Source organism: Ruegeria sp. C11, assembly GCF_056537725.1.
Genome location: NZ_JBQFSB010000009.1, coordinates 57,672 through 115,342 on the forward strand (window position 1 = coordinate 57,672; position 57,671 = coordinate 115,342).

At 53.9% G+C, this 57,671-nt stretch carries 51 protein-coding genes and 1 pseudogene (2 of these 52 cut by a window edge); 30 read left to right on the top strand and 22 right to left on the bottom strand.

Annotation, left to right across the window (positions count from 1 at the left end; translation table 11 throughout):
* The 8 genes from ACR0NA_RS16240 to ACR0NA_RS16275 all read left to right on the top strand — a co-directional run.
* Nucleotides 1–145: the 3' portion of a TRAP transporter small permease gene (locus tag ACR0NA_RS16240; protein WP_480730629.1), read on the top strand. It extends 350 nt beyond the left edge of the window; only the last 145 of its 495 coding nucleotides appear in the window; its start codon lies beyond the left edge, outside the window; the stop codon is at nucleotides 143–145.
* Nucleotides 142–1,440 (top strand): TRAP transporter large permease, encoded by a 1,299-nt coding sequence (locus ACR0NA_RS16245; RefSeq protein ID WP_170656459.1) that lies wholly within the window; start codon nucleotides 142–144, stop codon nucleotides 1,438–1,440. Before ACR0NA_RS16240 ends, ACR0NA_RS16245 begins: the two co-directional genes overlap by 4 nt.
* A gap of 36 nt (nucleotides 1,441–1,476) precedes the next feature.
* Entirely contained in the window at nucleotides 1,477–2,469 is a 993-nt protein-coding gene (gene dctP / locus ACR0NA_RS16250; RefSeq protein WP_480730631.1) for a TRAP transporter substrate-binding protein DctP, read from the top strand.
* A 73-nt stretch (nucleotides 2,470–2,542) separates the two neighbouring features.
* Nucleotides 2,543–2,854 carry a (2Fe-2S)-binding protein gene (locus ACR0NA_RS16255; RefSeq protein ID WP_480730633.1) on the top strand — a complete coding sequence of 104 codons (312 nt, stop codon included), beginning with the start codon at nucleotides 2,543–2,545 and terminating at the stop codon, nucleotides 2,852–2,854.
* Entirely contained in the window at nucleotides 2,841–4,238 is a 1,398-nt protein-coding gene (locus ACR0NA_RS16260) for an FAD-dependent oxidoreductase (protein WP_480730635.1), read from the top strand. Before ACR0NA_RS16255 ends, ACR0NA_RS16260 begins: the two co-directional genes overlap by 14 nt.
* A complete protein-coding gene (locus tag ACR0NA_RS16265) occupies nucleotides 4,235–5,350 on the top strand; it encodes an NAD(P)/FAD-dependent oxidoreductase (RefSeq protein WP_480730638.1) in 1,116 nt (371 codons plus the stop codon). Before ACR0NA_RS16260 ends, ACR0NA_RS16265 begins: the two co-directional genes overlap by 4 nt.
* Nucleotides 5,351–5,363: 13 nt before the next feature.
* On the top strand, nucleotides 5,364–5,708 hold the full coding sequence (locus ACR0NA_RS16270) for a RidA family protein (protein WP_480730640.1): 345 nt from the start codon (nucleotides 5,364–5,366) through the stop codon (nucleotides 5,706–5,708).
* A 542-nt stretch (nucleotides 5,709–6,250) separates the two neighbouring features.
* On the top strand, nucleotides 6,251–6,616 hold the full coding sequence (locus tag ACR0NA_RS16275; protein ID WP_480730642.1) for a hypothetical protein: 366 nt from the start codon (nucleotides 6,251–6,253) through the stop codon (nucleotides 6,614–6,616).
* Nucleotides 6,617–6,734: 118 nt separating this feature from the next.
* Here the strand turns inward: ACR0NA_RS16275 and ACR0NA_RS16280 are convergent, their stop codons facing one another.
* The 3 genes from ACR0NA_RS16280 to ACR0NA_RS16290 form a co-directional block, all read right to left on the bottom strand.
* Nucleotides 6,735–7,445 (bottom strand): hypothetical protein, encoded by a 711-nt coding sequence (locus ACR0NA_RS16280; RefSeq protein ID WP_480730644.1) that lies wholly within the window; start codon nucleotides 7,443–7,445, stop codon nucleotides 6,735–6,737.
* 254 nt (nucleotides 7,446–7,699) lie between these two features.
* Complete coding sequence (locus tag ACR0NA_RS16285) at nucleotides 7,700–8,626, bottom strand: SphA family protein (protein WP_480730646.1); 927 nt, start codon at nucleotides 8,624–8,626, stop codon at nucleotides 7,700–7,702.
* A 295-nt stretch (nucleotides 8,627–8,921) separates the two neighbouring features.
* Nucleotides 8,922–10,112, bottom strand: coding sequence for a patatin-like phospholipase family protein (locus tag ACR0NA_RS16290; protein WP_480730648.1), 1,191 nt, complete (start codon nucleotides 10,110–10,112; stop codon nucleotides 8,922–8,924).
* Nucleotides 10,113–10,281: 169 nt separating this feature from the next.
* On the opposite strand from ACR0NA_RS16290, the gene ACR0NA_RS16295 reads away from it, so the two are divergent.
* Nucleotides 10,282–10,776: a hypothetical protein gene (locus tag ACR0NA_RS16295; RefSeq protein WP_480730650.1), complete on the top strand. Its 495-nt coding sequence runs from the start codon at nucleotides 10,282–10,284 to the stop codon at nucleotides 10,774–10,776.
* Nucleotides 10,777–10,875: 99 nt separating this feature from the next.
* Here ACR0NA_RS16295 and ACR0NA_RS16300 read toward each other — a convergent pair whose 3' ends face one another.
* Complete coding sequence (locus ACR0NA_RS16300) at nucleotides 10,876–11,274, bottom strand: hypothetical protein (protein ID WP_480730652.1); 399 nt, start codon at nucleotides 11,272–11,274, stop codon at nucleotides 10,876–10,878.
* A gap of 290 nt (nucleotides 11,275–11,564) precedes the next feature.
* Between ACR0NA_RS16300 and ACR0NA_RS16305 the strand changes: the two genes are divergently transcribed.
* The 5 genes from ACR0NA_RS16305 to ACR0NA_RS16325 all read left to right on the top strand — a co-directional run bounded on the left by ACR0NA_RS16305 (nucleotide 11,565) and on the right by ACR0NA_RS16325 (nucleotide 18,768).
* Nucleotides 11,565–13,292, top strand: coding sequence for an amidohydrolase (locus tag ACR0NA_RS16305; RefSeq protein WP_480730654.1), 1,728 nt, complete (start codon nucleotides 11,565–11,567; stop codon nucleotides 13,290–13,292).
* A 42-nt stretch (nucleotides 13,293–13,334) separates the two neighbouring features.
* Nucleotides 13,335–13,892 carry a hypothetical protein gene (locus ACR0NA_RS16310; RefSeq protein ID WP_480730656.1) on the top strand — a complete coding sequence of 186 codons (558 nt, stop codon included), beginning with the start codon at nucleotides 13,335–13,337 and terminating at the stop codon, nucleotides 13,890–13,892.
* A gap of 124 nt (nucleotides 13,893–14,016) precedes the next feature.
* Nucleotides 14,017–14,715 carry a GAP family protein gene (locus ACR0NA_RS16315; RefSeq protein WP_480730658.1) on the top strand — a complete coding sequence of 233 codons (699 nt, stop codon included), beginning with the start codon at nucleotides 14,017–14,019 and terminating at the stop codon, nucleotides 14,713–14,715.
* A 196-nt stretch (nucleotides 14,716–14,911) separates the two neighbouring features.
* Entirely contained in the window at nucleotides 14,912–17,251 is a 2,340-nt protein-coding gene (locus ACR0NA_RS16320) for a mechanosensitive ion channel family protein (RefSeq protein ID WP_480730660.1), read from the top strand.
* A 221-nt stretch (nucleotides 17,252–17,472) separates the two neighbouring features.
* Nucleotides 17,473–18,768, top strand: coding sequence for a phospholipase D family protein (locus ACR0NA_RS16325; protein ID WP_480730873.1), 1,296 nt, complete (start codon nucleotides 17,473–17,475; stop codon nucleotides 18,766–18,768).
* A 97-nt stretch (nucleotides 18,769–18,865) separates the two neighbouring features.
* Here the strand turns inward: ACR0NA_RS16325 and ACR0NA_RS16330 are convergent, their stop codons facing one another.
* Together ACR0NA_RS16330 and ACR0NA_RS16335 are read right to left on the bottom strand one after the other, a co-directional pair.
* Nucleotides 18,866–20,458, bottom strand: coding sequence for a hypothetical protein (locus tag ACR0NA_RS16330; protein ID WP_480730662.1), 1,593 nt, complete (start codon nucleotides 20,456–20,458; stop codon nucleotides 18,866–18,868).
* A 445-nt stretch (nucleotides 20,459–20,903) separates the two neighbouring features.
* Nucleotides 20,904–21,857: a winged helix-turn-helix domain-containing protein gene (locus tag ACR0NA_RS16335; RefSeq protein ID WP_480730664.1), complete on the bottom strand. Its 954-nt coding sequence runs from the start codon at nucleotides 21,855–21,857 to the stop codon at nucleotides 20,904–20,906.
* A gap of 426 nt (nucleotides 21,858–22,283) precedes the next feature.
* On the opposite strand from ACR0NA_RS16335, the gene ACR0NA_RS16340 reads away from it, so the two are divergent.
* The 3 genes and pseudogenes from ACR0NA_RS16340 (at nucleotide 22,284) to ACR0NA_RS16350 (ending at nucleotide 31,310) form a co-directional block, all read left to right on the top strand.
* Entirely contained in the window at nucleotides 22,284–27,101 is a 4,818-nt protein-coding gene (locus ACR0NA_RS16340; protein ID WP_480730666.1) for a beta strand repeat-containing protein, read from the top strand.
* Between the two features lie 203 nt (nucleotides 27,102–27,304).
* Nucleotides 27,305–28,366, top strand: a pseudogene (locus ACR0NA_RS16345) (TIGR03032 family protein).
* 121 nt (nucleotides 28,367–28,487) lie between these two features.
* Nucleotides 28,488–31,310: an autotransporter outer membrane beta-barrel domain-containing protein gene (locus tag ACR0NA_RS16350; RefSeq protein ID WP_480730668.1), complete on the top strand. Its 2,823-nt coding sequence runs from the start codon at nucleotides 28,488–28,490 to the stop codon at nucleotides 31,308–31,310.
* A 240-nt stretch (nucleotides 31,311–31,550) separates the two neighbouring features.
* Here the strand turns inward: ACR0NA_RS16350 and ACR0NA_RS16355 are convergent, their stop codons facing one another.
* From ACR0NA_RS16355 to aptA, 9 genes are all read right to left on the bottom strand, one after another.
* Nucleotides 31,551–32,243: a hypothetical protein gene (locus tag ACR0NA_RS16355; RefSeq protein ID WP_480730670.1), complete on the bottom strand. Its 693-nt coding sequence runs from the start codon at nucleotides 32,241–32,243 to the stop codon at nucleotides 31,551–31,553.
* Nucleotides 32,244–32,727: 484 nt separating this feature from the next.
* Nucleotides 32,728–34,041, bottom strand: a complete 1,314-nt coding sequence (locus ACR0NA_RS16360) for an adenylate/guanylate cyclase domain-containing protein (protein WP_480730672.1) — start codon at nucleotides 34,039–34,041, stop codon at nucleotides 32,728–32,730.
* A gap of 225 nt (nucleotides 34,042–34,266) precedes the next feature.
* Nucleotides 34,267–34,677, bottom strand: a complete 411-nt coding sequence (locus ACR0NA_RS16365) for a universal stress protein (RefSeq protein WP_480730674.1) — start codon at nucleotides 34,675–34,677, stop codon at nucleotides 34,267–34,269.
* Between the two features lie 141 nt (nucleotides 34,678–34,818).
* The gene (locus ACR0NA_RS16370; protein WP_480730676.1) at nucleotides 34,819–36,111 is read right to left on the bottom strand and encodes a TRAP transporter large permease; all 1,293 of its coding nucleotides are present in this window, start codon (nucleotides 36,109–36,111) and stop codon (nucleotides 34,819–34,821) included.
* The gene (locus ACR0NA_RS16375; RefSeq protein WP_480730679.1) at nucleotides 36,108–36,695 is read right to left on the bottom strand and encodes a TRAP transporter small permease; all 588 of its coding nucleotides are present in this window, start codon (nucleotides 36,693–36,695) and stop codon (nucleotides 36,108–36,110) included. The genes ACR0NA_RS16370 and ACR0NA_RS16375 overlap by 4 nt, the downstream gene beginning before the upstream one ends.
* 98 nt (nucleotides 36,696–36,793) lie before the next feature.
* Nucleotides 36,794–37,783 carry a TRAP transporter substrate-binding protein DctP gene (gene dctP / locus ACR0NA_RS16380; RefSeq protein WP_480730875.1) on the bottom strand — a complete coding sequence of 330 codons (990 nt, stop codon included), beginning with the start codon at nucleotides 37,781–37,783 and terminating at the stop codon, nucleotides 36,794–36,796.
* Between the two features lie 104 nt (nucleotides 37,784–37,887).
* A complete protein-coding gene (gene ald, locus ACR0NA_RS16385) occupies nucleotides 37,888–38,997 on the bottom strand; it encodes an alanine dehydrogenase (RefSeq protein ID WP_480730681.1) in 1,110 nt (369 codons plus the stop codon).
* Between the two features lie 25 nt (nucleotides 38,998–39,022).
* Nucleotides 39,023–40,534, bottom strand: coding sequence for a CoA-acylating methylmalonate-semialdehyde dehydrogenase (locus ACR0NA_RS16390; protein ID WP_480730683.1), 1,512 nt, complete (start codon nucleotides 40,532–40,534; stop codon nucleotides 39,023–39,025).
* Between the two features lie 34 nt (nucleotides 40,535–40,568).
* Entirely contained in the window at nucleotides 40,569–41,891 is a 1,323-nt protein-coding gene (aptA, locus tag ACR0NA_RS16395; RefSeq protein ID WP_480730685.1) for an omega-aminotransferase AptA, read from the bottom strand.
* Nucleotides 41,892–42,035: 144 nt separating this feature from the next.
* On the opposite strand from aptA, the gene ACR0NA_RS16400 reads away from it, so the two are divergent.
* Entirely contained in the window at nucleotides 42,036–42,602 is a 567-nt protein-coding gene (locus ACR0NA_RS16400; protein WP_480730687.1) for a cupin domain-containing protein, read from the top strand.
* 155 nt (nucleotides 42,603–42,757) lie between these two features.
* On the opposite strand, the gene ACR0NA_RS16405 is transcribed toward ACR0NA_RS16400, so the two are convergent.
* Nucleotides 42,758–43,189 (bottom strand): RidA family protein, encoded by a 432-nt coding sequence (locus ACR0NA_RS16405; protein ID WP_480730689.1) that lies wholly within the window; start codon nucleotides 43,187–43,189, stop codon nucleotides 42,758–42,760.
* Between the two features lie 85 nt (nucleotides 43,190–43,274).
* On the opposite strand from ACR0NA_RS16405, the gene ACR0NA_RS16410 reads away from it, so the two are divergent.
* Nucleotides 43,275–43,994, top strand: coding sequence for a helix-turn-helix transcriptional regulator (locus ACR0NA_RS16410; protein ID WP_480730691.1), 720 nt, complete (start codon nucleotides 43,275–43,277; stop codon nucleotides 43,992–43,994).
* 95 nt (nucleotides 43,995–44,089) lie between these two features.
* On the opposite strand, the gene ACR0NA_RS16415 is transcribed toward ACR0NA_RS16410, so the two are convergent.
* Complete coding sequence (locus ACR0NA_RS16415; RefSeq protein ID WP_480730693.1) at nucleotides 44,090–44,521, bottom strand: helix-turn-helix domain-containing protein; 432 nt, start codon at nucleotides 44,519–44,521, stop codon at nucleotides 44,090–44,092.
* A gap of 81 nt (nucleotides 44,522–44,602) precedes the next feature.
* Between ACR0NA_RS16415 and ACR0NA_RS16420 the strand changes: the two genes are divergently transcribed.
* From ACR0NA_RS16420 to ACR0NA_RS16435, 4 genes are all read left to right on the top strand, one after another.
* The gene (locus ACR0NA_RS16420; RefSeq protein ID WP_480730695.1) at nucleotides 44,603–45,094 is read left to right on the top strand and encodes a DUF2938 domain-containing protein; all 492 of its coding nucleotides are present in this window, start codon (nucleotides 44,603–44,605) and stop codon (nucleotides 45,092–45,094) included.
* Nucleotides 45,095–45,400: 306 nt separating this feature from the next.
* Nucleotides 45,401–45,994, top strand: coding sequence for a GNAT family N-acetyltransferase (locus ACR0NA_RS16425; protein ID WP_480730697.1), 594 nt, complete (start codon nucleotides 45,401–45,403; stop codon nucleotides 45,992–45,994).
* 247 nt (nucleotides 45,995–46,241) lie between these two features.
* Nucleotides 46,242–47,999 (top strand): adenylate/guanylate cyclase domain-containing protein, encoded by a 1,758-nt coding sequence (locus ACR0NA_RS16430; RefSeq protein ID WP_480730699.1) that lies wholly within the window; start codon nucleotides 46,242–46,244, stop codon nucleotides 47,997–47,999.
* 145 nt (nucleotides 48,000–48,144) lie between these two features.
* On the top strand, nucleotides 48,145–48,237 hold the full coding sequence (locus ACR0NA_RS16435; protein WP_480730877.1) for an NAD(P)-binding protein: 93 nt from the start codon (nucleotides 48,145–48,147) through the stop codon (nucleotides 48,235–48,237).
* A 119-nt stretch (nucleotides 48,238–48,356) separates the two neighbouring features.
* Here ACR0NA_RS16435 and ACR0NA_RS16440 read toward each other — a convergent pair whose 3' ends face one another.
* Both ACR0NA_RS16440 and ACR0NA_RS16445 read right to left on the bottom strand, forming a co-directional pair.
* Nucleotides 48,357–49,001, bottom strand: a complete 645-nt coding sequence (locus ACR0NA_RS16440; protein WP_480730701.1) for a GntR family transcriptional regulator — start codon at nucleotides 48,999–49,001, stop codon at nucleotides 48,357–48,359.
* A gap of 46 nt (nucleotides 49,002–49,047) precedes the next feature.
* Nucleotides 49,048–50,178 (bottom strand): aromatic ring-hydroxylating oxygenase subunit alpha, encoded by a 1,131-nt coding sequence (locus ACR0NA_RS16445; RefSeq protein ID WP_480730703.1) that lies wholly within the window; start codon nucleotides 50,176–50,178, stop codon nucleotides 49,048–49,050.
* 157 nt (nucleotides 50,179–50,335) lie between these two features.
* Here ACR0NA_RS16445 and ACR0NA_RS16450 point away from each other — a divergent pair, with 157 nt between their 5' ends.
* Complete coding sequence (locus ACR0NA_RS16450) at nucleotides 50,336–51,373, top strand: aromatic ring-hydroxylating dioxygenase subunit alpha (protein WP_480730705.1); 1,038 nt, start codon at nucleotides 50,336–50,338, stop codon at nucleotides 51,371–51,373.
* Nucleotides 51,374–51,419: 46 nt separating this feature from the next.
* Complete coding sequence (locus ACR0NA_RS16455; protein WP_480730707.1) at nucleotides 51,420–53,072, top strand: ABC transporter substrate-binding protein; 1,653 nt, start codon at nucleotides 51,420–51,422, stop codon at nucleotides 53,070–53,072.
* 73 nt (nucleotides 53,073–53,145) lie between these two features.
* Here ACR0NA_RS16455 and ACR0NA_RS16460 read toward each other — a convergent pair whose 3' ends face one another.
* On the bottom strand, nucleotides 53,146–54,042 hold the full coding sequence (locus ACR0NA_RS16460; protein WP_480730709.1) for a LysR substrate-binding domain-containing protein: 897 nt from the start codon (nucleotides 54,040–54,042) through the stop codon (nucleotides 53,146–53,148).
* Nucleotides 54,043–54,138: 96 nt separating this feature from the next.
* Here ACR0NA_RS16460 and ACR0NA_RS16465 point away from each other — a divergent pair, with 96 nt between their 5' ends.
* The 4 genes from ACR0NA_RS16465 (at nucleotide 54,139) to ACR0NA_RS16480 (ending at nucleotide 56,212) form a co-directional block, all read left to right on the top strand.
* Nucleotides 54,139–54,996 carry an MBL fold metallo-hydrolase gene (locus ACR0NA_RS16465; protein ID WP_480730711.1) on the top strand — a complete coding sequence of 286 codons (858 nt, stop codon included), beginning with the start codon at nucleotides 54,139–54,141 and terminating at the stop codon, nucleotides 54,994–54,996.
* Nucleotides 54,997–55,066: 70 nt separating this feature from the next.
* Complete coding sequence (locus ACR0NA_RS16470) at nucleotides 55,067–55,528, top strand: cupin domain-containing protein (protein WP_480730713.1); 462 nt, start codon at nucleotides 55,067–55,069, stop codon at nucleotides 55,526–55,528.
* 19 nt (nucleotides 55,529–55,547) lie between these two features.
* Entirely contained in the window at nucleotides 55,548–55,721 is a 174-nt protein-coding gene (locus ACR0NA_RS16475; RefSeq protein ID WP_480730715.1) for a hypothetical protein, read from the top strand.
* A gap of 80 nt (nucleotides 55,722–55,801) precedes the next feature.
* Nucleotides 55,802–56,212 (top strand): hypothetical protein, encoded by a 411-nt coding sequence (locus ACR0NA_RS16480; RefSeq protein WP_480730879.1) that lies wholly within the window; start codon nucleotides 55,802–55,804, stop codon nucleotides 56,210–56,212.
* 24 nt (nucleotides 56,213–56,236) lie between these two features.
* Here the strand turns inward: ACR0NA_RS16480 and ACR0NA_RS16485 are convergent, their stop codons facing one another.
* Nucleotides 56,237–57,109, bottom strand: a complete 873-nt coding sequence (locus tag ACR0NA_RS16485) for a LysR family transcriptional regulator (protein ID WP_480730717.1) — start codon at nucleotides 57,107–57,109, stop codon at nucleotides 56,237–56,239.
* A gap of 88 nt (nucleotides 57,110–57,197) precedes the next feature.
* On the opposite strand from ACR0NA_RS16485, the gene ACR0NA_RS16490 reads away from it, so the two are divergent.
* Entirely contained in the window at nucleotides 57,198–57,500 is a 303-nt protein-coding gene (locus tag ACR0NA_RS16490) for a YciI family protein (protein WP_480730719.1), read from the top strand.
* Nucleotides 57,501–57,557: 57 nt separating this feature from the next.
* Here the strand turns inward: ACR0NA_RS16490 and ACR0NA_RS16495 are convergent, their stop codons facing one another.
* A protein-coding gene (locus ACR0NA_RS16495) for a LysR family transcriptional regulator (RefSeq protein WP_480730721.1) crosses the window boundary here: on the bottom strand, nucleotides 57,558–57,671 show its end. Its footprint extends 798 nt past the window's final position; the window shows 114 of its 912 coding nt (coding positions 799–912); its start codon lies beyond the right edge, outside the window — the gene reads right to left on this strand; the stop codon is at nucleotides 57,558–57,560.

Genomic DNA, 57,671 nt, shown 5'->3' on the forward strand with positions numbered 1-57,671 from the left:
GTATCTGCCAACCTTCTATGTCGATGTTGCTTTGTTTGTTGGGTTGGTCCTGATGATGCTCTTCACCGCCTGGCATCTGCTGATGCATCTGCGCGCGTTGTTTTCCCCTGTTACCGAACCTGCCGTTGAAGGAGGTCTGAAATGATCGAGATCGCGCTTCTCGCCGTACTGGTTCTGGTCATTCTGCTGACACTGGGTGTTCCACTGCCGTATTGCTTCGGTGCTGGTCTGATGGTGATGTATTTCGCCGGTGACGTGGTCATGAAGGGCAACATGCTGTGGGGTTTCCAACAGCTAGGTAACCCGGTGCTGCTGGCCATTCCGTTGTTTGTACTGGCGGGGACGATCATGTCTGTCTCCGGTATCGCGGCGAGCCTTCTCAATTTCGTCAACATTTTCATCGGCCACCTGCGAGGTGGATTGGGTGTTGTAGCCACTGTTTCTTGTGCGTTGATCGGCGCGATCTCTGGCTCGGGCCTGACGGGCGTCGCCGCCATTGGCCCTCTGCTGATCCCAGAAATGGAAAAGCAGGGCTATCCCCGCGAATACGCGACGGCGTTGATCGCGAATGCATCGCTTCTGGGCCTGTTGATCCCGCCTTCCGTGACAATGATCGTCTATGGCTGGGTTACTGATACGTCGATCCTTGCCTGTTTTCTGGCGACACTTGGACCCGGCCTGCTGATCATGGCCAGCTTTTCAGCGGTCAATATCCGGATGGCTCGCAGGTTCCCCCTGCAACTGAATGAGCCCCTCAAAGGCGCGGCATTCATGTCCGAGGCAGCCCAACGCGGCTTCAAGGCCACGCCCGCCCTGCTAATGCCGGTGATCATTCTGGGTGGTATCTATGGCGGCATCATGACCCCGACCGAGGCCGCTGCTGTGGCTGTGATCTATGCAATCCCGGTCGGGTTCCTGATCTACAAGGGGCTGGATGTTCGCACGTTCTTCGGCGCCGGCAAAGAAGCCGCAACATCTGTTGGAGCGATCATGCTGATGATCCTGTTCTCGATGATCCTCAGTCAGATGTTCGTGCTGGAAAGCGTGCCGCAGGCCATCGTGCAGGCGATTTTCTCGGTGACCGAAAACAAGGTCCTGCTGCTGGTACTGATCAACATTCTGCTGTTCCTGGTCGGCATGGTGGTCAACGACGTAACCGCAATCATCCTGATCGCACCACTGTTGTTGCCTTTGATGCAGGCTATCGGTGTCAGTCCGATCCAGTTTGCCGCGATCATGGGGGTCAACACCGCGATGGGAGGTGTGACGCCGCCCTATGCCTCGATCCTGTATCTGGGCGCACGCATCGGCCAGGTGCCGGTCACCAAGGTGATCCGACCTGCCATGACTTTGATCCTGTTGGGTTATTTGCCAGTCGTGTTCCTGACCAGCTTCTGGCCGGACCTGTCGATGTGGCTTCCCCGCTTCTTTGGCTACTAAGCCGCCCATTTCATCACTCACGGAGGAGACTTATCCATGATGAACTTTCTGAAATCCACCTGCATGGCCGCAGCCGTTGTGGCAACTGCCGGGATCGCCGCCGCCGACACGCTGAAGATCAGCCATATCCGTCCACAGGGCGCGACCATCGACAACGAATTGCGTGCCTTTGCCGAAGAACTGAAGACCGCAACGAATGGCTCGGTTGAGCTGAACCTATTCCCGGCGTCAGCTCTCGGGGACTACACCTCGGTTCAGGAGCGCATCTCGGTGGGTGCCATCGACATGGCCGTACAGCCCGCAGCCACCGCCGTTGATCGTCGCATGCAGATCTCGGCCTTTCCTTATGTGGCGGCAAACTGGGATGAGGCGAAAGAGATTTATGGTCCCGGCGGTGCAATTCACGGTGCGATGAAGGATCTCTATGCCAAGCAGGACATCACCATGCTGGCGGCCTATCCGGTGTATTTCGGTGGCGTTGCCCTGAACACTGACGCCGTGAACCCGGGCGATCCGACTGCCGCCAAGGGCATCAAGGTACGCGTTCCCGGCATCAAGAGCTTTCAGCTGACTGCCGATGCTTTGGGATACATTTCGTCGCCCATTCCATTCTCGGAAGCGTTCACTGCCGTACAAACTGGTGTTGTTGACGGTGTCGTCGGCTCGGGTGCCGAAGGCTATTATGCATCGTTCCGCGACGTGACTACGTCCTATGTCCCCGTGAACACGCATTTCGAAGTTTGGTACATGATCATCAACTCGGGCACTCTGGCCGAGCTTGGTGATGAAGACCGCGCAGCCTTGGAAAACGCAGCACTGGCGTTCGAAGCCAAGCGCTGGGAAACCGCCGAGGCTGATCAGGGCGCGTTCGAGCAGAAGCTGGCCGACAATGGCGCAGTCATCGTGTCTCTGACAGATGAAGAGCTTGCGGCCACTGCCGCGCACGTGCGGACGCAAGTCTGGCCGCAGGTCCTTGAAGACGTAGGCCAGGATTGGGGTCAGGCCATCCTCAACCAGATCGATCAATAAACCGACCCGACCCTGAAATCGGGCAAGGCGTGTTCTCCCTACGCCTTGCCCTTTTTATCCCGGAGATCAGCCAATGTTCAGATCCCTGCAAGATCATGACTGCGATCTGGTGACGCTGCGCGTCAATGGCCAGGTGGTCAAGGCTCGCGAAGGCCAGTCCGTTTGGTCTGCAATGGCGGTGGCTGGTCAGGTCGTGACCCGTAAAGCGGCCCTATCAGGCGAAGCCCGCAGCGCTTATTGCGCCATGGGCGTCTGTTTCGAGTGCATGGTCGAAATCGATGGCCTTTCTAATCAGCAGGCCTGCCTGCATCGGGTCCAGGATGGGATGAGCGTTAACACGCAGGACATTACCGAAGACACCGAGGCCGCCGATGCAAGCCTTTGATTGCGCCGTTGTTGGGGCGGGCCCAGCAGGCATGTCCGCCGCCATTGAGCTGGCGCAGGCCGGGGTCGATGTGGTTGTACTGGATCGTGCCGAACGGGCAGGGGGGCAGATCTACCGGTCGGCGGCCAGCAGCCCTTTGCCGGACATCGCAAGCCTTGGCCCGGACTACGCGGCAGGGGCTGACCTGATCACCCGGTTCGAACGATCCGGCGCGAAACACATTGCCGGGGCCGATGCTTGGCACCTGGGGGATGATGGTCGCATTCTGTTTTCCTGTCAGGGTGAAACCCGTGAGCTGCATTGCCGTGAGATGCTGTTGTGTCCAGGGGCGATGGAACGGCCCATGCCGATCCCCGGTTGGACACTGCCCGGGGTGATGACCGCAGGCGCGGCGCAGGTGATGCTAAAATCAGATGCTGTCGTCGCGGATGGCGCAGTCTTTGCCGGGTCTGGTCCTCTGCTGTACCTGATTGTGGCGCAATACCTGCGGCTGGGTGTATCCGTGGCAGCGCTGGTCGATACTACGCCGCGACAGCATTACCTTGACGCGGCCCCACTGATGCCACGCGCGGTGCGGCAGGTCGGACAGTTGCGTAAGGGCCTGTCTTTGTTGCGAGAAATTCGCGCTTCGGGCGTGACCATCCACCGATACGCCAAGAACCTCGAGGTCAGCGGCGATCAAAGGGTCAAAGGGCTGCGTTTTGTAGCATCGGGCCAGCAGCACCTTGTTTCAGCCGATACCTTGTTCCTGCACCATGGCGTTCAACCTAATTTAAACATGACCCAAGCGATGTGGCTGGCGCATCACTGGAACCACGCCCAGATGTGCTGGCAGGTCACGGTTGATGTATTCGGCCAAAGCTCAGTCGCGCATGTTTCAGTTGCTGGCGACGGGGCGGGAATTGTTGGTGCCGACGGCGCGCGTGCAGCCGGCCGCGTGGCCGCGCAGAATATCCTGTTTCGCCTTGGTCGGATTTCCGAGGCTGACAGGGATCAAAGGGCTCGCGCTGATTTGAAACTCTTGTCTGCCTTGAAACCTTTCCGCCGGTTCATCGACCGCCTGTACCGCCCGACCGACGCGCTGAGATTGCCGCGTGACGCGGAAACTCTGGTATGTCGCTGCGAAGAGCAGTCATTGGGCGATTTGCGAAAAGGATTCGAACAGGGCGCGCGGGATCCGAACGCCCTGAAATCCCTGACTCGGTGTGGAATGGGGCCATGTCAGGGGCGGCAATGCGGTCATGTGGTGACCGGGCTGTTGGCGCAATGGCGCGCAGAAAGCCCCGAAGCAGTTGGGTATTACCGACTGCGCAGCCCCCAACGCCTGCTGACCTTGGATGAACTTGGCCGCTACGACACGGTTCCAGCGGAGGCGGCGGAATGAAGGCGGATGTTCTGATCATTGGTGGCGGCATTCAAGGCTGCGCAACTGCCTACCATTTGGCGCGCAAAGGTGTCTCAGTGATTGTGGTCGAAAAAGACTACTCCGGGCGGCATGCCTCGGGCGTCAACGCAGGTGGGGTGCGGCTTCTGGGGCGTGACATGGCCGAGGTTCCTTTGTCGAAAGCATCGATGGAGATGTGGCAGACACTGGATGAAGACCTGGGCCATGATACCGGGTTTCGCCGTCAGACGCTGGTCAACATCGCAGTTGATGAGGCCGATCTGGCAACTGTACAGGCCCGCGAGGCCACGATGCGTGATGCTGGATACACACATGAACGGATCATAGATCAGGCCGAACTCAGGGAAAGATTGCCTCATGTGAACCCCGACTGCGTTGGTGGTGTGATCTCGGAGCTGGACGGGTATGCTATACCCTACAAGGCGACATCTGCGTTTCGTTTGGCCGCCGAATACTTAGGTGTTCAGGTGATCGAAGGCGAAGAGGTTCTTGGGCTCCGACGTGTGGGCGATGCTTGGTTGGCGCAGGGTGTGCGGCACACATACGAGGCTGAAACGGTCGTCAATTGTGCTGGCGCATGGGCAGACAAAATTGCTCTGATGATCGGGGACAACGTTCCACTCAGCCATGCTGCGCCTATGTTGATGATCACCGCCCGGATGCCGCATTTTGCCAAGCCGGTCGTTGGTGCGATCAGCCGCCAGCTCAGCTTTAAGCAATTCGAAAATGGCACGGTGCTCATCGGCGGGGGTGCCAAGGGTTTTGCCGACCGCGCCAAAAATCGCACACGGTTGGACTATGCCAAACTCGCCGCTGCTTGCCGCACTACGGCCGAGTTCTTCCCGATCATGCGCACGGCCAGTATCAACCGGATGTGGGCCGGGCTGGAGGCTTATATGCCGGACAACCTGCCTGTGATCGGCCCCGCTGTGAATGCCCCACGCGCTTTCCATGCGTTCGGATTTTCTGCGCATGGATTTCAGATGGGACCTGTCGTAGGGCAGGTTCTGGCGGAACTGGTGACTGGTGGACAAAGCCGTTTCAATCTATCGCCCTTCCGTATCGACCGATTTGACCGCAATGTCCTGTAATGGAGTTATCCAAATGACAATCACCCGTATCGAAACCGGTAAACGCATGAGCAAGATCGTCAAGCATAATGGCGTTGCTTATCTGTGTGGTCAGACTTCGGACGCTGCCACAGTTGCAGACCAGACGCGCGAAATTCTGGCAAAAGTAGAGGACCTGTTGGCCAAGGCGGGAAGCGATAAATCCCGCATCCTGCAATGTGTTATCTGGTTGGCCGACATGGCGGATTTCGCCGAGATGAATGATGTTTGGGACGCTTGGGTTCCGGAAGGCCATGCGCCGGCCCGCGCCTGTGGCGAAGCCAAACTGGCACGCGAGGTGCTCAAGGTCGAGATGATTGTCACTTCAGCTTGCGACTGAGCTTAGCCGGTCAGGGTTATCGATTTTCGAAATAGGCGAACCCACATGGCCTCAGCAAGGCGCGTGGGTTTACCTCTTCAGCTCCCCAAGTTGCGATGAGCTGGTTCTGACAGACTGCGTTGCATTTAGACATGAACAAGGCGGATGCCCGGGGCTGTTGCCTTAGTGCCGGTACATGGTATCTCAAAGCTGCCGGAAGACTATCGACATCTACTGGTTGCCGTCGAATAATCGCCTCTCCAACTTCCGCGAGTGAGTGCTTGCGCGCACCATTCTGATGAAGTGTGAATTCGCTCGAACTTGGATACATGCTGCTTAGTGTTTACCCGATGTACGCCTTGTTCATCCGATGGTTCCTGTTTTCTTTCCGTTCATTGTGTCAACGGTCCTATTCATTGAAAAAACTTAAAAAAATTGCCTCATCTGCTCTGGATGCTTTTTCATTTGGGTGAAAATATGACGTGTTGCCGTTGGCCACGGGTCATGTGGTTATTGCAAGAGTCGACATGGTGTGTGTCGCATCGAAAGAAAGGGATTTTCGGATGGCTGGTTTGGAAGAACTTGAGGCGCGCGTTGCTGAGTTGGAGAAGCGACGCGCTGGCCAGTCGCGATTATTGGAAGAAATGCTCGAGCAACTGAAAGCGCTCATCGAAACACAGCCGATGACACAGTTGGAAGCGTCGCACCAGGTGAACGCGCTTGTTGTCGTCCAGTCGAAACTGCTGATCATGTTGCTTAAGAAAGAGCTAATCGCCCCCAGCGATATCAACGACTTTATCGGTGACGTTGAACATCACGCACGTGTCCTGCGCGCAAACCCCGAGACTTCGGCCATTGGCTGGATCGTTGCGGATCTGGCACTCAACATCAGCGGCGAGATCTATAAATCTTCTGACGGCCTGGGGTAGCGCCAAAAAATCTGCCATCATGGGGTCGATTTGGGTGGGGGTAGAATTGTATCACGAGACTTTGAGCGCCTCCGCAGGTCAGGCCGCTCGGTCCAGAATTTTTGGGGAAGTACTTCTGTTACTGGTACTCCGTAAATCTCTCGCGCCAGTACTTTGTTTCAGCAATTGATGATCGAATTGCCTGGGGGTCGCTGACATCCACATTTCTGGCTGCCATCAGGTGCGGAATAAGTGCCAGGTTTTCAAATCCTGCAACGACCCCATAGTGGACAAAGTGCGGATACAAGGCATCTTCCGCTGCACTCAGAGCTTCCTCGTCATCAAAACCCTGTTCGTCGAAATTCTTAGCATTTTCAGTAAACTCCAACGAGGATGCATACGCTGCCCAAGGGGCGATAAGCGTCGATAAATGCCGAGGTTTGTCGAGAAAAAAATCTATGAGCACCGAGTGAGCATTTTCCGGATCTTCAAAGACCTGCCTTGGAACAATAGCATCTTTCAAAACAACTTGGCTCCAAGTGCCGTCGATAAATTCGTTACCCCAGATCAAAGCCCGTCGGGCGATTGCGACCGCCGGAATAGTAAGCCATTCACCAACAGACTTGGTCCAACCCGTCTTTGGATAATTCAGGCGATCAGCTAACCCAGCCGCTGAAACGCATGTACGCCATTCCTCTGGGAAGACGACATTGTTTAGGTAATCTCCTTCCTTAAAGGCTGCAAAAATCTCTTGGGTTTCGCCATTGGTCAGCAAAGCATGTATTGCTTCCTGAAAGACCGGAAGCGCCGCTTCATAAGCTGTTTCCCAATCAGCGGATCGAACCTTCATTACGCTGCTCCAAGGTATTTTCAGAACCCTCTTGTCAACGGGACGTACCAACAGGGGCAATCGCGACTAGCTGCTAAATTCCGTGCGAATACACCAGTGACCGATTCAAAAACTTGATAACGTTGGCAAACGCGAAGGTCTATCCAAAGACATCCAGAGCCTCGCAATCAAACGGATCCACACACACGCGAGCAGACCTTACCCATCGATTGTAGTTTGGAACTCTGACCTAACAATATTCGGCGTGATATTCGTTAGAATGCATAAGCAAAAGAAAGAAGTGTTGCGAAGCCTTCTGTCGTATTTCGGTTGTCGAATTCCTTACCTAAACGAAGTGCAATTTGGGCGCCGGGTAATCCTTTTGGTTTCCAAACGCCTTCCGCTCCATAAAGGTTTATCTCATACTTTGACGGATCGCCTCCAGGCGTCCCTTCTTGTCTTGAAACCTGCATAGAGCGTGCCGCCAAAAGGCCAATATTAATTCCTTGGGCAACTTCTTTTCCAAAGGCAAACTCCAGAGACAGCACATTCCCCGGCCGGATATCGGTGGTTTTCTGTCGCCCAAAGGTTTCGTACCGCGCCTGAAACGTGGCCGCCCAAGGCAGGCTGGCATCCTGCCTCCAGGTTGCACCTCCAAAAAGCATATGGCTCCACAATCCTTTACCGGTGTTTGTGGTCCCGCCGGCATCAAATTTCCCGGTTGGAGCCCAAAACGTATACGAAGTCTGAAAATGCCAGTTGTCACGATGCCACCCCAAAGCAATGGGTGTTACGACGGTATCTCCAAGATGATAGTCAAATTCTGATCCCGGCTCTGGCCGCAACACCTGATCCCGGTAGGTCAGTACTATTCCTGCAGAATAATCAGCACTCAGTATTTTCACATCGCGAAAAACGTAGCGGAAGGTCAGGCGAGCGGCATTCACCGTTGCCGATGGTGCGCCGATATCATTTCCGTTTTCATCTACATATCTTTGGATTTCGTAGTTTATCCAACCGTTCTCAATCACTCTGGTGCCTTGTGGCGGCAATATGGCCGACGTCTGACCCAACCCGGCACCCAGCCCATAATTTCCCGCTATTGGGATTTGTGCATTCGCGGCGCAGCCAAATGACAAGAAGATAAATATACAGAAATTCCTCAGGAACAGCGGGAAACCTGTCGATCCCTTGATAGCCATTTCTTTTACCCCCTGACGATCAGATGCCTCTGTCGGTTGCCGGTTTGGTGCGGAGTCGCAAAGCTCCTTTGAATTGCCATTTGGAGATGGAAAAGCGTGCTGAAAGTGAGGGAACACAAACCTAATCAGGCGCTTTTTTGCGCTATGCCTCTGCAACCAACTTCCCGGTTCAGCGGCAAGATAGCCGACAATGCCAGAGCATAATTGTGCAAATTACCGGAGAGTTCCCCTTAAATTCCATCCGCCCTTCGTTTTCCAGACACCGTAATATCACAAAATTCACATTAGAATAATTTTATTTGATGCGTTCGACTTGTGTCCTTGTCATCAGCTGCGGAGGAAGGGTGCTCCATGCTTTTCCAGACTTGTACTTGTTGAATCCGTAGACATACAGCGCCTGCATATATTCCTGATCAAAGGGAGCAGGCGGCGTTTGCGTAAATCCGGTTCCAATCCACGTTACCAGAAACCTGCCGCCGGCTTCCTGTGCACCCAGATACAATTCTAACAGATCGTCGGTGCCTTGTGTCTTGACCAGTGTCTCGAGAGACCTGCCTGCAATCTTCAACAATTTGGCCTTGGTGACGCTGGCTTCTGGCAAAACCCGGAAATTTCGAATGACATAAAGCGTTTCACGCTGATTGGGTAACTCCTTACCGGGGCGAGCCAAATACCATTCATCAAGTGCCGTCATCGTCGAAGATATCGCACCGTCGACATGCATCTCGTCTCGGGGGCCATCGGGGGTATCGACCTGGACCAGAACAGGAGGGAATGCGCCGGGTATAGAAGCGGATGCAAGCAAAGCATCCTGGAAAACAGTTTCGGCATTCGGCGCATTACTAGAGGCAATCACACCCAGATTCCACAAAACGGGACGTTGCGCGTCGAGGCTCAGAGATTGAACAAGAAGCCGCCGACCTTTGGCGTGTTCTCTGGCTATAGCGGCCAAAAACTCCGGTGTAACCGTGTCGTCTATGATCTGTTTCAAAGGGCTTGAATCCAGAGCGGACACATTGAAAACGGTTCCAATGGCCCCACGTGATCTGAAAATCTGATCAGCTGGTGTGCCGCTGTAGAATTCTCGGAGCTTTCCATCATACTTTTCGCCAAGAAATGCAAAAGGCGCGATCAGCGCACCTGTGCTGACGCCGGTCACCGTTGTGAATTCAGGGCGTGTTCTGCTCTCGGACCAGGCGTTTAACAGTCCGGCGGCGTAGGCACCGTTTTCGGCACCACCAGATAGCACCAGAACTTCACGCCCGTTTCGACCGACCCCAGACCTCTGGCGTTGTTCAAACGTTTCCCGGATCAAATCTTGTAGTTCTTCGGGAGGTGAGTCCGCCCAATAACGTGCGCCGGGAATTCCCGGAACCTGTGGATTTTGCAGATCTCCGATGCCCACTGGATCTCGTTTGATTGATCCGCAGACAGACAAAAACGAGCACAAAAAAACACCAGTCAGCAGTGGGAAAAGTTTGGCCATATTGCCTCATCATTTGCCAATCCGTTGACCTGACACAAGCATTTCGTTGTATGGTTAATCAAGTGTTCTGATCGCGACCGACAGCTCAAGCGCAGCATCTGCAGGCATTTTCAGTCGGAAATTTGTTTCGTCTCAGGCCATCAAAATCATTGCGAATTGGACCAAATGAATGAGTTTCTCACGGCAAAAACGCAAAGCCCCGAGGCGATCAGCGACGATCATGATGGCGGTGATAGGCGCCAGTTTGTTTCTGCTATTTCTATCCCGCGATCTTCCCGACGGCTTGCAGGATGATTGGGCACGCGAAAATTTCGGGTTGGTTGCACGCTATGTGATCGCAATGACATTAGGCGGCGCGATAATGGGTTTTCTACTCGCCTCGTTATTCGGTCGCGACGGCATTGTCGGGTGGTTCGTTGCGCTTGCAGGAGGGCTATTGTCAACGCTGATAGCCGGCGCCTTTGGAAGTTTCATCGGTCTACTGCCCGATCTTTTGGCAGATGGATGGCAGGCTACGGATTTCGTTGCAATTGCGTTTGGATTTTTGGTCTTGCCTCTTGCCGCAGCAGAAAACACCTTATCCTTGCTTATCTGGGTCGCAATGGTGGCCGCCACGCACTTATTGTCGAAAGTCGAGCGAACGAAATCCATTCAACATTCTTGATGCTGACTTAGGGATATTCGACTGAGTATCATACTGAATTTTACCCGGCAGAGCACGGTCTGAACTGACCGTATGTTTCTGCCGGGTGATCATTCAAAGTTAATGCGGGCCAGAGTTTGACAATGGATATACCGTTACACGAGTTTGCAACGATTGATCGTTCCTGCCACGCCCGATTCCCCTGACAATTGACTGTTCGCTTTTCACTTGGGCGATGGCATCGTTCAGTATGGATACGTCTTTTGTAATTGCTTCCAGCAAATAGACCGTGATGACCGGCCAGACGCTGTTCCATCTGGGACAGGCGAGCGCGAACTGAGCAAAGAAGTTTGCCGCAAATTTAAGCAGTCGATCTGGACATTCCTCACGCGATTCCCTTGCCGCCCAAAGCAGCGTTTCCCAGAGCGCATTGTTGAAGGCGACCTGTGCCTTGTTCAAACCCTGGAAATCCACCCAATTCTCGTGGGTACGCGCCCGTTTCAGGTCAGATGCCCGCATGACAAGATCATGGGCCGCTGCGGTGGTCGAGGGGTATTGTTCCCGCAATACTGTCAGAAGTTCGAATTGAGACATCACTCACTCCATATTTCTGTTTTCGCCCAACAGAAATGAGGAATCCTCACCAATACCAACAGGTGTTTTACAGTAGTGAAACCGTTAACGGGTGCTGTGCCGCTTCGACGGTTTGGCAAGTGATTGAACAACTGGACGCAAAAAAATTCATTTGACATGCACATATTATGTTTCATTTTTAATTGAGGTTTTCGTTGGGTTTGGGAGTGCGAACGATGAAGTTGACGATGATGACAGTTGGCTTGTTAACCTCTCTCGCCACAAACTCTGTTGCTCAAACTGCACGCCTAAACCCATCAACGGACTATGCGCTCATTAATGGCCAAATCCACACTATGGATGAGGCAGGAACCGTTGCCGAAGCCATTGGGATTAAAGGAAACGAAATCGTTTATGTCGGTGACGCGGCAGGTCTTGCGAATGTTATTGGGATCGGCACTGAGGTGATCGACCTCGAAGGCAACATGGTGCTTCCTGGCTTTGTTGAGGGGCACATGCATCCCACAGCCGGTGCGCTGATTATGCGAGGGGTGGACCTCCAGGTCGACGACGTCGACGGTATCCTTGAGCGTGTGCGGGCTTATGCCGAAGAAAACCCGGATCTTCCAATCATTCACGGCTACGGCGTGCGGCTCCACCTTTGGGAAGACGGCTACGGCACCAAGGAGATGCTGGACGAAATCGACACTGAACGCCCGATATACCTCTGGGGTGTGGACGGTCATCAGGCCTGGGTGAACTCCAAGGCCTTCGAAATCGCCGGTGTCGATGAAAATACGCCTGAAACTGTACCAGGATTCTCTTACTTCCGCAGAAACGAAGACGGCACGCCCGCCGGTTGGATCGTTGAAGTTCCAGCGCAGTTGCAGGTGCTCTCGAAACTGATTGATCTGAATATTGAATACACTGAGGCTGGAGTTCGTGAATGGTTGCCTCGGTTCGCGGCAGCCGGAATTACGACTGCTCATGACTATGGTATTCAGGGCCTTGGTATGGAGGAAGGTTTCCAATTGATGACGGATCTGGCCGAGGCCGGTGACCTTCCGATACGGGTTCAGGGCAATTTCTATTGGAATGATCCAAACATTGACCCGATCCCTTTTGTCGAGTCCATAAGGGAGCAATTCAACTCCGAGTTTGTCACCGCACGAGGCCTCAAGATCAACATGGACGGTGGCGACGATGCTTATAGCGCTCTCTACACCGAACCCTACAGTGACAACCCAGACGCTGACCCATCCCCCATTATTCCTTATGACGTCTTGAACGATGCCGTGGTGCGCGCGGATGCGGCTGGCATCAACATCGTTTGCCATTGCTTTGGGGATGCCGCAGTGCGGGCAGTTCTAGATGCTATTGAGATGGCAATTGAGCAGAACCCGCCGCGTGATCGGCGCAATGTGATCAGCCATGCGATGCTGGTTCATCCCGATGATATTCCACGCTTTGGGGAACTTGGCGTGACGTGGGACTCCACCGGCGCATGGATGAGCCGTGATCCATCGTTAGCAAGTATATCTGTGTCGCGCCTTGGTGAAGAACGGATTCAGAGGTATGTTCCGATGAAGGCGATTTCAGAGGCCGGTGGAAACGTGTCCTTGGGCTCGGACTGGCCTGCCGCAGGCTATATCTCGGAATACCGCCCGTTGGTGGCGATCCGCACCGCGGTGATGCGACAGCTTCCGGGACGCGACGACGTTCCGCCGCTGGGTGGCGAGGAAGCACGTGTGCCAGTCGACCTCGCAGTTCGCGCGAACACGATCAACGCAGCGTATGGTATGGGTCGCGATCACGAAATTGGCAGCATCGAAGTCGGCAAGCTCGCGGATTTGGTAGTGCTTTCAGAAAATCTCTACGACATTGACCCAAGCACGATCCATGAGGTTGAGGTGCTATACACCATTATGGATGGCAATCTGACTTGGGACCATACGAAGCAGTAAGTGTTCTCACTCTGGCATTTCGACTCCGGAAGGAGAAATGAGATGAAAAAAATAATTCGGGCTTTGCTGGCTGCATGTCTGATGCTTGGCGGGGCAGGGCAATCCATGGCCTGTGGTAACCCGATGCTCTGGGCCCTTCTGTTCGAACATCACCCCGACGCCAAGTTAGCCTTTCAGGCGGATCTGGCTGCTAGAAAGGCCGGAATTGTGCAGGCTAGACCTTTCGTGGGAAGGCCCGGTGTCTCGTACCATTCCTGGTCCATCAAATCCTTGAACAAACTTGCACAAGAGATGGCTCCTGCAATATCCGGCAAATTGCGTGAAGGAGAAACTTTTACCGTTCTTCTGGCCATCGAAGTCGCTGCCATACGCTTCTACGGTGGCGATAAGGCACCGGAGATCATTTCAGCCGCCGAGATCAAATCCATCTCAAACTACGATGTCACGACAACGGTGAATGTCCTTCATTCGGGTTGGCGGCATGCTCTTGCATATGATGCCATGCTCGAAAACGATCTTATAATTTTGGCAACGCCTCAGGCTGGTGAAACGTTTGACGGACTTTTCGGTACGATGTCCAATGCTTCGCTGCGGCACTGAAGACCTGCGCTCAACGTTTCGCCACGTTTCCGGTTAAGAGTGATCCGGTTCGTTTTCAGGCTTCACTTCTTCGATTGGCCACCAGCTGTTCAAAAGTGTCCTGTCAAAACAACTTGGCCGTGAAATGAGCGATATATGGATCATATCAATACCGATCTTGCTTGTTGATGTTGCAAGCCCAGTTCTGTTGGCAGCGGTCGCCTTTACGCTAACCGGAAACAGGCCAGTCGCTAACTGCCTTGTGCTTATTCTGGGCCATACCATTGCATACTTAGCATTCGGAATTTTGATCATCTACGGGCTGGCAGAGTTCATTTCCCCGGTAACAAATTTTATTGTCAATGGATTTATAAACCCGACAAGAATTAACTTCATTATCGGCCTGTTGCTGGGAATTGTGCTGGTAGCGCTTGCGTTCAAAGTAAGTACAAGTGCTGCAATGGCCCAGCAATTGGACAGATCAAAGACACATCAAAAGAATGATGGTGTATGGCCAACATTCGTTATGGGCGCAACAATTTGCGTTGTTGGGATTCCGTTTGCAGTTCCCTATTTTGGCTTCATCAACGAGATGTACCGGTTCAACGTGCAATCGAAAATGCTGGGGTTATTGATCTACAACCTGCTCTACGCGCTTCCTTTTTTGATAATTCCTCTGGCTTATTCATTCTGGGGCCATTCGATCTTTGAGCGGCTGAGATCACTAAACCAATTTATTGGCTCCACAGCATCCTGGCTCGTGCCGCTGTTGTTTGCCGTGTTGGGATTTGCATTTATTGCTGACGCAATAAAGTACTTTATTACCGGGTCAGGGTTAATCTGAAATGACAGTAGCAACGGTCCAAAATCTGTTTTCGAAATTTCGAGATCGTTTTAGTTCTGGCTGTCGTCGGTGATATGTTCGTATTTCCACTTCGCCTGCACACGCAGCAACAAGCTAATGAAATTCTGTTATTGCAATTTGATTTTTGTTTTCTGAACATTGGTTCAAGATGATCCGAAGTATAGCATCAAGGAACTTGGGACTTGCGACCGTCATTGGTTTAACCCTCCATTTGTTTTGGGGCGTTGCGACGCTTGCGCAACCGGCAGATTCCATTGATTTTGATTATGCGGATGCCACTCACATACTGAACGGCGCCACTGAAATAATCGAAGCTAGTTCAACATCCTCCGAAATCCTCAAGCTGTTACGTAAGCAATTGGTTGAGCTGCGCGAAAAAGCGTCGGGATTTGTTGACTCGGATCAACTCGCGATACGTCGAATTCAGGCAAAGATCAATGCATTGGGGCCTGCCCCCTCGACCGATCGGGTTGAGGCAGAGGCTATTGCGCAGCGACGTCAGGAATTGAACGACCAGCTAGCAATAGTGGATCAGCCGACCCGGGAAGCTCGCGAAGTGCTGATACAGGTGGAACTTCTGATATGGGAACTGGATCGCCACCTTAGAAATCGGCAACTGGAATCCCTGTTCACGCGCACCGCAAGCGTTCTGGAACCGACAACGATTCAAACGGGAATCCACGAACTCTTGAAGGCAGAGTCTGAGTTTTCGAGTGACTTCCTTACCATTGTGAAATCCAATGGGCAGCGTTGGCAATACGGCATTGCCCGCCTCATCCTTGCGGTGATATTAACAGTATTCGGGATCGTAATGTTGTTCAGAGTTCAGCCTAGGATTTTACATAGCCTGAACACCCATGTCGAAGACGCCATCGGACTAAACAAATCCTTTTGGGTTGCCATCACGACAGTATCTAATTTTGCCACACCTCTGATCGGAGCTATCAGTCTGGCAATGATACCCATGTCGCTTGGGTTTCAGCTACGCTCAGAAATCTTCGCAGGTGAGTTTTTCTCATACACCCTGCTACTTGCTATTTGCGGGTACTGGATGGGCCAAACGATTTTTGCGCCCTCGGCGCCCAGCCGCCGACTGGTTGACGTCAACGATCAGGAAGCCCGGGCGGCTGTTTGGTTATGTCTGCTTCTTGGCTCGCTCTCGGCCGTTTCCTTTACGATATTCGTGATCGACAATGAATCCCCACTTCAAAGTGAAACAATCGCTTTGTTGTCGACACCGATCACATTGGTGACCGCTTTAGTTCTGTGGTTGTTGTCCAACCTCCTTAAGGCCGATGGCAGCGGTGAAGATCAGAATGGGAAACCGCTTGGCAATGAAACGTCTGCGCAGTTTGGCAGTCGCAGGTATTCAAACGTGTTGCGATTGTTGCTTCGGGTTATGTCTTTGGCATCAATCGTTTCTGTTTTGACAGGCTATGTGAACATGGCTCAGCACATCGCGACGGCGACTGTTTTGACAATTGCACTGCTTGGTTTTTCCTTGCTGCTTTACAACTTTGTCAACGCTTCGATCCGATTTGTCGCCGGGCGTTTAGTCGGACAATCAGAGCCCGTGTTGCCATTGGTTTCGCTGCTGGTCGGGGCAGGTATCATCTTTCTGAGTTTGCCTTTTGCCGCTCTGGCCTGGGGCGTTCAGGTTGCCGATCTGCAAGAGGTATGGCGCCGGATCGTCAATGGGGTGGAACTGAACGGCGTCCGTATCTCATTGAAAGTCGTTGCGTCATTTTTAATCGTGTTGTTCGTGGGTGTCTTTGTCACGCGCTGGACACAGTACACATTGCGTTCCAACGTTCTGCCCCGAACACGCTTGGATTTTGGGTCACGAAACGCACTTGTCACCGGGGTTGGTTATTTCGGTATCACGTTGGCTGTGATTATCGCCTTGGCGACGGCTGGGGTGAGCATGTCCAGCATAGCAGTTATTGCAGGCGCATTGTCACTGGGGATCGGTTTTGGGCTGCAAACCATCGTGTCCAACTTTATTTCTGGAATTATCCTCTTGTTCGAAAGGCCGATCGCCGTGGGGGACTGGATCGAAGTTTCGGGGCACAGTGGGACGGTCAAGAAAATCTCGGTGCGTTCGACCCAGCTCGAGACCTTTGACCGGCACGAGGTCATTATTCCCAATCAAGACCTGATCGCAAACACAGTAAAGAATCTGACCCTGACATCGCGGGTTAGCAGATTAATCATACCAATTGGCGTGGCCTTCGACAGCGATCTGGAACGAACCAAGTCCATACTTGAAGAGTCTGCCGTCGATCACGTCGAAGTCCTTGCAGACCCGGCGCCCAAAGCTTTGTTTCGGGGCATAGGTGAAAGTGCCCTGGAATTTGAACTGCGGTGTTACCTCAGGAATGTTGACGATATCCTGATGGTCCAGTCAGATCTGCTTTTTCGTATTTTTGCGGACCTGAATTCCGCAGGAATTGAGATACCCTTTCCCCGGAGAGACGTTCACCTTACTGACGCCAATGCTGAGCGGGAAAACTGATGGGGATTTCGACGAGACTGTTCCTCATATGTGGTCTTTTGCTGACCGTCTTTGGCTGCACCTATGTTCCATTTGACACGCCTCGTACGCCCTCACGCGCCTTGACCTCGGATGACACCCAGGCCCAACGGATCGTCACTGAACTTACAGGCAACGACAGCCGGAATTTGGCAATGGCCCCCTTGTTCGATGGCAATGACGCGCTTGGTGCCAGGCTTCGGATGATCGAAGCGGCGGAAAACTCGATTGACCTGCAAACCTTTTTGATCAAACCCGACTTGGCGGGGTCTTTGATTTGGCTGGCACTGTATTCTGCGGCGGAACGAGGTGTGAAAGTCAGACTGTTGTTCGATGACGTTTTCACCACCGCGCGCGATGATCAGATTGCAACCCTGAACGCGCATCCGAATGTTGAGATCCGCGTCTTCAACCCTCTGTCCCGAAACAGCCCTGTCGCTGTTAATTTCCTGTTGGATTTTGGCCGCGTGAACCGGCGCATGCACAATAAAGTTCTGATCTCTGATGGCAGTTTTGCGATCGTGGGCGGCAGGAATATCGCCGATGAATACTACAGCATCGGGACAAAGTATGACTTTGCCGATTTTGATCTGTTCGTCGCAGGCAAAGCGGTTCAGGAATTATCCGAGTCATTTGACGTCTATTGGAACGATGGTTGGTCCCTGCCAATTGCAGCATTCGATGACGGCGATATCGTTCCACTGAATGAAGCTTACAAACAGTTTCAGAACCGCACACTCGGCGAAGAAGTTTCTGTATATGACCGTGCGCTTGGCTCGAGCTACTTGCGTCAACTCCAGTCAGGTCAGGTGCCCGTCCATTTCGGTCATGTGCGAACCATTGCTGATAATCCGAATAAGCTGCGCAATCGCCCGGGCATCGGGCCATTTGCTGTCGGGGATGCATTTTATAACATTTTAGGGCGCGCCACCGACAGCGTGACGGTGGTGACACCTTATTTTATCCCAGAAGATTATGGCGCCGAGTTTTTTGAAGGTCTGGTCAATAAGGGTGTTGAGGTCACCATCGTGACCAACTCGCTTGCCTCAACCAATCATCCCTACACGCATGGTCATTACGCGCGCTACCGCGATCGGCTATTGCGGGCTGGCGTAAGAATTGCCGAAGTTCGGGCAGATGTCCCTTCGTCGGTTGATGGTGTTGAAACACCACTGACCCTACACACCAAAATAACCCTGATCGACGAGACATATGTTTTTGTTGGTTCCGCGAATGTCGATCCCAGATCTATCCGGCAGAACTCTGAAATCGGGTTAGTTATAGACAGTCCTAGTCTGGCGCAGGAAATCAGCGCGCAGCTGGATGCTGCGCTGCCAATCTACACCTATAGGGTGACGCAATCAGATAATGGAAAGACCCAATGGGAATATCTGGCGTCAAGCGAAGGCAAACCTCTGACGAAAGAACCTTCGGCAGGTTTGTGGCGCAAGCTGGTGGCCAAAATATCCAGTTGGTTGCCAATCGAAAACCAGCTTTGACTGCATATTACCCGAAACCACACATCTGGTTAACCGTTGAACGCCGATTTCAGAGTGGTTCGGCCGCCTAGACGAACCGGTTCCCTTAGAGGTCTGGCTATTCCTCGGTTTCGGTCGAACGCAGAATCCCTGTTCCCTCACGAAGCATCTCCACGAGGCCGGAGGAATACGGAAGATCATCAAGATATTCTTCCAAGGTGAAATGGCGGGTCGGAATTTTCGACAATGCCTGCCGTGCCAGTTGCGTTTCACCGGCCAGCCCATGGATAGCAGCGATCAGAAGCCAATCGCTTGCATATTCACGAGCATCAATCAAACGCACTTTTTCAGAAGCTGATATGTAGTCGCCGTTTTCAACATCTTCGAGGCACAGGGTGATATTCGTCCAGATGGGCAACATGGGATTGGCGTCCATTGCTTGTCGCACCATTTGCCCACCCAGTTTGATGTCGCCAACAAGCGCAATCCATGCCCCGGTCAACGCTGTCAGCAAAGCTCCGTTGGGATTGGCGCGACTGGCCGCGTCAATCAGCCGTTGAAACCTTGGGTTGTCTCCGCCCACTTGTGAGTAAATCGCAGCCGCATACAACGCCTCGGGACATTGAGGTTCAAGCGCGATGGCCTTGTCGGCGTGCGCCTGTCCTGCGTTCAGGATTGCGCCCAGACGTTTTTGCCCCAGCGCGACTTCTTCTATGTACCCTAGTGCCATCAGCGCATGTGCTAGTCCGCTGGACTCATTGCCTTGTACCGCGATCTTTGCCAAATCTACCATCTGCTTCAGGCTGCCCGATCTGGACGTGCGAAGGTGGGCGTGAAAGGCCAGCAACGCCTCAAATACCAGTTTGTCAGAGGCCTGCCGGCCCGCAAATTGTTCCGCGGCATCTGTGGCAACGACACCATAAGCATCAGCCAGTATCACCGCACATTGTTTCGATATCTCTTCCTGAGCTCTAAATGTATCAGTGTCATCTTGATTGATATCCCGCCGACCAGACCAAGCCAGACTGCTATCACTGGTTCGCTTTAGCTGGACGATCAGGCGCAAACTGGCCGCTTCCTCACGTACCGTGCCACCCAACAGATAATCACAATGTGGCCTCAATTGTTCCGGTACTTCGTTTGCAAGCTCGCCCGGATATCCAGTCAGAACGCGGATGTAGCCAAAGCGTGACAGCTCCAGACCGATTTCTTCGGGAAGGCCGTCGCGAAAAAGTCTGGCTCGAGGAGTGTCCGAACCGGCAAAGGCACAGATTCCTAATACAGGCCAAGCTGACTCCGGCGGAGCTTGAATGTCTGGCGCCGACTTTTCTGAATTGGCATCAAAATGCGGGCGGTATTGCCCCTTTGGGATCGTTATCAATATTGGGTCAGCAGACCCGGCCGTGAGATAGTAATTATATAGTGCCTTGCGAAGCTTGACGGCCTCGATACGAACGATCGGATCTACATTGGGATCAAAATCGGCGCTTCTTCCAAATACATCCATGGCCAGAGCTGTTCCGCGCAACTCATCGCCCCGTCCCTCAAGCTCCAGTCGAACAAGGTGTTCCAGAAACGATTTTGTCCGTGCGCTGCCCTGGAAATCCTTGGATGAAACAATCTGCTCCAACTGGTCCAAAACGTTGGCTTGGTTGACGGTACTGGCCATTAACATTCTCCTGATCCGTCTCGATACCAAATCTGTCAGCAAAGATTACTGAAACGCAATATGTAAATACCTACCGACACGCCTCACCTGCCTAGCCAGAAATTTGTAGATGCGACCCAAAGTTCACAGCAGGACAATATTGCAGGCCATGAGCATCAGTTGTCATTTATTGAAATCTATCCGGAAGATTCTTCACCCCTGGTACACAGTTTCCTCGCAGCGAAGGTATAGCACCTGCAAGGATTGTTCCCTCCAATGGGTCTTAATTCGGAAACCAACCAAAACGTTGATGAACAGTTTTGGAGGCCTTTGCGACAGTGCAATCACTGCCTGTTGCGCTGCCTCTGAGCTCTGCTTTCGCGAGCAAAACTAATTGGATCGTGATTGCGGCAGATCATCGATCTAGAGTGCGCAACCACTACTTACGCGGGCATTCAGCTATGATCACACGAATGTAGACTTACAACCTGTTTACTAATCGGCATCCTCAAAGCGCACTCGTCTGCTCATGAAACGTCAGGCAATCGGATCCGACGCTTTTTAGGATTGCAGGCTCAATAAGATCGGTGTTTTCCGGATACGGACCTGACATTTTAAGTGCTGCCCGCAGGTTCGTTCCAGGTGGCACCCGACGCCAAACCACTCTTGTAGCGTATGGTGCGCCGCCCAACCGCCATGAACTTCCATGCATCAAGCCCGTCATAATATCGGGTCTGTAAGAATGAGGCGCATCCAGAGTTAACTGGCACACAGAATGCGGCGGTTCCGAGTTTTGTTCCGTTACATACACGCGTCCGTTTATGAAAACTGCAGAGCCTCGATAGCGTGCTCTTTGCCGTGTGCCGACCTTGCGGTCTTCACCGCGTTCCGACGTCCAAACGGCGACTTGACCATCGATTTCTTTCAGCACAGTCACACCAACTTTGATGGCGTTGGGCCATGATGGGGTGCGGTAAAACGTGTTGTAAATCCCTAGAATGTACCGCCAGTCCTTGAGTGGACTGACCCCAACAAATTGCCTCTGTTGTTCGAAGGAATTACCTTTTTCAGCAGGAGTTTGTTGATCATTGGTCTTCAAAGACGGCGTAATCTCTGGCGCCGCAACAGCGTTTTCGGTTCGAGAGCCATTGGGGCGAACAAAACGCAGGCCTCGGCCATATTCCCATTGAATGCAACGCTCTGGTCCTTTGTCATCTGCGAGTGCCTTTCGCAACGCAGTGACCCGATTGTACATAGCGGCATCGGAAACTTCGCGGCCATTCCAAACGGCTTCGATGAGTTCGTCTTTCGTAACCACGTCGCCTTCTCGGCGCACCAGGTATTGAAACAGTTGCAAGACGCCCCGCTGCAACCGCACAACCTCGCCGCCGACATACAGCAGATTTCGCGCAGCGTCGAAACTCCAGGGCCCATAGCTGATCAAATGGGGATTATAGTTCATCTGCTCTATCTCTTGCCGCTCTACTTTGCGTTTAGGTGTAATTCTCGTGTGATTCCACATCTAAACTCAACTTCAAGTTAGAAAAATGGGATTTGCGAGTGGAGATTCCCAAGGCGTGTGGCGTGTAGAAAACACAAGCTACTTCGCGCTTAACGGGCATTGAAAGAATAGTCTGAGAGCACAGGCAAAGGTGGTTTCAGGACCCTTGAAGATGTCGGTTTATGAGTTTGTCCTTTCGAGTTCTTCCGGGAGTGCCGGTTTTCGCGAGTGGCGCCGGTCTGGGTTGACGAACTCTTTGACCGGTTAAAACGACAAAAAGAATTCCAAGGGGATCAGTCGGTGAATAGTACCAAATTGAAGCGGCACGTAAAAAATCACGTGGTCCGTGGCGGTCGAGTAGTGAAATGGAAGGGGACAGTGGCAAGTATGGCACCTTCGCTGTTCCTGGCGTCGGTGTCGGTGGGCGCGCTGTCCGTTGGAATGGCGGCAGCGGATGTCATTTCGTCTCCACAGAATACACCTGAAACGTTCACTACTGACACAGATCACACGATTACTTCCGATGGCGCCGTCAGTTTAACGACAGGCGTTGGCGCATCGGTTGAGATTGCTACCGACTACAGCAGCACCTTCACCAACAATGGTACAATATCCAGACCGTCTTCCAGTGGTTTGTTCGGGACGGGTTTGTTTGTGTCCGGCGATTTGGAATCGACTGGTCAAATTGTGAATAACGGTACGATCGAAACTGACTTCAACGGCGGAGCCCGGGCCGAAGCGTATGGCGTCTCTGTTTTGGGACAAGTCGATGGTGCTCTTCTTAACACCGGCGCAATAACGGCCAAGGCAGACAACGCCACGGCATTGGTATCTGCCGTTGGGGTTTTAGTTGGCGGTCCCGCCACTTCAACCGCAACGATTCAAAACTCCGGGGTTATCTCGGCCATCGCTTCAGGAGCGTTCAGCGAGGCTTCGGCAACAGGTATGGTATTCTTTGCCAACGTTGATACCGATGTCATCAACAGTGGCACAATTCAGGCAATAGCTGACAACGCGTCGACGTTGGCTGCGACCGGCATCCTGATGAGAGATGAACTGAACGGAAACCTCGACAACTCGGGCACGATCAGCGCCATTGCAACGGACAATGGCAGCTTTGCGCAGGCGGCGGGTGTTCGAATCCGCGACGACGTTACCGGTAATATCAACAACAGCGGAACTGTTACGGCACATGCAGCTGGCAACTCGGCGACGGTCAAGGCTTATGCGTATCATCTGGAATACAACCTGAACGGCAATTTCAGCAACACTGGGAGCTTGACAGCGACTGCGACTGAACAATTTTCCCGGCCTGGGCCGCCTCCCTCTCGCGGGAAACCGGCAGCCGCAGCGGTTTATGTAGAAGAATACCTGAGTGGAGACATAGTCAACAGCGGGTCCGTCACCGTCGAAGCGACCAATGTCAGCAGCGGCAGCGTGGTGGCCAGCGGTTTTTACGTCGCTCAAGATCTTGGCGGGGCTTTTCTGAACTCCGGCTCGATATCTGTCGTAGCAAGTTCTCCAAACGATGACGCCGAGGCCTATGGGCTTTATGTCGGCAATGATCTTGAGGCGAGTTTCTCGAACTCCGGTTCTATCACGGTATCGACTACGTCAGTCGACCAAGATGCCGATGCATATGGCGTTTATATCGACGATGATATGGAGGGAAATTTTTCGAACTCTGGCTCTATCGCGGCTTCGGCGAAAACGACGAACGATGATGCAGAAGCTTATGGCGTTCGCATAGATGACAGGCTGGATGGGAACTTTAGTAACTCGGGCATCATCAGTGCTGATGTGACTGACATTGACGGCAAAGCACGGTCGACCGGAGTGCTTATCAGCGACGATGTCACAGGCAATATCACAAACAGTGGGAAGGTTGTAGCAACTGCCGGTGGCTCCAGCTCGGCGACGGCAATAGCGTATTACCTCCGAGAGGGTTTGACGGGCAACTTCACGAACAGCGGAAGTCTTACCGTCGCTTCAAACGGGAAGTTCTCTCTCCCGTTCCGAACACCCCCGTTTCCACGTGATCCTCTGGCAGCCGCTGTTCTCATAGAAGATTTGGTGCAGGGCGATATAACCAATAGCGGGACGGTGACTGTAAAAGCGACCGTGGCCTCAAGCGGCATCGTGACGGCCTCGGGCTTTCATCTTCAAAGCGATCTGAACGGCAATTTTTCGAATTCGGGTTCAATCTCGGTTGCTGCAAGTTCCGGGGACAGTGATGTTGAGGCGTATGGCTTCTACCTTGATGGAGAATTGAACGGGGCTCTTTCGAACTCCGGTTCTATCGTCACGACAGCAGATTCCGTGGGTGATGACGTCGAAGCTTATGGCGTTTACGTCGTAGATGATCTGAACGGTAATCTGACAAATTCCGGGGTTGTCTCGGCTTCAGCAAGTTCCCCAAGCAATGACGCCGATGCCTATGGCCTGTATTTGAGCTCCGGTTTGAACGGGTCTTTCTCAAACACTGGGGTAATCACGGCCACAGCAAATGCCACAGACAGTGATGTAAAAGCGTACGGTGTTAATATCACCGGAGACGTGAATGGAAACATTACAAACAGTGGCACCGTATTTGCCAAAACTGACAAAGCGACATCGGCGGAGGCTGCTGGTTTCTATTTCAGAAATGACTTCAATGGCGACTTCACCAACTCAGGTTCAATAACCGCAACTGCCACGGATCAAACGGTCGAAGCCTATGCCTATGGCCTCTTCGTTGATGGTGATGTGACCGGAGACATCAGCAACTCGGGAGCCATCAACACGTCCGCGGGATTAGATAATGGTTCATCTGCCACTGCCTACGGAACCTATATTGAAGGGGATTTGAACGGTGCGTTTGAAAACTCCGGGACAATTGTAGCAAATATCACTGGAAGCGCAGACTATGCAGGTGCGTACGGACTCGCGATCCGTGGGAACCTGGGTGAAAACGGTGATATCCTCAACACCGGATCGATCATGATCCGTACTGAGAGTGAACAAGGTTCGTACGCCTCCGCGACGGGAATCTTTATCCGTCGAGACGCTGACTCTGACATCAGGAACACCGGAACAATCAGCGCGGTTGTCACCGGCAACCGGATCGGTAGCGCAACGGCTACTGGCATCAATATCAGCGGCAGTATGAACGGCACGTTATCCAACAGTGGCACGATTTCGGCTTCCGTTGATGGAGCGTCCTCTGCCTTTGCTTATGGAATGGTATTGAACAACAGCTTCGTCGGTGATCTGGTCAATTCGGGATCCATTACCGCAACTGTCGAAAACCTTAATAGCGGTGTTGGAGGAAGTGCCGGAGCCGTGACGATTGTCGGTACGCAAACTGGAAATGTTGAAAACTCTGGCACGCTAATCGCAACCGCCAGAGGCGACGGTTCCTTCATGAACGCGGCAGGTATCAGTATTACCGATACGCTAGATGGGGATTTCGCCAATAGCGGCACGATCCTGGCCATTGCGGCGAATGCCCAATCCGGCACGGCATCCACCACGGCAACTGCAGTTTTCATCGGTGAAACATCCGGTGCAATCAGCAACAGCGGATCAATTAGCGCTTCGGTTTCCGGGGTAGGGGCGGACGCCTTTGGTATCCATGTTGAAGACATGCAGGGTGATCTAGCCAGCAACGGCGCGATTTTTGCCTCGGCGTCAGGTTCTGATGCGGATGCTATGGGAATCTATCTCGAAGGCACGCCGGGCCAAATTACCAACAGCGGTACGATCAGCGCAGTGGCGTCCGGCAGTCGGGGGGATGCCTTTGGCATACTCACCGGCGACCTGCAGCGCAACCTGACCAACAGCGGTAAGATCAGCGCATCCGTTTCCGGCGACGAAGCCGAGGCCTTTGGTATCCACGTTGAAGGCATGCAACGTAACCTCGCCAACAGCGGCGAAATCACTGCGTCGGCCTCGGGCAACGGAGCGGATGCCATTGGAATTTATGTGGGGCACTTTGACGGCGAAATTACTGATGTGGGCACTGTTACCGCAAAATCGGAAAACGGCGATGCCTATGCGATCTTCCTGGAAGGCGGGAACGGCACTCTGAACGTCGACACCGAGGACCGGGTGACAGGCACGATGCGGGTCGCCGGGCATGATGTGAACCTCGATGCGCGCGGCGACAGCACCGTGTTTTATTTCGAGGACGCGGACACCGATACCGGCACTTTCACAACATCAGTGTCAGACGGCAGATCAGCGTGGTTCGTCGAGGATGAAGGCGGGTCCAACCCGATCTACGCAAGCGTCGATTCTGCGGACTTGTTCATACCGGGCGACGTCATTGCAACTTATGGCGAAGTGGTCGGAAGCGCCGGGCAGGCGCTTAGCTATAACGCTCCGGCTCAGGTTACGCGCGGACTTTCGTTCGGGGACAGCTTTGTGAACACGTTCCGTCCTTACGTGATGGCTGACGCGCAAGCGAAACAGTTCGAGCAATCCGGTAGTCCCGACACGGATGTCGATATCCTGAACGGCAGCTTCGGCTTCTCGGGCCAGTTGGACAACGGAACGGCCCTGGCATTTGGCATCGGTGTGTTCACCGCCGATGGGAATAATGACGGAACATCGTTCGATACCAATGCTTTCTATCTGAACTTTGCGGCTGGCCGCCAGTTTGGTGCTTATACGGTCGAGGCGGATCTGGGCGTGGGTTTTTTGTCGACTGACAAGACCCGGGAAATCATTGGCAGCCCAGATGCCAAGGGCGGCTATGACTCGACCTTGTACACATTGAGCGTCGGGGTCGAACGATCATTCGATTTGCAAGGCAATTTCGATCTGCTGGGCTTTGGAAACGTTCGCTACACCCGGCAGGAAGATGACGGCTATACGGAAACGGGCTCACTCGCGAACGCAACGGTTGGCGATGTAACAACCGAGGTTGTTGAGGCCCGGCTTGGGGTCGAGGCTGAAAAAACTATCGGGAAAGGTAGTGCGCTGATCGGCCAACTCAGCGGTGTTCTGAGGCGCAATCTGGGTGACTCGTCGACCAATGTCTCTGTTTTCTCAACCACAAATTCTCTGGTCTTCCCAAGCACGGATTTCACGGGGGGAAGCGTTCTGGTCGGTTATGAAATGGACTTTGCCTCCGGCCTGAAATTGGAAGTCAATGCAGAACAGGAAATCGGCACCGATGCACAGGGACCTTTTGTCAAAGCCGGTTTGAAATGGTTGTTCTGAACCGGGGAAAAGACAATGAGAATGCCAGCTTGCAGGGGCTGGCATTCTGCTTATTCCGGATATGCCGAAGGGCGCGCCCTGTCGGTTACAAACCGGATTCTACGACTTCCGCTCAGATCAAGCACTCAATAGGTCCTGACCATTTGGCGCCCTGAGCAGAACAAAATGAACACAGAAAGAGCATACCATCCGCTGGGTCTGAAGTGCTAAACAAAACTCCAAACACAAGCGCTTCAGAAACCCGTTATTCCCTCGCGACCCGGCTGAATGCGCTTGGTCTGTCTCTGGTTTTCTCCTTTTATCAATCGGGGTTGCTCTATCTGATCGGCGTCAAACCTGATGGTGGGATCAACCTTCACCAGATGGCACTCCCACGCCCCATGGGAGTGCATCGGCATGGGGAGTATGGGCTTTCCATCGCAGCGGATGATCAGATCCTTCACCTTCAAAACGTGTTGGAACCTCATGAGCGGATGAATGAGATATTCGACGCGGGGTTTGTGCCGCGTCAGAGTGAGTTCACTGGGCGGCTGGATCCGCACGATCTGGGCATCGATACCGAAGGCCGGTCTATCTTTGTGAACACCTGATACAATTGTCTGGGCGCGCCCGATATCCGCCACAGCTTCCACGAGGTCTGGCGTCCGCCATTTATCTCAGCGTTTGTGGACGAGGATCGGTGCCACTTGAACGGTCTGGCGATGCAGGACGGGCGCCCCCGTTACGTTACAGCGATCAGCCGGTCGGACACGATTGATGGTTGGCGCGACAGGCGTGCTGATGGGGGCATCGTGATCGATGTCGATACCAATCAGATCATCTGTAAAGGCCTCTCGATGCCGCATTCACCACGTCTGCATGGCTGGAGGCTGTGAGTGCTCAACTCAGGCCGTGGCGAACTCGGAGAAGTGGAGATTGGCAGCGATGGCATGGGTCGCTGCGTGCCGCATGTCTTTTGCCCGGGTTTCGCGCGCGGGCTGGCCATTCACGGGCGGTTCGCTTTTGTCGGTCTGTCAAAGCCGAGTTACGCGCGGTTCGAGGGGCTGGAATTGGACGCCCGTCTGGCTGAGGCCGATAGCGACCCCTGGTGCGGTATTCAAATCATCGATCTGGAAACCAAGTCCTGCGTCGACTGGCTGCGTATCGACGGAGCGGTGTCCGAGCTTTTTGATCTGGAGCTTTTGACGGGCCACTTGTGCCCGCTGGCCGTGGCACCAGGCACATCGGAAGCCACATCGTTGGTGACCATGCCGAATCCCGGTTAGCCGCTCAAATGCACAGCCAACAACCTCACAAAGCCGAATAATCAGGGATAGTAGCCATGAAAACCACGAGCAGTGACACCGCGCAGGCACGCAATCCGATTGCCCTGCTCAGGGGGGGCGGATGACCAAGCACAAGGGGCAGATCGCCAGCTATGCGCCCACGTCAGGGAGTGTTCTGTCGGGTGTGTCGGCCATTGCCCTTGGAGTGACGGTTAAAATTGGCGGTGGCGCTGTGCGGGCGGGCAGTTGCTCGGATTCCGGTGGTGGAAACGTCGTGTGCGTTGGCCCTGCTGTTCCGGGTATGGATACCACTCAGTCTTTTTCCAACAATGGTCCCCTCACGGTTTCTACCACACCTGGTTTTGGGTTGGATGTCTCAAGCGGCGGCACACTTAACTTGATTGGCGAGGAGATCACCTTCAGCGATGCCAGAAACTCGACGATTACAGTCGGTTCCACAGGGAAAAACGCGCATATTGGCGCGGCCTACAGCGGCGATCTGACGATTACGACGAACGGATCGGCCAATGGCGGTGTCACCGGAATTTATGGCAGGCAGAATGGTTCAGGCAGCCTGACCATCAACACAGCCGATACGCGCGGAACCGCATACTACGCTATAAATGCAAGGAATTATGGCGGTTCAGGCAGTCTGTCCATTACCTCTACAGGAACCACTCAGGGCAATCTTGCAGGTATTGTCGCGGTCAATGAAGGCGATGGAGATCTGACTATAACAGCCGCTGACGTAACCGGCACTCTCGGAAATGCTGTCTTTGCGGCAAATTTTTCCGGTGATCTGTCAATTACTACTTCAGGAACCGTTAATGGTGCCCACAATGGGATTTCCGCCATAAATTACGGAGTGGGCGCGACGACGATTGTAGCTGTGGATGTCTCGGGCGGCTCGACCGGCATAGATGTTCGAAATTTCGGCACCGATCTTTCGATTACCACAACGGGTGATGTTTCGGGTGCCGGCGCTATCAATGCAAGGAACTATGGGACAGGCACCCTGACCATAACCGCGTCTGGCGACTTGCGGGGGCGGTTTTCAAGCGTGGCTGTCAGCACCAGAACGAATGCTGGCCAGCTGACAGTGATTGACTTGCAAAACGGCGCTTCGGTCTCTGCCTCTTCGGGCGAAGCGATCCAAAACAATGAAGGCGACAGTCAGGTAACTTTGCGGTCGGGCTCAACCCTCAGTGGTGCGGTCCGTCTTAATGACGGCAAAGACGCCCTGACGATTGAAAGTGGTGCCGATATCAGCGCCGCAACCCTGTTCGATGGCGGCGGCGGTACCGAAGACGAACTTACTCTCTCGGGATTTTCGGGAACCTTCGACGGGTCCCTGTTCACCAACTGGGAAACGCTGAACGCCAATAACGACAGCGACTTGACACTGAACAGCGTGGATGCGGGGGCGTTACAGTCGATTCTGATAGACAGAGGCGCAACCATTACGGCGCAGAACGCGGACTTTAGCTTTGGCGGTGATCTGCAGGTGAATGCAACTGGCCAATTCCTGGCCGGGGCCGCTGGGCTGGGCAACGCTGTGCTGAGCGGTAATGTCCTCAATGACGGTCTGATCTCGCTGGCCGATGGGCAAAGCGGCGACCGGCTGACTTTTGGCGCAGACCTGTCGGGCAACGGCATTATCGGATTGGATGTGAACCTGAGCACCGGCACGAATGATCAGGTTTTCGTGCAAGGTGACAGCGCAGGGGCCCGTCAGGGTTTGCAAGTGACCAAATCCGGCAGCGGCAATGGAACCGTGCATAATTTTACGTTGGCCACGGCTACCGGCGTGAGCACCGAAAGAGATTTCCAGCTGGTCAACGCCGATTTTGTTACCAATGACGGCGATCAGGCGATCAGCGACGGAGAGATCGCGTATGTTCTGGAATATGACGCCGTCTCTGGTGAGTTCATCCTGACACCGTTCGGCAACTCAGGCTCGAATAGTGGCGATCCCAGCGAGGTCAATCAGAACCCCGGCGGCGAATTCCTGGCCGCAGGCGTGCAACAGGTCAGTGACCAATTAACCTTTGGTTCAGCACTACGACGGATCATGAGCGCCACGCGGCAGGGTGCGTCCGAGGCCAACACAGTCAGTCGCGCGTTGAACGAGCTAACCTCGACTACACGCCCTCTGGTCTGGGTAGAGGCTCAAGGTCAACGCGATAGCTACACTTTCGATGACCGCGATGTGGAAACCAATAGCGGGGGATTGCGCTTTGGCGCGGGTCTGCCGCTGGCCGGGGTTGCCGGTGGTCAGTTGATCGGCGGGTTAGAGTTCGGTTTCAGTAGCCTGTCGACGAATGTAACCACAACGCTGACCAGTGCAGACATCGACACCGACGCCTATGACGCAACGCTCAGCGCGCTATGGATCGCGAACAGCCAGCTCTATATCGACGGGCAAATTCGCTACGCTTATTTTGACAGCACCACCCGACCAAGCGGTGGAGTTGGGGTTGATACCGATAGTCGCGGGTATGGCTTGTCTGTCGAAGTTGGCAAACCCTTCGATCTGCAGAACGGACTGACGTTAGTCCCACAAGCGCAACTAATGTACAGCGACATCAATACTGACAATGTCATCAATCTGGCCGGCGGTGGCCAATCCGGTTCGCTGGAAGACGGGGGCACCCTGACCGCGCGCCTTGGTTTGCGTGCCGAGCGCGATTTTGTGGGCAAGTCTGTGCTGTATGGTCAAATCGATTACTACCATGCTTTCGACAACGAAACCGCTGTGACCTTTGCCCGAAACACCATCGTGACTGCGCGCGGCAAGAACACCGCTGCTCTGACGGTTGGGGGTCATTTGGCATTATCCGCCAGAACAACGCTATTCGGAGAGATTAGCGGAGAAACGGGGTTGGGCAGCAATTCCAGCGACTATGCCTTTGGCGGAAATGTCGGGTTTGAAATTCGGTTCTGAGACCATCGAAACAGCTCAGATTCTTCGAGTTCCCGCACAAAGGCTTGAAAATTAAGATTGGAATCAAAGAGCTTTTGCTTTTCACGTTCGACGCATGTCCGCTAAGGGCTGCGACCAGTCAATCATGCAAGCTGCGGAGAACGGCAGCACTGAGCCCGTTGTGGTCTTGCAATTGCCGAAAGATTCAGTGGAGGATCGAAACCAAGGGACAAATTTGCTCCTGTAATCGCTCATCGGTTTCTAAAACTTTGAAAAACTCGAAATATACTCGACAAAATGTTCACCTAGAAAGCGATCCGTTTTGTTTCTTCTAAGCAGTTGACGAGCTTGTGTCGACGTCACGAAGAAATGGAGAAATCCGCTATTCATGCGAATTGCGTATCCGTATGATGGGATCTTGGAAGACCTATCAAAGGCCATTGTCGTGCGCGCTTCAGCGATTGGTGAAGTGGGATAGTATTCGGTCGTGAACATGTCAATGTTTTGCACCCGGAAATCATTGAAGGCCCAACCCCAATTTGCATCGATGAGAAGCACATCTTTTTCCCCAGGCACTAGTCGCTTTTTGCGAAAATAGTTGCTGTTTTCAATTCTCGTGGGTGTCATGCCTTCTGGAAAGAAGTCACGGGAAGAGGCGAGTTGACTAAGCCAGTATGGCCGATCATTTCTCGATACGGAGACAAAGGACACGATTTCATCAGCTCTAACTACTGGAGTTTTCTTTCCTTGAGCCAGCAGGTCATCTAAATACGCTGGTTGTGCGCTGGGATAGTTGTCGATGAGGGCTCCGAGCCTTTGACCAAACGGCACACTCATGTTGGTAGACGATTTTGGCAGCTCCTTAAAGACACCGCTTTTTAGCTTAATGTACAACCCCTCAAACTTAGGGTAATCCTCCGCAGAACTAGCAGTTGCCGCAAACACAATGAGCATAGAAAAATAAAATGCTTCATAAACTTCTCCTATGCATTTGGGCTACCTTTTCATGTTCTGATTGATAATTCACAAAAAAACACTGTTTTTCCTTCCAACATTATTGATACAGGGGCTTTGAATGGTTTTTGCTGCACCGTGAAATGCCCTTCAGGTAGTGTTTAAAACGACGTTACTGGCAGCTTCGTTAGCGTTCCGTGAATTTGTCTATCTCTAAATTTCACTTGTGCAGCGATTGACTGCAAAGCGGGCTATGACCCCAGCATCCAAATCAGCCACTGGGTGGCGGCAAAGGGCCGTGTTCCATCATTAGTCTGATCGGCAGGAACGTCCTTTTTGTCCGCAAATGTGTCCTTCGGTTCTGGGTCGTCGAAGGTCAGATTTCCTCAATCTGGCGTAAATAGCTTGGCGCTTTGGACGGCTGGCTACTCCTTAGACGATCAATTTAACCAAAGGGCAGCTGTGCAGGGTCTACCTTGCGAAATCATACCTCAGATTTGAATACCGCCCACTCGTTCGGCACACCCTTCAACTTGTGGATGCCAAAGCTTGAAAACCGTATCCCAGAACCTGCGACCAAGTCCTTAACCGTGCGCGATACAAGAACGTCTGCTTCGTTCCCAAGATCGGAAATCCGGGACGCAATGTTGACTGCGATTCCACGAACATCATTGCCCGTAACTTCAACTTCGCCTGTATGAACGCCAATTCGGACATCCAATCCGATCTGAGCAACTCTGTGACAAACGTCTTGAGCGCAGTGGATCGCACGTGCAGGACCATCAAAAGTTGCCAGAAAACCGTCACCTAGTGACTTGACCTCTCGGCCTCGAAACCGAGCGAATTCCTGACGAACGGTCTTGTCGTGGACTGCAATCAAGTCGTTCCATGCCTGGTCTCCCATCGCTTCGGCCTTTGCGGTGGAACCAACGATATCGGTAAAAAGTACAGTGGCCAGTACACGGTCAAGTCTGGGTGTCGAGACCGACCCTGTAACAAAGGATTCGATATCCGATGCGATCTCGTCGGTGTTCTCACCCACGAAGATAATGTGGTCAGATCCCGGATACTCTAAGATACGCGCGTTTGGGATCAGGTCTGCCAGCATACGACCTCCTGCCACATCGACGCTTACATCTTCTGTCCGGTGAAGCACGAGCGTTGGAACCTGGATGGTTGGGAGCACATCGGATATGTCGATCTCACTGTTCATACGCATAATCTCTGCGGCAGCTCCCGGATTTGCGCCGAGCCTTTCGAATTTGCCCCACCAATTCTGGAAGGCGGCATCGCCCACCATAGATGGAGCGAACATGGGTAGGCTTTCCCCGCTTCCCCATGCTTTATCAATATACTGAAAGAGCCCTTCCAGTGCTTCATCAGTTGGGAACCAAGACGTAAACTTGGCGAATGCGCCATATAGAATAAGGCCTTGGCACCTCTCGGGATGGTGCGCAGCAAATAAGGATGCCAACGAACCGCCTTCGGATATTCCCAAAACGATGGCTTCTTCCATGCCTGCCGCGTCCATAACGGCCCGAACATCGTCCATGCGCTGATCCATGCTCGGAAGGTTACCGGCTCGATCCGACAGCCCGGTCCCTCGTTTATCGAAGATTACGACACGCGCGAATGTCGCCAACCTATCTAACCACCGGGCACATCTGGGTTCGTCCCAATAATTCTCAATATGAGAGATAAACCCGGGAACAAAAACAAGATTCTTCGGCCCATCGCCAAAAAGCTGATAGGCGACATGCACATCTCCACTTTTCGCATATCGCGTCGTTGGCTGCATTTCTTCCTCGGCTCGATAGCTTCCAACTTAGCCGAGGTGTATCAGGATGCGACCACAAAAAATAGCACGGTGACATATCAGCCAAGTCAGACTGTGTTGCACCCGGTTTGCCATTGTCGGTATGAAGCCCCAAGAATGAAAGGAATGACCAATTTTCGCCCTTGTCGACGAATGCTGCTCCTGTTTTCAAAGTCGTCTGTGGGCTCTTTAGTGCACCGGTATGCTCTATAGACGGAGTACATGCACAGAACACTGAGCGTGGCGAACGACGAGAGCGGCTGTCGATCCCAGAAAAAACTCCTTCATCCCGGGTTTGTGTGAAGCGAGGACGATACAGTCGATGCCACGTTTATTGGCGTATTCAGTGATCGCCCGACCTGCCGACTGGCTTTCGATCAGGACAGAAGAGACCTCGGCTTCATCTTTCAGTCGTTCGGCTAAGCGTGCCTTTGCTTTCTGGAGAGATTTCTGTGCAATGTCTTCATCCATGTAGTACATTATTTGTCTGTTAGGTGGCTCGTGAATATGTGCTGCTGTGATCTTTCCTCCTTTGGATACAAGGGCGTGTGCCGCTGAAAGCGCGTGATCACTGATGCCGTGTTCTAGAGAAAGCGCGACTAGGATATTTTTGTACATTTCAGACCTTTGGATTCAGGTTTCCGGTTTTCTGCTGCGAACTAGTCTCGCCAGCTTCACCATTGAGAGAGAGCTCAGGCACCCCAGTTGTCAGAGCGGGGTGCGTGCTTTTTTGTCTTGTGCGTTTGCACCTTCCCGTCGCTACCTGCTGAGAAGGAGGTCCGGCAGAAAGAGGGCCAACTCTGGTATGAATGTCGTCAACATCAGAGTGGGAAGCCAGGCAAAGACAATGAAGATCAATGTCGGCCACAGCATGCGCGAAACCGGCTCATCACAAACCTGAGCACCAAGATAGAGTAGTGGCGCGGTTGGTGGGGTGATGTTCGCCATTCCCAGGTTCACGCCAATTACAGCCGCAAAATGGATTGGATCCATTCCAGTGCTCTGCGCGATGGGCAGCAAGATCGGTGTCGCCAGTAGCAGACCCGAGATATCGTCCATTAGCATCCCGATCAGGATCATCACGACGTTGATCATCAGAAGGATCACGATCGGGTTGTCCGACACCGAGTAGACCAGATCCTTGGCCAACTGAGGGGCGCCTTGCGAGATCAGGTTGTCCGACACGATTAGAACCATGAAGATCATCACCATGACGACGCCAATCGTAACGCCCGAATTCTGGATGGTCTGTGCCAAGGTTTTCCAGGTCAGCCCTCGATAGAAGTAAATCGCTATCGGGATCGAGTAGACCACGGCGATACCGGCGGCTTCGGTTGGAGTCATGATGCCGCCGTAGATCCCACCCAGAATGATGAGTGGCATCATAAGCGCTGGCCCGGCCAAGCGCGCCTGAACTCCGAACGTCGGCAGAAACGGTTTAGGGCGTTCCGTCAGGTTGATGTCGTCATATTTCCGCAGCATGAACTGATTGACCAAAATCAGAAGCGTGATCAGGATGATTGCGGGAATGACCGTGGACAGGAAGCACTTCAGTACGTGCTGTTGCGCCACCCAGCCATAAAGGATGTGCGACGAACTCGGTGGGATTAACAAACCTAGTGGGCTTGCCGCCACGATCAGAGCCGCTGATTGCCCGCCCGGATAGTTGGCCTTTTTCAGGTGGGGCATCATGATGCCGCCGATACAGGTCAGCGTTGCATTTGCACTGCCGGAAATGGAGCCGAACACACCACAGGCCAGTACCCCAGCAGCGCTCAAGCCTCCTTTGATATGGCCAATGAACATTTCAGCCAGAGAGACAAGAGGAGCTGCGATTTTACCTTTTTCCATGATGCCGCCGGCGATCATGAAGAGCGGGATCGCCAGAAGTACCAGTGAGCGGATGCCCGTAGAGCCGGTGGGCAAGTAACCGGTGATGGATTGATCGCCAACAAGGGCAATAAAAATCAGTACTGATCCGAATGCCACATAAACGCTGACGCCCAATAGCAGCATAAAGCAGACAATAAGGAGACTCCCTCCGATGATCATTGGGTTTCTCCTTTTTGCATGTCTGATCTCAGTGGAAGTCCGAGCCCTTTGCGGATGTGCACGTACAAATATGCCGCCGTGAACGTTGCCATGAGGCCAAAGGCAATCATGATTGCGATCCGCCAGGTCACAAATGGAATGCGTAGTACCGGGGTTGCGCGCAGTCGGGGGAATGAGAAGTCATCAAGTAGCGAAACGTAACACGCATACATGAGAAACAGGATCACGAGCACTTCAACCGTCAGGACAACAAAGCCGCGCCACCAGATCAGCCTTGGGTTTTGGATCACAATGCCAAGAATATCCGCGTTGATATGCAGGTTGCGGGCAGAGGCCAGAACGGCGCCTGCGAAAAAACCGATGATGCTGATGCCCAAAAGCCATTCTTCATAGGCAAAAAGATCACCTCCAAATCCATACCGAATGACAACAACAGCCCCGAACGTGAATGCCATCAAAAAACCGGCAAACGTAACGATCTGTCTCATGACAAACGCCACTGCTTTCAATGGATACCCGATAATAACTGGCAGCTCGTCGGTGATTTTTTGTGAACTCTTCTGTTCTGCACTTTCGACGACCAACGGACGCTCAGCTTCAGTGCTAGACATCTTTCTCCCTCCCTTTGTAGAGCTTGAGACAAAAAAAGGGCCAACTGATTTGCTGGCCCTTTTCGCAGTGCTTATTGCTGTTCTTTTGCTGCAAGCAGACGGTCAATGATGTCCTGACCGACGTTTTGCGCCATTGCGGGCCAGACCGTCTCCTGAACATGAGTGGCCATTGCAGCCTGTTCTTCGTCGCTCAGGCGCAGGATGGTGTAGCCTTTGTCGAGCAGTTTCTGGCCGAAGACTTCGTCGTTCTCACGGTTGTAAGCAAAGAAGTCTTCCGAAGCTTTGGTCATCGCGGCTTGCAGCGCGGCGCGCTGTTCGTCGTTCAGCTTGTCGAGTGTGCGCTGCGACGCGTAGAAGGTTGTCAGTTCCGAGATCGAGTTGTACTCGACAAAGTGGGTGCCAACATCCGACTTGGCGAAGATCGAGTAGGTTGCAGTCTTGGTGCAGCAGATCGCCCCATCGACGATACCGGCTTGAAGTGCTGGGAAGATGTCGCCCCATGCCATTGTTGTCGCCTGGTAACCCAGTTCTTCAACCATCGACTTCACGACACTGGACGACCAGACACGAATATTCATGCCCTTATCGTCAAAACTGTTCCAGTTCTCGGGCTCTTGCGACGCAACGATGCCGATGAAGCCTTCAGGGTTCTGCGCCATGACGCGGACGCCGTATTCGTCTGTGATCTCTTGCAGGATGGTGTTGAACTCGGAATCCATGTTTAGAAGCGTGTTTTCCATGTCATCCCATCCTCCAAGCAGGAACGGCATTGACAGGAACTCAAGACGCGGATCGGTATCGGCATAGATAAACGCCGATGCCAGGTCGATATTTCCGCGGGCGACATCTTCGAACAGCGCTTCACCGGAGCCCAGCTGGTTTGCCGGGAAGACTTCGATTTTCAGGCCAACATCTGCAGCTGCAACATCCGCTGCGACCTGTTCCATCATCTTCGTGCCCTGATGATCAATCGGGAATACGCCGGCAAAACGCAGAGTCATGTCTTCCGCTGCGGCTGCTGTTGAGAGAGTGGTTGCAGCAAGCAAAGCAGCGCCACCCATCGCGCCGAGGGCGCGGCGGTTAATCTTCGTAATCATTAAGGTTTCCTCCTCAGTGGTGGGTGTCCCGACACATTGCGGGCGGCGGGACGTTTCTTTGCTTCAGTTCAGCAAAGTTCCGGGGCGACGAACTCGTATCCGAGGTCATCGGCCACAGCCTTGTACGTCACCTTCCCGTGGGCCACGTTCAGGCCATTCATCAGGTGACGATTATCCGCCAGCGCCTGCTTCCAGCCATTGTTGGCAATGGCCAGAGCGTGCGGCAGCGTGACGTTGTTGAGCGCGTAGGTCGATGTACGGGCGACTGCGCCTGGCATGTTGGCGACGCAATAATGTACAACATCGTCGACAACATACGTGGGCTCTGCGTGAGTGGTGGCTTTGGACGTTTCAAAGCAGCCGCCCTGGTCAATCGCCACGTCCACGACGACCGCACCGGGTTTCATTTTCGAAATCAGCTCGCGTGTCACCAGCTTGGGAGCCGCAGCACCCGGGATCAGAACCGCGCCGACGACCAGATCAGCATTTGTGACTTCTTCCTCCAGCGCGGCTTTGGTCGAATAGACAACCTTGGCCGACGCCTCGAAATGGTTCTCCAATTTTTCCAGAACTGCGGGGTTGCGATCCAGAATGGTCACGTCCGCATGCAAGCCGACAGCCATTTGCGCAGCGTTGAACCCAACAACTCCACCGCCGATGACGACAACTTTGCCGGGTTTCACACCGGGCACACCGCCCAGCAAAACGCCCAGGCCGCCCTTTGCTTTCTCCAACGCGCTGGCACCGGCCTGGATCGACATGCGACCGGCAACCTGGCTCATCGGTTTCAGCAGAGACAGACCACCATTATCGTCGGTGACAGTTTCATATGCGATGCAGACCGCGCCCGAGTCGACCAGATCTTTGGTTTGCTCCGGATCGGGGGCCAGATGCAGATAGGTGTATAGTATCTGACCTTCGCGCAGCATGGCGCGTTCCACGGCCTGAGGTTCCTTTACCTTCACGATCATCTCTGCATTGGCAAAGATATCGGCCGCAGTTCCGGCAATTTCCGCACCAGCGGCACGATAGGCATCGTCATCAGCCCCTATGCCGATCCCGGCATTGGTCTCCACTATGACGTTGTGACCATGTGAAACCAGCTCTGCGACGCTTTCGGGGGTCAGGCCGACCCGATATTCATGGTTCTTGATTTCCTTGGGAACCCCAATGAACATGTTCTTCACTCCTTGGATCGGATGATTATTTTGCCGTGGGCATGACGAACTCAGCCCCTTCCGAGATGCTCTCGGGCCAGCGCTGCATGATGGATTTCTGCTTGGTGTAGAAACGAACGCCTTCTTCGCCATAGGCGTGCATGTCGCCGAACAGGCTTTTCTTCCAGCCACCAAAACCATGCCAGGCCATCGGAACCGGGATCGGAACGTTGACGCCGACCATGCCGACCTGAACCTGCTTACCGAATTCGCGCGCAACGTTTCCGTCACGGGTGAACAGCGATACGCCGTTGCCGAATTCGTGGTCGTTGATCAGTTGCAGGCCTTCGGCAAAGTTCGAGACGCGGACGCAGGACAGCACGGGGCCAAAGATCTCTTCCTTGTAGATCTTCATTTCAGGGGTGACGTTGTCGAAAAGGGTACCGCCCAGGAAAAATCCTTCCGCATGTCCCTCGACTGTATAGTCTCGGCCATCAACCAGAAGGTCTGCCCCTTCTGCGACACCGGAGTCGATGTAGCCTTTGATCCGATCGCGTGCGGCAGCAGTGACGATTGGGCCCATCTCGGCGTCCAGCTCAAGGCCGTTTTTTACCTTCAGCGTTTCGGACCGTTCTTTTAAAACCGGCATCAGCTTGTCGGCGGCATCCCCAACCAGAAGGGCAACCGAGATTGCCATGCAACGTTCGCCAGCCGATCCAAAGGCTGCACCAATCAACGCGTCGGCTGCCTTGTTCATGTCGGCGTCCGGCATAACCAGCATATGGTTCTTCGCACCACCCAGCGCCTGAACGCGCTTGCCGTGACGCGCACCGACCTCGTAGATGTAGTTGGCAATCGGTGTCGAACCGACGAAGGACACAGCCTTGACGTCGTCATTTTCCAGCAAGGCATCCACGGCAACCTTGTCACCCTGAACGACGTTGAACACGCCATCGGGGAAACCGGCCTTCTGCATCAGATCCGCGTACAGCAGAGATGCTGACGGGTCGGTCGGCGACGGCTTCAGGATAAAGGTATTGCCTGCGGCGATGGCGATCGGGAACATCCACATCGGCACCATGACCGGGAAGTTGAACGGAGTGATCCCGGCGACAACGCCCAACGCCTGACGCGTGGTCCAGTTGTCCATACCAGTGGAGACCTGCTCGGTGTAATCGCCCTTGAGGAGTTGCGGAATGCCGCAGGCAAACTCGATGATATCAATACCGCGCTCAACTTCGCCCTGCGCATCGGTGAAAACCTTGCCATGCTCGACCGTGATGGCGCGCGCCAATTCGTCCTTATGCTCGCGTACCAGGCCCAGAAAGTTGTTCATAAGGCGGGCGCGGCGGATCGGGGGCGTATTCGACCACTTAGGAAACGCCGCTTTGGCAGCAGCCACCGCATCGTTCACTGTCTGGACGCTCGCCAGCGACACATCGCCGGTTTGCGCACCGGTTGCGGGATTGAAGACCGGTTGGGTCTTCTCGCCGGAATGAGCAGTGATTTGGCCATTAATGTAGTGGCCGATCAAAGCGATCGGGGATGCATCTTTCATGATGTCAGTCCTTTTTGGGGTTAGAAGTCAGGGGTTATGGCAGGTCAGCCAATACCTCTCCAAGCGTTTGACAGAGTGTCGTTATTTCAGGTTCCGAGATAATCAGGGGTGGGGACAACGCGATGATGTCACCTGTGACCCGGATCATTATTCCGGCGTCCCAGGCCCGTTTCATCGCATCATAGCCTCTTGCACCTGGCGCGCCCTCTCGTGGTGCAAGTTCGACCGCACCCACCAGTCCCAGATTGCGAATATCGATGACATTTGGCAGGCCTTTGAGGCTGTGAAGTTGATCCTCCCAAGGCCCCGACAGCAACGCGGCGCGGCGGAACAGATCGTTCTGCTTGTAGCTTTCCAGCGTAGCCAGCGCGGCGGCACAGGACACCGGGTTGGCGGAGTAGGTATAGCCATGGAATAGCTCGATCGGCGCATCGGCGTTTTCCATCGCCGAGTCATAAATCTTGTCCGAAACGATGACCGCACCCATTGGGATGATGCCGTTGGTAAGACCTTTTGCCGTCGTGATGATATCAGGCTTCACATCGAAATACTCCGATGCTGTCGCTGCACCCAAACGACCAAAGGCGGTGATGACCTCGTCGAAAATCAGCAGAATTCCATGGCGGTCGCAGATTTCTCGCAGCCGCTTCAGGTATCCTTTCGGCGGCAGAAGCACACCGGTGGATCCGGCCATAGGCTCAACGATCACTGCCGCAATGGTCGATGCATCGTGAAGCGCGACCAATCGTTCCAGATCATCCGCCAGTGCGGCACCATGTTCCGGGCAGCCGCGTGAAAAGGCATTCTTCTCTGGATCATGCGTGTGGCGCAGATGATCCACACCCGTAAGGAGCGTCCCGAAATGCATCCGGTTTTTCACGATGCCGCCGACCGAGATGCCGCCGAAGCCGGTACCGTGGTAACCGCGCTCACGCCCGATCAAACGCGTGCGCGCGCCGTCACCGCGCATCCGGTGGTAGTGCAGAGCGATCTTGAGTGCTGTGTCGACGGACTCGGAGCCAGAGTTGGTGAAGAAAGCGTGGTTCAATCCCTCAGGCATCATCGCTGTCAGCTTTGCCGACAACTCAAACGCCTGAGGGTGGGAGAACTGGAAGTTTGGTGCATAATCCAACTCGTGCACCTGTTTCTGCACCGCGTCAACGATCAGCGGATCACGGTGACCTGCGTTGACGCACCACAGTCCGGCGGTACCATCCATGACCTTACGACCATCAGAACTGGTGTAGTACATCCCTTCAGCTGACTGGATCATTCGGGGCTCGCGAAGGAAATCACGATTGGCTGAAAACGGCATCCAGAACGATGACATTGTGTTGGGTTGATCGAGCACGTCCATTCCTCGTGAAGCAGATTTTCATTTGGTGCCAAATCCTTGCAGAGTTCAGGCGTTCCGCACACCCGGCTTTATGGGTTTCTGTAAGTTATTGAAAAACAGTCTTGGCCCGCCTAAAGTGCTTTCGATCAAAAGCAGGAAATCACAATGGGTGACTCTTCGACATCCGATCTCGAAACCGCAAGACGGCTGCGATTGATTCGTACCTCAAAAGGTCTCAGCCAGCGTGAGATGGCCAAACGCGCGGGAGTGGGTAGCGGGACAATTTCTCAGATCGAAAGCGGTTCGACCCAACCTTCTGTGGCGTTGCTAAAAAAGATCCTTGCAGGCGTCGATGTCAATCTGGGGTTCTTTTTCAGCTTCGAGCTCAAAAGCGACGAGAGCTTCTATTTCCCCCACAGCAGCATGCGTGATCTTGGATCACCTGGAGTATCCTATCTGCTTGTCGCGGGTGAACGCCGAGACAGAAAACTACAGATGCTTATCGAAGAGTACGATGCCGGTGCTGACTCGGGGCGTGCTGAGCTGTCGCACGAAGGAGAGGAATGCGCAGTTGTGATAGAAGGCCGTCTCGAAGTGACGGTAGATGGGCAGTCCAGGGTGCTGGGCCCCGGAGACGCATACTATTTCTCGAGCATACTACCACACAGGTTTCGAAACGCTGGAGACACACCATGCAAAGTCATTAGCGCATGCACTCCTTCGTCATTCTGACTTAACTACAAGAGCCCTCTTCTGGAACTGTTCGGTTTTTCTTGGGAAGAGCCCTATGATAACCAATGCTGCGTAGTTTGCGAGCGTCAGCTTCCACTTCACGAGCCAGTTAGCGTTTGTGGCTGCGGCAGCAAGTCGACGCCGCAATCGAGCACTCAATCCAAAAGCACGACGGCCTCGACCTCGAAAAGCATCGCGTCGATAGCAAGCTTCGGAACAGGCACCAACGTTTGCGCGGGCAATGTACCGCCAAACATCCGCAGCACATTTTCGGCCAGCACACCCAGCTTCGACACATCGTGGTCGACCACGAACACGGTCAGCTTTACGACGTGACGAGGGAGAGCGCCGAGCGCGTCGAGAACTGCAGCCAGATTGGCATAGGCCCGCTCAACCTGATTTCCGAACTCCGGCGATAGGCTACCGAACTGATCCTGTCCGCCCTGTCCTGATACAAAGGCAAGCCGTCCCGCAGCAGGAGACACGACTGCCGTGCTATAGCCGTTTGGCGTGGGATCATACAGATGCGGCGGATTGACGATGATCGGCAGGGCACCGTTGGATGTATTCTGATCTCGGGACGTCATGTTCATTCTCCTTGTAGAGTGGTCCGGGATCGACTTAGAACCCAACGGTGACAAAATTTGTCATCAAATGTGCTAAGGTGAGTAAATGAACATCCGTCTCCGACATGATGCAATCGTGCGCACACTTCGCCGTAACGGAACAGCAACGGTCGAGGAACTTGCCTGTCAGGTCGGTGCATCCAGGCGAACGATTTTGCGCGATATCGGGGCGTTGCGCGACCAGGGTTTTGTCATCCATTCCGAATGTGGGCGCGGTGGGGGTGTGCAACTTGATCCGCAATCCGTGCAGACCACCGCCCGTCTCTCGGTCTCAGAGGTGTTTGCTCTTCTCATCAGTGTCGCAGCCATGCGTGCGGCGCGAAGCCTTCCCTTCTCGGGCCTCGCCGACGCGGGGCTTGCCAAGATCGAGAAGGCTCTGCCGTCGGACAAGGTGCGGGATCTGCGCAGGTTCCTTGACTGTCTGCATGTCGGACAACTTTCGCCCAAACAGGACATCTCGGACATGGGCACTATTGACCCTGCGCTTTTGCCAGCCTTCGAAACCGCGTTTCTGCAACGGCAAAACCTGCGCTTCGGCTACCGGGACGCCAAGGGTGCGGAGACGAGTCGCGAAGTCGAACCGCAAGCTATGCTCATCCTGCCGCCGCTCTGGTATCTCGTAGCCTGGGATTCCAGCCGGGAAGATTTCCGGCATTTTCGTATGGATCGGATCAGTCGCCCCGAGATCGTCGAGGGAACATCGTTCCGGAGACAGCATGTTCCGTTCGAGGACGATGTCTGTCCTTTCAATGAGTTACCGCGCTGAACAACAGGAACGCGTGAAGTCCGGGCGGCAGTGTTCCAGTATCTTGAACCGTCAACAGCCCCAAAATTGTGGGTCGGGGTCCACGCACAATTTCTTCACCCCTTTTCGGGTTTCTTTTTGGAACGTTTCTCATCGACCTGCTTCTTCGTCAGCGCAACACGGATGATGCGCTGAAATCGAGGGCAATCCAGATGGTTTTCGGCGGTGCAATTCATTACATGGCGAAGGCCGTCCCGTAAGGCCGTCAGTTCCTTGATCCTCACGTCAATTGCATCGGCCCTTGCCGTCAGAACCCTACGATCCAGATCGGGCCTGCCTTCTGAACCTATCGTCTCTTTGATTTCGCCGAGTGAAAACCCGGCGGTTTGCGCCAGAGAAATGAGGGAAATTCGCGTCTTCACCTCATCCTCATAGAGACGTTTCAATCCCCGTCGACCCACCGACCGGATCAGACCAACCTCTTCATAATAGCGGAGTTTTGACGGTGAAAATCCGCTTTCGCGAGAGAGTTCGGAAATGTCGAGCATGGTCTTGACCTCAAGTGGGCTTGAAGTTGCATGTTGCCCCTCCACTGCAAAACATCAACAGAAATTAAGGTCGATACCTCCATGACAACAGAAATCTTCTTCAGCGCGGTTTTGATCGGCATCGGCGCGACAGCCTTCATGGATATGGTCGCCCTTTTCCAGAAGCTGATCTTCTCTCAGCAATCGCTCAACTACGCGATGGTGGGCCGTTGGATCGGCCATGCCGCGAAGGGGCAGATTGTTCACAGGCACATCACGGCCAGCGACCCTGTTCCGGCGGAGCGTTTGTTGGGCTGGAGCGCACATTACCTAACGGGAGTCGTGTTTGCGCTAGGTTTTCTGGCCGTGGTCGGTCGGGGCTGGTTTGAAACACCGAGCCTGCTGCCAGCGATTGCATTTGGAGTACTTACAGTGCTCGCGCCTTTTCTTATCCTCCAGCCGGGCATAGGAGCGGGGCTGGCGGCACGGTTGACGCCCGATCCACGAGCTGCGCGGCTCAAGAGCGTGTTTGCGCATCTCAGCTTTGGAATTGGGCTTTGGGTCGCAGCAAACTGCATATCCACTTTGTTTTAACATTTCGCGAAGAGCACACCGAAAGCAGATAAAAGCGCCACGGGGCGCTTATGACTGCTTTGTTGCGCGATCTGTAAATTCGTTTGCCTGCTGAATTTGCGTGCGCAGTGAACGGCTGGATTGACGCCCCGCGCCGCGGCCTAGAGACTTTGCGATGAACGGCCGGAATGGGGCGTCCTGGTCGGAGCGAGAAGAATTTTCCCAAAGTTGCTGGGCTGCCACTGAGGCCCGCAATGAGCTCAAAACGGACATCGCGATACGTATCTGATACTCTGTCACTCGGTACCGGCCCTTGAGGTTTCACTAATGGTCGATCTAAAAAATCTACTTGAAGTGCCCTTCAGAAAAGCGACGGAACGCGATCTGGAGCAAGTTGTACTTCTCGCCAAATACACAGTGCCGGGGTTCGTTGAACGACTTTGGCAAAGGTTGGCAGAAGAAGGCGAAACAGCAGACGATTTCGGGCGCCGGGCACAAAGCGCATTCATCCATGAGGGAAATACAATTGTTGCGGAAATTGAAGGTAAGTTGGGTGCGATGCTGATTTCCTATCCCATGGCGGAGACGCCCAACCCACACGTTCCCGGTATGGATGAAATGATTCAACCCCTTATGAGATTGTTTTCGAAAGCCAAAGGGACTTGGTATTTACACGGTATCGCGACCTATCCAGAGCACTCAGGTCGCGGGTTTGGTTCCAGCCTGATGAATATCGCTGAAGAGCTGGGAAGGCACGCCGGAAAATCGGGGATCAGCCTGGTCGTCATAGATAGCAATCATTCTGCTATCAATTTCTACGAGAGGCACGGCTACACCAAAACTGCAACTGAACCTGTGGTTCGGAAGGGATGGGAAACGAATGCCAATAAGTGGCTCTTGATGGAAAAAGAGCTGTCCTGAAAGTGGTTTAGAACCGGTAACGTTAAGAGGCAATTAAGTGAGGTCGATTGAAGCGACCAGACCAAGAGTCATTCGAATAGCAACCCGTTTGTCCGCTTTGTTCGCGACACGGTCGTACGTCGCGCGCTGCCGGGCCGTCTGCCCAAAGTGGCCTTTAATTCGCGATGGAACAGCAAACGTTCAAGGGGGCACGAATGTAGATCTTGAGGGTCATTGCCTCTAACGTAACTTTCGCGGAGGGCTGACAGTGAAGCGGAAACTTGCGGCGATCTTGGCAGCCGATGTCGTTGGCTTTTCACGCCTCATGGGGCGTGATGAAGAAAACACGATTCTGCGTCTAAACCGTTTGCTTTCTGAATTGGTTCAACCCCAAATACGCGATGCCAGAGGGCGAATTGTCAAGTTGATGGGCGATGGTCTGTTGGCCGAATTCACCAGTGTTGTCGACGCGGCGGACTGCGCTGTTGCCATTCAACGGGCTATGCCGGACCGAGAACCTGACGTTCCCAACGAGCAACGCATTCAATTGCGGATCGGTATTCATCTGGGAGATGTGATTTCCGAAGGTTCAGATGTTTTTGGGGAAGGCGTCAACGTGGCCGCAAGATTGGAAGCAATCGCAGAACCCGGAGGCGTTTGCATTTCCGAGGATGTATACCGTCAGATCAAAGGCAAGGTCTCCGGCAGTTTCAGGGATCTGGGTGAGCAAGATCTAAAAAACATCGAACAAAGGATTGGCGCCTACAGCATCGATCTCGACCCGGCGCGCCTGTCGCCTGAGTTCTACGAAGTTCTAACGGGTGAGCGGTTGGAGTTGCCGGACCAACCATCAATCGCAGTCCTGCCATTTCAAAACATGTCAGGCGACCCAGAGCAGGAATACTTCGCGGACGGAATTACCGAAGACATCATCACTGCCTTGTCGCATATCAATGGCCTCATCGTGATGGCGCGCAATTCGACATTTGCCTACAAAGGAAGGTCTGTCGATGTAAGACAGGTCGGGCGGGAACTAGGTGTACGTTTCGTCCTTGAAGGGAGTGTCCGAAAGGCGGGGCAGCAGGTTCGCATCACCGGGCAGCTTATTGAATGTCAAACCGGCTCGCATTTATGGGCCGACCGGTATGATCGTCAGATTGAAGATATTTTTGCAGTTCAAGATGAAATCACACGCGAAATTTCCGTTTCATTGGCGGTCAACCTTACACACGGACAAGAGCTCAGACTGTGGGCTGAACAAGCGCCTAACTTTGAGGCGTGGGACTTGATGATGCGCGGCATCAGTGAGCAATACAAATTTACAAAAGAAGGGAATCTCTCCGCGATTCAGCTCTACCGGAAAGCAGTTGAGCTTGACCCCGAGAACTCGTCATTCAGAACGGGCCTCGGCTGGGCGTTGCAAGCCGGTGCCCGCCTTGGGTTTCATCAAGATCCGAAGGCGTCAACTGACGAGGCCCAGTCAATTTGCGACGCGTTGTTAAAGAGGAACGATGTCTCAGCTGATGTCTATGCGCTACAAGGGTATATTTTCACAAACCAATCTCGTTTTGATGAAGCCAAGGCCTTCTGCAAAGAAGCTATCGAACGGCAACCCAGTGTCTCGCTTTCTCATGCCATGCTGGCAATTGCGTACAATAGTTGCGGTGAATTTGAAGAAAGCCTGAATAGCATGCGAAAGGCCATTCGGCTGTCGCCCTACAGCCCGGATTGGTATTTCAGCCATTTGGGGGATGCCTATCGCGGGTTAGGGCAGCTGGAGCAGGCAAGAACAGTTTATCGGCACTTGGAAACCCGCCTGCCTGGAACCTTGTTGTGCCAAGTCCGTTTGGCAGTGATCCACGCTGATTTTGATGACACTGAAAATGCTAAGAATGCAGTAAACGCAGTTCTTTCTATCGATCCGCAATTTTCAGTGGAAACCTATACCGGTCACACGGTCTTCAAGACTGACGCCCTGCGCAAATTCTGGGCGGATGCTATGCTAAAGGCCGGTCTACCAGAATAGTTCCGCAGTATTGTATTAGTTTGCCCAGATCAAAAGTTTGCATCACTTGCTACGAATTTGCGCGGCACTTTCATAAGTAAGGCGGAAAGTCGGATCAGGTACAGTATCAACTAAGATAGCTGCCAGCCCCAAGCGGCTACGAGTTATTGTAGTTGGAGCAGGTATGGCCGGTCTGATGGCAGCAGCTGTGCTCGAAGACCAATTTGCTGAGGTCTTAGTCACCGAAAAGGATGATTAACCTCGCACACCTCAAGTTCGAAAAGGAGCTCCCCAGTCCAATTGGAAAAGCTGGGGCCGGCCAGATAAAATATAAACGAATTCAACAGATTGACCCGCGAATAGCCAGTTTTCTACAGGTCAACTCCTGCGGTCCAGCCACTCCCACCGAATATCTCTCAGCAAGCAAGATTTCAGGGTGGCTTTGTTTTGATCCGTCATGGCCTGAATCAGCGCTTCGTGCTCATCGCTCCAGGAGTCGGTTGCGTGTTCACCTTCAAGGCCATTGCGTAAAGACGGGCCTGTTTGCATCCAAAGCTGCTCGATCACCGCAATCATGTCGGGGTTGCCGCATAGTTTGTAGATCAGAAAATGGAACAGGTGATTTTCGACCATGTATTGGGTGTGATCCCGATCCGCAATTGCGGCTTTCATCCGCGGAATCGTGGAGTTGAGCGCTGCAATATCCTTGGGTGTGATGTTTTCAAGCGCTTGAACAGCTGCTTCCGACTCCAGCAGAGCGCGGAGGTTGAACAGATCGGCGGCACGCTTTCGGTCCAGCACCGGGACGATATAGGACCGCTTTACAAGGCTGCTCAGAACACGTTCGGACGCCAGACGTTTCAACGCTTCTCGCACCGGGGACATGCCGGCGCCCACTTCTTCGGCGAGTTTGCGGATCGACAGCTTCTGGCCCGGTAGATAGGCACCAGTCATCAGCTTGTATTTGAGCTGACCATAAAGCTCTTCGGCCTGCGTGGGCTGATCTGGAACCGTCAAAAGCATGACGGGAAGATTACCTGTCAAATCAGCCCTTGCAATGCGACGAGTTCTACACCCCGATCTGGCGCGACATATAACCGATGAAGTCGCGGATCGTGCCTTCAAAATCATCCGGGGCCAGGGGGCCACCCTGATAGGTGCGGGTTTTCAACGCCTGCTGCAATGCCTCCAGCTTTTCTTTGTCTTCGGCGTTGAATGACCGGCAGAGCGAGACGTAGTCCCGAACCTTGTCCGATTTTGGATCATTCTCCAGCCCGGTAACGCCCCAGCGGATTTTCACGCGATCTGGCCCCGCAGGGCGCAGGCACATGAACAGGGTGAAGTTGGTCGCCATACCAACCACCAGGTTCGGAAACACGCCGTACATGGGCGAATTGGTTCGCTCTTCCTCGGTCATGTCGGGGTGGAACGGCCCGCGCGGTGGGTAGTCCGGATCGTAATAGGCGTGATAGCCCGTCCAGCCATCACCGCTTTTCATCTTTTTGCACAGCTTGGTCGGCGTGATCGGATGCAAGGTATGCAGGTGCGTCGCGCTGAGGTGATACCCTTCCATGAAGTTTTCAAACAGGGCCTTCCAGTTACAGGCCCAGCTGTCTTCTTCCATGAAAACCAGAAAGCGATCCTCGGGGTGATAGTTTCTGACGATTTCGCCCAATCCCTCAAGGCGCGGCGTCAAAGGTGTCGCGTTTCCATCGAGATTGACAAAAATCCAACCCTTCCAGATTTCGCTGGCAAATTCCGGCAGGCCGCAGCCTTTCTTGTCGAATTTAGTTTGCCCTTTCATCAAGGGGGCGGCGACAAGGGCTCCGGTCGTATCATAGCTCCAGGTATGATAGCGGCAGATGAATTTACGCGTGTTGCCAGCGCCTTCGGCAACTCGATTGCCCCGATGGCGGCAAACATTGGACAGAACGCGTACCTGTCCATCCATATCGCGGGTAACGATCAGCAGCTCCTCGGCCAAATCGGTGGTGAAATAGTCGCCGGGGTTTGGAATTTCTCCAACGTGGCCGACGCACATCCATTCACACCGCAGGACTTCGTTCGTCTCCAGCTCAAGAAAATCCGGCGACGTATAGAATTCCGCGGGCATCGCATAACCGTCTTCCGGTGCGAGATTTCCGAGTTCTCCCAGACGCTCGCGAAGAGCGTTCACCTGATCTGCTTTCCCATCCAGCATCGCAAAAATCCTTTGACAGAAGAATCAAACTGTGATCACAGATAGAGAATACTGGTTGCTGTGACTAGCCCGAATCTTTGCACACCCAAGACGCGGACTGGACCGGATAGGCCGTCATGTTTGTGTGCGTGACTCTGAAAAGGACCAAGACTGAAAGATGTTCCTGAAAAATGCATGGTATGTCGCCGCGTGGAGCGATGAGATCACTGATGAGCTTCAGCAGATCGTTCTTTTGAGCCAAAAAGTCTGCATGTATCGCGACGGGCAGGGGCGCATAGCTGCGCTGGAAGACGCCTGTCCGCACCGCAAGCTGCCGCTCAGCAAGGGGCGCCGCAAGGGCGACAATGTGGAATGCGGCTATCATGGGCTGACCTTCAACTGCACCGGTCAATGCGTGCGCGCTCCGGGCAAGGGGGGGATCCCGTCAAACGCCAAGGTGCACGCCTATCCGGTCGAAGAACGTTATGGCCTTGTCTGGATCTGGATGGGCAATCCTGCACTGGCGGATGCGTCCGAGATCTTCGAAATCCCGGAATTTGGCAAACCTGACTGGGGGATGAACCGGGGCAAGGCGCTGGAGATTGACTGCAACTATCTGTTTGTCACCGATAATCTGCTGGATCCGACCCATGTGGCATGGGTTCACCAGTCCTCGTTCGGGCAGGCCGCGACCGAGGATACGCCGCTGCGCATTACCAAGCGGGATGACGGCATCACGGTCTGGCGCTGGATGATGGATGTGGAACCCGCCCCGTTCTACAAAAAGATCGTGGAATTCGACGGCAACTGCGATCGCCTGCAGCACTACGAGGTCCGCTATCCCTGTCACGCGCTGATCCGAGCGGTGTTCACTCCGGCTGGTACCGGGGGTGAGGACGGGCCTCTGCATGACAAGACGTTTGTCATGAACAGCTACAATTTCATGACCCCCGAAACCGAAGGCCGCACCCGGTACTACTGGTTCCAGATGCGCAACATCCGGCCTGATGACGAGGGCCTGTCGCGAATGATGAGCGACGACGTCAAACACGCCTTCGAAGAGGACCGTGAAGTCCTGAACGAAGTTCAGAAGGGCATGGCCAATAAAACCAGCCCCCATATCGATCTGCCCATAGACGGCGGACAGCTGCGGTTCCGCCGCCAACTGGAAGTGCTGATTGATCAGGAGCGCACTGCAGACAAAGCGCTCGCCTAATCAACGGCAACAACAAAACAGCGACTTTCCCAACAGGAGCTAAAAGATGAACACCGACAGAACTGCCCATCCGGCTGCAGATCAATGGGCTGCAGAATGCAGAAACGGCGAGATGAGCCGACGTGAGTTCCTTTCCCGGGCCACTGCGCTTGGCGTATCCGCCGGTGCTGCCTATGCGTTGATCGGAATGCCATCGCCCGCGCAGGCCCAAACCTCTGCCAAACAGGGTGGTACACTGCGCATTGCAATGCCGGTGCGTGAACTGCGCGCGCCGCGCATGTATGACACGGTGGAGATGGGCAATCTTACAACCGGTTGTTTTGAAAGCCTTGTCGAGTATCAGGCCGACGGTACGTTCCGCCCCATGCTTCTGGAAAGTTGGGAGGTGAACGAAGACGCGACAGAGTACGTGCTACACCTGCGCAAAGGTGTCAAATGGGCCAATGGCGAAGACCTGACAGTCGAACAGGTTGCAGGCGCTATCGAAGGATGGTGCGACAAATCCGTTGAAGACAACGGGATGCCGAACCGTGTGACGTCTTTGATTGATCCCGACACGGAAAAAGCGGCCGAGGGTGCGATCACGGTAAAGGACGACAGCACAATTGTACTGCGCCCGCGCATTTCGGACATCACCCTGATCCCTTCAATGGCCGACTATGCCGCCGCCATCGCACACCCGTCCTTTGACCCCAGCGATCTGTCAACAGCGATCGGTACCGGACCGTACCGGCTGGTGGATCACGCGGTGGGCTCGAAACTGGCGATCGAGCGGATACCGGATTTTACTTGGTGGGGTACCGATATCTACGGTGGTCCCTACCTCGACCGGGTCGAGTTTCTGGATTTCGGCACGGACATGGTGACATCCGTGGCGGCCGTTGAAAGTGATGAAGTGGACATGCTTTTTGAATCCACCGGTGATTTCATCACGGTCCTTGATGATATCGGCTGGACCAGATCCGAGGTTGTCACCGGCCAGACCGTCGTGCTGCGGCCTCAGCAACTGGCCGAGGTGGAAGGGAACAAACCATATTCCGACATGCGCGTCAGGCGGGCGCTGGCACTTGCTGTCGACAACAACACCGTTTTGGAGTTGGGGTATTCCGGCTTGGGTACGACCGGCGAAAACCATCACGTGTCACCGGTTCATCCGGAATATGCAAAGCTGCCGCAAATCGAGAGAAACCCCGAGGAAGCCCTGCGCCTGCTTGACGAGGCCGGAATGGCTGACTTTGAACATGAGCTTGTTTCGATCGATACAGGCTGGATGAAGGACACGGCGGACGCCACGGCTGCGCAACTTCGGGACGCCGGTATCAAGGTCAACCGAAGCGTAGTGCCATCAGCGGCATTCTGGAACGACTGGAACAAGTACCCGTTCTCGACAACCAACTGGAACCACCGCCCGCTGGGTGTGCAGGTACTCAATATCGCCTATCGCGGTGGGGCGTCCTGGAACGAATCCGGTTTCAACAACGCCGAATTCGACAGCCTACTGGATCAGGCGCTTGCCATCGCCGATGCCGATAAGCGTCGTGAAGTCTCCAAACGCCTGCAAGAGATCATGCAGGAAGAAGGCGTTACGATCCAACCCTACTGGCGTAGCTTGTATCGCCATCACAAGCCTGACGTTATGGGCGCAGACATGCATCCGGCGTCGCAGATATTCCCGTATCGGCTGGGCTATTCAGGTTGAGACACAAGGCATGAACTCGTCTGATAGGGCTGTGTTCATGCCGTTCATGCCTGGTTGGTTGAAGTTCACCGTTTCACACTTCCTTTCCTGAGAGCTTTTTTCGCAAATGTTCGAGAAACAAACGGACGCGGTTTGGTTGGAACGCCTTATCTGGATAAACGCCGAAGACGCCGACGTCTGGAAATCTGTCATCAAGATAAATTGGAGACAGTTGTTGGGTCTCAACCAGATCCAAAGCCATGATCTCCGGCATTAGTCCGATCCCCATTCCCCGGATCAGCGCTTCTCGGTAAATGTGGGTTTGGTTTACCACCATGCGCCAGGGTTGCCGCAATTTGCGCAGGCCAGTCTTTGTTAACAGCGGCCAGCTTTCGCCAAAGCGTGAGCCGCCGAATACCAGACAGGCATGGTTGTCGAGCTCCTGAACGGTGGTCGGCACGCCGTTACTCTCAAGATAGGATGGGGCGGCAAACAAACTCAGCCGGGTGCCGGCCAGCTTGGTGACAATCAGGGAACTATCTTCAAGCGATATTGCCAGCCGGATCGCAAGATCGACGTTTGTACTGACAAAATCAGTCTTATCATTCTCGATCACCAGATCGAACAACACGTCTGGATATAGCTTCTGGAAACTTTCAACGGCATCCATCAGTGGTGTTCCCATGCCTTCGGGCGCTGCTACGCGGACAATGCCCGAAGGACCGACGCCTTTTCGGTCCGCGACTTCCTGCTCCAGTTCCGCAATCTGGTCCAGCATGGTTTTGCACCCGTGATAGTAGCGTTGACCGGCATCTGTTACCTCCATCGACCGGGTGGTGCGGTTGATCAGCCGCAGACCCAGCATTGCTTCAAGATCGGCCACATGGCGACCTACGATGGCGGGTGTAACGTTTTGGTCGGCGGCAGCGGATGCGAAGCTGCCCAGTTCAACCACGCGGGCGAAAACAGCCATCTTTCTGAGCTTATCCATTCGATACCTTTAGTAAGTACTGTGTTGCAAAATGCTCTAATTATGCCTGCTTTCGTCAAGTATATATTACCTCCCAGACAACAGGAGGCCCGTGCCATGAAACGTATTCTCACCGCGCTTGCAGCCGCAACTGCCTTTTCGAACGCCTCGGTCGCTGCTGACGACGAGGTGAAACCAGTCATGACCGAGCTGAAAGACGGTGTCTATCAGTTCCACATAGCGCATTATTCCAGCCTGATCGTAATCACCGATGACGGCGTTATCGTTGTGGACCCCAATCAGGAATTTCGTGCTGCAGCAATGCGCGCCGAAATCGCAAAGCTGACGGATCAACCTGTGGTCAAGGTGCTCTACTCTCATCCGCATTTCGACCATTCCCGCGGGGGGCAGATATTCAAAGAGGAAGGCGCCGAGTTTATCACGCACGAGGGGTGCACGGAGTTGCTGGGCCGTGATCTGGAAAACCGGGTCGTGCAACCTGACGTAACCTATGAAGGGGACGAATACCGGTTCGAGCTTGGCGGCAAGGTGGTCGAAATGCGCTACTACGGTTCGAACGATGGTCAGTGCAACAGCGCCATCTACATGCCGGAAGACAAGGTTCTTATGGCGGTCGATTGGCACCTTCAGGGTTTCGTGAACCTTCCCGGCCGCCTGAACACGCATGACTACGTAGGCTCGCTGAACACCCTGCGTCGTGTGACGACCGAATTGGATTTCGACACGGTGGTGTCAGGACACATGCCGATGTCGTCGCCGGAGCAACTGGCCGAGGATTTGGCTTTCAACGAGGCGCTGTTCAAAGCCGTGTCAGAAGGTCTTGCTGCAGGCAAGACAGTCGAGGAATTGAAGGAAACGGTCGAGCTGCCCGAGTTCAGACACTGGTTCATGTATGACCAGAACCTGCCTGCCCATGTGGAGCGCATGGCCTATTCGATCTGGCACGGCCACTGACCTGAACAGCACCGGACAGACTCGCTGCCCGGTGCTGTTACTCGCAAATGACCCGAAAACGGAGCATGATATGTCCAAGAAAACCGAAACCACTGGCAAGAAGACGGTGATCAGCGGTTGGCATGAAGGCCGCAAGTATTTTATGGCCGAAAACGAATACACCTCGGTCGCGGCTAGCAAAGAGGACACACAGTCGGAATATGTTTTCGGTGCGGGTGAAATTGCGCCCGGCAGCTGTATCCCGGATCACTACCACAAATGGGAAGACCAGACCTTCCACATCATCGAAGGTGAACTAGAGGTCAAAATCGGTGATGAGGTATTCAGAGCGGGGCCCGGCGCCAGCATCCAATGTCCGCGCGGCGTTTCCCACTACATGAAAAATGTGGGCAGCACGACAGCCAAGATCATCAGCTATATCTTCCCCGGCGATTGGGCCGAGGATTTCATGGCCGAAACATCTCGCCAGAATGAAACCGGAAAACGGGACCTCAAGCTGATCGAAGACCGTTTTGGTGTTGTCTACCTGTAAAGGCGATGGGGTGGTTTCAATGAAACTCTATATCTTTGAAACCTGCCTGTTCTGTGTGCGAGCTCGCATAATAGCCGGTCTAAAGGATCTGTGGCCCGATCTCGTCTATGTAGCGCCGGGGCAGATCCCGCCCGAGCTTGACGGCCGGATCGAGAGGTTGACCGTTCCGATTTTGGGGATGGCGAGACGCTGATCCGGGGCAGCACAGAGATCATTCGTTATATCGGCGCAATCGGCAGTCCGTTATTGTCCTCTTATGGCACCGGCCCTGAATTGGAGGAATGGCGCAAGGCGATTGCCACACCGTTAAATGCCCTGTGCTATCCGCGCATGCCGCACTTGAATACTCCCGAACTGGCATCGTCCGAGGCCCGCGCGTTCTTTGAAAGAGCAATGCCAGAGCGGATCGGAATGGCATTTGCGGATGCTCTTGCGCAAACTCCGCAGCTTGTTGCTGAGGTTGAAGCTGCGCTTCCCGGAGTCACTCCCTTTCTGACCGGCAATTTCAGTTTCGACACACTGACTGCCCTGTCGGACCTGCGAAGCCTGACCATGGTGGCGGAACTCGATTTTCCGGAACAGATTTCAACGCCATTTCATGAACTGATGACCCGCGCGGGTATCGCGCCGTTCACGCCTGTGGAGGCCCCTTATGCAGATCTGACTGTTACGGTCGATGTCTGATATGGCATCCCCATCGCGCGGTGGTCAGGCCCAGGACAATTCGGCCAACCAGGATTTGACGGTGGTTACTGACAATCGCGCTTCATCTGAATGCGATAGCAGCCACACATCCCGCGCCATGGCTGACTTCGATGAATCTGCGCCGATACAACGAAACCGTTTGTTCGCGCTGCAAACCAGCTTCGGCAGGACAGCTTTCCCATAGCCCCTCGCCGTTGCCTCCAGTGCAGTATCGATATCCGAAACACGGAAACCGCATGGGCGCTGTTTGAGTTGCCTTCGAAGCTTCTCCGTCCATCGCGCCTGCGGAAGAAACGCCGAGGCAGCATCGTAGCAAATCCAGTCAGCACTATCCTGTTGTTCCGGTGTCAGCTGAGTTCCGCAAAACACATCAAACTCAAGCCCGCCGAGTTTTTGGGCCTTTGTCGTCAAACCGCCCTGTTCGGGGCGGGAGAAACGGATGGCCAGATCGGCTTCTCGTTTTGTCAGGTCTATGTTTCGTGCTTCAGGAACCAGCTCGACGATCAGATGCGGATGCTTGTCGTCCAGCTTTCGAAGGTGAGGCAATAGAATATGATTGATGATCACGGGAACGGCGCTGATCCTGACTGTGCCTTCGATGCGACCAGAGTTCTGGTCCAGTCGCTCACGCAATGCCATGTTTTCGCGTTCCATGGCTTCAGCGTGATCAAGTATCTGGTGAGCTTCTTCCGCCAACTGGTGCCGACCCGTTTCACTTCGGACAAACAACGTTGTTCCCAACGCCTGTTGCAGCCGTTTCAAACGCCGCGCGACCGTCGTTTCATTCACGCCGCACCGCTGTGCCGCGCCTGACAGCGTGCCTGTTCTGTGCAGCGCGAGCAGATATTTGAAGTCATCCCAATCATGATCCTGCATTTTTGCAGATTAGAATGGCAAAATGGCTTTGCCAAACAGCAACTTTGCTCTGTCATAGTGGCCCGGCACAGCAAAGTGAGGGCCCTCAATGAAGTTCATCGTCCTGTTTGAAGATGCCGCAGATGCCGATCCCGGCATTCGGGCGGCACACATGAAAGAGCATATCGCATTTCTCGAAGCCAACGCCGCGACGGTAGAAGCCGCCGGGCCGCTGACGGATACAGAGAAGGGTGGGCGAGACGGTATTTGGATTGTCGATGCAGAGGATCAAAGCGAGGTCGTGAAACTGATCCATCGCGATCCTTTTTGGCCGACGGGGCTTAGGGCGTCCTTTTCTATTCTGGCCTGGAAACAGGTCTACCGGAACGGCCGGGGGATGACCCCTGATTGAGGTTTGCTTGAGCTCGAATTGATCGTTTCAATAAGCTCCTTGAGTCGACCCACCGGGTTAGCCCTCGGTCCCTTTTACCCAAAACTCGTTTTTGCGGGCGGTAACCCTGTCCGCAAGAAAATCGACGAACAATCGCACGCGAGCTGTATTGCGAAGATCACGGTGCAAAAG

Coding starts and splice junctions, on each gene's coding strand:
- ACR0NA_RS16245 (WP_170656459.1), top strand. CDS start 142: ATGATCGAGATCGCGCTTCTCGCCGTACTGGTTCTGGTCATTCTGCTG.
- dctP (WP_480730631.1), top strand. CDS start 1,477: ATGATGAACTTTCTGAAATCCACCTGCATGGCCGCAGCCGTTGTGGCA.
- ACR0NA_RS16255 (WP_480730633.1), top strand. CDS start 2,543: ATGTTCAGATCCCTGCAAGATCATGACTGCGATCTGGTGACGCTGCGC.
- ACR0NA_RS16260 (WP_480730635.1), top strand. CDS start 2,841: ATGCAAGCCTTTGATTGCGCCGTTGTTGGGGCGGGCCCAGCAGGCATG.
- ACR0NA_RS16265 (WP_480730638.1), top strand. CDS start 4,235: ATGAAGGCGGATGTTCTGATCATTGGTGGCGGCATTCAAGGCTGCGCA.
- ACR0NA_RS16270 (WP_480730640.1), top strand. CDS start 5,364: ATGACAATCACCCGTATCGAAACCGGTAAACGCATGAGCAAGATCGTC.
- ACR0NA_RS16275 (WP_480730642.1), top strand. CDS start 6,251: ATGGCTGGTTTGGAAGAACTTGAGGCGCGCGTTGCTGAGTTGGAGAAG.
- ACR0NA_RS16280 (WP_480730644.1), bottom strand. CDS start 7,445: ATGAAGGTTCGATCCGCTGATTGGGAAACAGCTTATGAAGCGGCGCTT.
- ACR0NA_RS16285 (WP_480730646.1), bottom strand. CDS start 8,626: ATGGCTATCAAGGGATCGACAGGTTTCCCGCTGTTCCTGAGGAATTTC.
- ACR0NA_RS16290 (WP_480730648.1), bottom strand. CDS start 10,112: ATGGCCAAACTTTTCCCACTGCTGACTGGTGTTTTTTTGTGCTCGTTT.
- ACR0NA_RS16295 (WP_480730650.1), top strand. CDS start 10,282: ATGAGTTTCTCACGGCAAAAACGCAAAGCCCCGAGGCGATCAGCGACG.
- ACR0NA_RS16300 (WP_480730652.1), bottom strand. CDS start 11,274: ATGCGGGCATCTGACCTGAAACGGGCGCGTACCCACGAGAATTGGGTG.
- ACR0NA_RS16305 (WP_480730654.1), top strand. CDS start 11,565: ATGAAGTTGACGATGATGACAGTTGGCTTGTTAACCTCTCTCGCCACA.
- ACR0NA_RS16310 (WP_480730656.1), top strand. CDS start 13,335: ATGAAAAAAATAATTCGGGCTTTGCTGGCTGCATGTCTGATGCTTGGC.
- ACR0NA_RS16315 (WP_480730658.1), top strand. CDS start 14,017: ATGAGCGATATATGGATCATATCAATACCGATCTTGCTTGTTGATGTT.
- ACR0NA_RS16325 (WP_480730873.1), top strand. CDS start 17,473: ATGATCGAAGCGGCGGAAAACTCGATTGACCTGCAAACCTTTTTGATC.
- ACR0NA_RS16335 (WP_480730664.1), bottom strand. CDS start 21,857: ATGAACTATAATCCCCATTTGATCAGCTATGGGCCCTGGAGTTTCGAC.
- ACR0NA_RS16340 (WP_480730666.1), top strand. CDS start 22,284: ATGGCACCTTCGCTGTTCCTGGCGTCGGTGTCGGTGGGCGCGCTGTCC.
- ACR0NA_RS16350 (WP_480730668.1), top strand. CDS start 28,488: ATGACCAAGCACAAGGGGCAGATCGCCAGCTATGCGCCCACGTCAGGG.
- ACR0NA_RS16355 (WP_480730670.1), bottom strand. CDS start 32,243: ATGCTCATTGTGTTTGCGGCAACTGCTAGTTCTGCGGAGGATTACCCT.
- ACR0NA_RS16360 (WP_480730672.1), bottom strand. CDS start 34,041: ATGCAGCCAACGACGCGATATGCGAAAAGTGGAGATGTGCATGTCGCC.
- ACR0NA_RS16365 (WP_480730674.1), bottom strand. CDS start 34,677: ATGTACAAAAATATCCTAGTCGCGCTTTCTCTAGAACACGGCATCAGT.
- ACR0NA_RS16370 (WP_480730676.1), bottom strand. CDS start 36,111: ATGATCATCGGAGGGAGTCTCCTTATTGTCTGCTTTATGCTGCTATTG.
- dctP (WP_480730875.1), bottom strand. CDS start 37,783: ATGGGTGGCGCTGCTTTGCTTGCTGCAACCACTCTCTCAACAGCAGCC.
- ald (WP_480730681.1), bottom strand. CDS start 38,997: ATGTTCATTGGGGTTCCCAAGGAAATCAAGAACCATGAATATCGGGTC.
- ACR0NA_RS16390 (WP_480730683.1), bottom strand. CDS start 40,534: ATGAAAGATGCATCCCCGATCGCTTTGATCGGCCACTACATTAATGGC.
- aptA (WP_480730685.1), bottom strand. CDS start 41,891: ATGGACGTGCTCGATCAACCCAACACAATGTCATCGTTCTGGATGCCG.
- ACR0NA_RS16400 (WP_480730687.1), top strand. CDS start 42,036: ATGGGTGACTCTTCGACATCCGATCTCGAAACCGCAAGACGGCTGCGA.
- ACR0NA_RS16405 (WP_480730689.1), bottom strand. CDS start 43,189: ATGACGTCCCGAGATCAGAATACATCCAACGGTGCCCTGCCGATCATC.
- ACR0NA_RS16410 (WP_480730691.1), top strand. CDS start 43,275: ATGAACATCCGTCTCCGACATGATGCAATCGTGCGCACACTTCGCCGT.
- ACR0NA_RS16415 (WP_480730693.1), bottom strand. CDS start 44,521: ATGCTCGACATTTCCGAACTCTCTCGCGAAAGCGGATTTTCACCGTCA.
- ACR0NA_RS16420 (WP_480730695.1), top strand. CDS start 44,603: ATGACAACAGAAATCTTCTTCAGCGCGGTTTTGATCGGCATCGGCGCG.
- ACR0NA_RS16425 (WP_480730697.1), top strand. CDS start 45,401: ATGGTCGATCTAAAAAATCTACTTGAAGTGCCCTTCAGAAAAGCGACG.
- ACR0NA_RS16440 (WP_480730701.1), bottom strand. CDS start 49,001: ATGCTTTTGACGGTTCCAGATCAGCCCACGCAGGCCGAAGAGCTTTAT.
- ACR0NA_RS16445 (WP_480730703.1), bottom strand. CDS start 50,178: ATGCTGGATGGGAAAGCAGATCAGGTGAACGCTCTTCGCGAGCGTCTG.
- ACR0NA_RS16450 (WP_480730705.1), top strand. CDS start 50,336: ATGTTCCTGAAAAATGCATGGTATGTCGCCGCGTGGAGCGATGAGATC.
- ACR0NA_RS16455 (WP_480730707.1), top strand. CDS start 51,420: ATGAACACCGACAGAACTGCCCATCCGGCTGCAGATCAATGGGCTGCA.
- ACR0NA_RS16460 (WP_480730709.1), bottom strand. CDS start 54,042: ATGGATAAGCTCAGAAAGATGGCTGTTTTCGCCCGCGTGGTTGAACTG.
- ACR0NA_RS16465 (WP_480730711.1), top strand. CDS start 54,139: ATGAAACGTATTCTCACCGCGCTTGCAGCCGCAACTGCCTTTTCGAAC.
- ACR0NA_RS16470 (WP_480730713.1), top strand. CDS start 55,067: ATGTCCAAGAAAACCGAAACCACTGGCAAGAAGACGGTGATCAGCGGT.
- ACR0NA_RS16475 (WP_480730715.1), top strand. CDS start 55,548: ATGAAACTCTATATCTTTGAAACCTGCCTGTTCTGTGTGCGAGCTCGC.
- ACR0NA_RS16485 (WP_480730717.1), bottom strand. CDS start 57,109: ATGCAGGATCATGATTGGGATGACTTCAAATATCTGCTCGCGCTGCAC.
- ACR0NA_RS16490 (WP_480730719.1), top strand. CDS start 57,198: ATGAAGTTCATCGTCCTGTTTGAAGATGCCGCAGATGCCGATCCCGGC.